51 protein-coding genes, 1 other RNA gene and 1 riboswitch are annotated in these 49,869 nt (G+C 60.5%); of the genes, 30 read left to right on the top strand and 22 right to left on the bottom strand.

The window, feature by feature from the left end; all coding sequences use genetic code 11:
- The first annotated feature begins 78 nt into the window (after positions 1–78).
- The 6 genes from HMPREF2736_RS12805 to HMPREF2736_RS03755 all read left to right on the top strand — a co-directional run bounded on the left by HMPREF2736_RS12805 (position 79) and on the right by HMPREF2736_RS03755 (position 5,540).
- A complete protein-coding gene (locus HMPREF2736_RS12805) occupies positions 79–759 on the top strand; it encodes a metal-dependent transcriptional regulator (RefSeq protein WP_022862719.1) in 681 nt (226 codons plus the stop codon).
- A gap of 116 nt (positions 760–875) precedes the next feature.
- The gene (gene nrdI / locus HMPREF2736_RS03770; RefSeq protein WP_052093126.1) at positions 876–1,325 is read left to right on the top strand and encodes a class Ib ribonucleoside-diphosphate reductase assembly flavoprotein NrdI; all 450 of its coding nucleotides are present in this window, start codon (positions 876–878) and stop codon (positions 1,323–1,325) included.
- Positions 1,326–1,392: 67 nt separating this feature from the next.
- Entirely contained in the window at positions 1,393–3,588 is a 2,196-nt protein-coding gene (gene nrdE, locus HMPREF2736_RS03765) for a class 1b ribonucleoside-diphosphate reductase subunit alpha (protein WP_052205721.1), read from the top strand.
- A 51-nt stretch (positions 3,589–3,639) separates the two neighbouring features.
- Positions 3,640–4,665: a class 1b ribonucleoside-diphosphate reductase subunit beta gene (nrdF, locus tag HMPREF2736_RS03760; protein WP_034666259.1), complete on the top strand. Its 1,026-nt coding sequence runs from the start codon at positions 3,640–3,642 to the stop codon at positions 4,663–4,665.
- Positions 4,649–4,918, top strand: a complete 270-nt coding sequence (locus HMPREF2736_RS12185) for a hypothetical protein (RefSeq protein WP_034666257.1) — start codon at positions 4,649–4,651, stop codon at positions 4,916–4,918. Before nrdF ends, HMPREF2736_RS12185 begins: the two co-directional genes overlap by 17 nt.
- Positions 4,919–4,958: 40 nt before the next feature.
- Positions 4,959–5,540 (top strand): NADPH-dependent FMN reductase, encoded by a 582-nt coding sequence (locus tag HMPREF2736_RS03755; RefSeq protein ID WP_022862715.1) that lies wholly within the window; start codon positions 4,959–4,961, stop codon positions 5,538–5,540.
- 378 nt (positions 5,541–5,918) lie between these two features.
- Here the strand turns inward: HMPREF2736_RS03755 and HMPREF2736_RS03750 are convergent, their stop codons facing one another.
- On the bottom strand, positions 5,919–6,533 hold the full coding sequence (locus HMPREF2736_RS03750; RefSeq protein ID WP_246822048.1) for an ATP-binding protein: 615 nt from the start codon (positions 6,531–6,533) through the stop codon (positions 5,919–5,921).
- A 157-nt stretch (positions 6,534–6,690) separates the two neighbouring features.
- On the bottom strand, positions 6,691–8,331 hold the full coding sequence (gene istA / locus HMPREF2736_RS03745; protein WP_083322974.1) for an IS21 family transposase: 1,641 nt from the start codon (positions 8,329–8,331) through the stop codon (positions 6,691–6,693).
- A gap of 134 nt (positions 8,332–8,465) precedes the next feature.
- Here istA and HMPREF2736_RS03740 point away from each other — a divergent pair, with 134 nt between their 5' ends.
- Positions 8,466–10,073: a type I restriction endonuclease subunit R, EcoR124 family gene (locus HMPREF2736_RS03740; RefSeq protein WP_070828929.1), complete on the top strand. Its 1,608-nt coding sequence runs from the start codon at positions 8,466–8,468 to the stop codon at positions 10,071–10,073.
- A gap of 270 nt (positions 10,074–10,343) precedes the next feature.
- On the opposite strand, the gene HMPREF2736_RS03735 is transcribed toward HMPREF2736_RS03740, so the two are convergent.
- Entirely contained in the window at positions 10,344–11,321 is a 978-nt protein-coding gene (locus HMPREF2736_RS03735) for an AsnC family transcriptional regulator (RefSeq protein WP_070828928.1), read from the bottom strand.
- A gap of 125 nt (positions 11,322–11,446) precedes the next feature.
- Between HMPREF2736_RS03735 and HMPREF2736_RS03730 the strand changes: the two genes are divergently transcribed.
- Positions 11,447–12,784 (top strand): MFS transporter, encoded by a 1,338-nt coding sequence (locus HMPREF2736_RS03730; protein WP_070828927.1) that lies wholly within the window; start codon positions 11,447–11,449, stop codon positions 12,782–12,784.
- Positions 12,781–14,367, top strand: coding sequence for an N-acyl-D-amino-acid deacylase family protein (locus HMPREF2736_RS03725; RefSeq protein WP_070828926.1), 1,587 nt, complete (start codon positions 12,781–12,783; stop codon positions 14,365–14,367). Before HMPREF2736_RS03730 ends, HMPREF2736_RS03725 begins: the two co-directional genes overlap by 4 nt.
- On the opposite strand, the gene HMPREF2736_RS03720 is transcribed toward HMPREF2736_RS03725, so the two are convergent.
- The 3 genes from HMPREF2736_RS03720 to HMPREF2736_RS03710 all read right to left on the bottom strand — a co-directional run bounded on the left by HMPREF2736_RS03720 (position 14,364) and on the right by HMPREF2736_RS03710 (position 17,225).
- Positions 14,364–14,834: a type 1 glutamine amidotransferase domain-containing protein gene (locus HMPREF2736_RS03720; protein WP_083322973.1), complete on the bottom strand. Its 471-nt coding sequence runs from the start codon at positions 14,832–14,834 to the stop codon at positions 14,364–14,366. The genes HMPREF2736_RS03725 and HMPREF2736_RS03720 overlap by 4 nt on opposite strands.
- Positions 14,835–15,105: 271 nt before the next feature.
- Entirely contained in the window at positions 15,106–16,578 is a 1,473-nt protein-coding gene (locus HMPREF2736_RS03715) for a multicopper oxidase family protein (protein WP_070828924.1), read from the bottom strand.
- Positions 16,579–16,649: 71 nt separating this feature from the next.
- Positions 16,650–17,225 (bottom strand): CueP family metal-binding protein, encoded by a 576-nt coding sequence (locus tag HMPREF2736_RS03710; RefSeq protein WP_070828923.1) that lies wholly within the window; start codon positions 17,223–17,225, stop codon positions 16,650–16,652.
- A gap of 402 nt (positions 17,226–17,627) precedes the next feature.
- Here HMPREF2736_RS03710 and HMPREF2736_RS03705 point away from each other — a divergent pair, with 402 nt between their 5' ends.
- The 3 genes from HMPREF2736_RS03705 to HMPREF2736_RS11920 all read left to right on the top strand — a co-directional run bounded on the left by HMPREF2736_RS03705 (position 17,628) and on the right by HMPREF2736_RS11920 (position 19,912).
- Positions 17,628–18,350: a response regulator transcription factor gene (locus tag HMPREF2736_RS03705; protein WP_070828922.1), complete on the top strand. Its 723-nt coding sequence runs from the start codon at positions 17,628–17,630 to the stop codon at positions 18,348–18,350.
- On the top strand, positions 18,347–19,474 hold the full coding sequence (locus HMPREF2736_RS03700) for a sensor histidine kinase (RefSeq protein WP_070828921.1): 1,128 nt from the start codon (positions 18,347–18,349) through the stop codon (positions 19,472–19,474). The genes HMPREF2736_RS03705 and HMPREF2736_RS03700 overlap by 4 nt, the downstream gene beginning before the upstream one ends.
- Positions 19,475–19,585: 111 nt before the next feature.
- Positions 19,586–19,912 carry a heavy-metal-associated domain-containing protein gene (locus tag HMPREF2736_RS11920; protein WP_083322971.1) on the top strand — a complete coding sequence of 109 codons (327 nt, stop codon included), beginning with the start codon at positions 19,586–19,588 and terminating at the stop codon, positions 19,910–19,912.
- A gap of 395 nt (positions 19,913–20,307) precedes the next feature.
- On the opposite strand, the gene HMPREF2736_RS12620 is transcribed toward HMPREF2736_RS11920, so the two are convergent.
- The 9 genes from HMPREF2736_RS12620 to HMPREF2736_RS03655 all read right to left on the bottom strand — a co-directional run bounded on the left by HMPREF2736_RS12620 (position 20,308) and on the right by HMPREF2736_RS03655 (position 26,445).
- On the bottom strand, positions 20,308–20,580 hold the full coding sequence (locus HMPREF2736_RS12620; RefSeq protein WP_070828920.1) for a type 1 glutamine amidotransferase family protein: 273 nt from the start codon (positions 20,578–20,580) through the stop codon (positions 20,308–20,310).
- Between the two features lie 41 nt (positions 20,581–20,621).
- Complete coding sequence (locus HMPREF2736_RS03690) at positions 20,622–21,092, bottom strand: hypothetical protein (RefSeq protein WP_070828919.1); 471 nt, start codon at positions 21,090–21,092, stop codon at positions 20,622–20,624.
- Between the two features lie 97 nt (positions 21,093–21,189).
- Positions 21,190–21,639, bottom strand: a complete 450-nt coding sequence (locus HMPREF2736_RS03685) for a hypothetical protein (protein WP_070828918.1) — start codon at positions 21,637–21,639, stop codon at positions 21,190–21,192.
- 17 nt (positions 21,640–21,656) lie between these two features.
- Positions 21,657–22,757 carry a ThiF family adenylyltransferase gene (locus HMPREF2736_RS03680; RefSeq protein WP_246822047.1) on the bottom strand — a complete coding sequence of 367 codons (1,101 nt, stop codon included), beginning with the start codon at positions 22,755–22,757 and terminating at the stop codon, positions 21,657–21,659.
- On the bottom strand, positions 22,758–23,549 hold the full coding sequence (locus tag HMPREF2736_RS03675) for a thiazole synthase (RefSeq protein ID WP_070828917.1): 792 nt from the start codon (positions 23,547–23,549) through the stop codon (positions 22,758–22,760). It abuts the gene before it with no gap.
- A 2-nt stretch (positions 23,550–23,551) separates the two neighbouring features.
- A complete protein-coding gene (gene thiS / locus HMPREF2736_RS03670; RefSeq protein WP_070828916.1) occupies positions 23,552–23,746 on the bottom strand; it encodes a sulfur carrier protein ThiS in 195 nt (64 codons plus the stop codon).
- Positions 23,737–24,804: a glycine oxidase ThiO gene (thiO, locus tag HMPREF2736_RS03665; RefSeq protein WP_070828915.1), complete on the bottom strand. Its 1,068-nt coding sequence runs from the start codon at positions 24,802–24,804 to the stop codon at positions 23,737–23,739. The genes thiS and thiO overlap by 10 nt, the downstream gene beginning before the upstream one ends.
- Positions 24,804–25,475, bottom strand: a complete 672-nt coding sequence (locus HMPREF2736_RS03660) for a thiamine phosphate synthase (protein WP_070828914.1) — start codon at positions 25,473–25,475, stop codon at positions 24,804–24,806. Before HMPREF2736_RS03660 ends, thiO begins: the two co-directional genes overlap by 1 nt.
- 34 nt (positions 25,476–25,509) lie before the next feature.
- Positions 25,510–26,445: a cation diffusion facilitator family transporter gene (locus HMPREF2736_RS03655; protein ID WP_070568998.1), complete on the bottom strand. Its 936-nt coding sequence runs from the start codon at positions 26,443–26,445 to the stop codon at positions 25,510–25,512.
- A gap of 72 nt (positions 26,446–26,517) precedes the next feature.
- Here HMPREF2736_RS03655 and HMPREF2736_RS03650 point away from each other — a divergent pair, with 72 nt between their 5' ends.
- Entirely contained in the window at positions 26,518–26,685 is a 168-nt protein-coding gene (locus HMPREF2736_RS03650) for a glycerol dehydrogenase (protein ID WP_070422543.1), read from the top strand.
- Positions 26,686–26,727: 42 nt separating this feature from the next.
- On the top strand, positions 26,728–28,464 hold the full coding sequence (locus tag HMPREF2736_RS03645) for a BCCT family transporter (RefSeq protein WP_083322970.1): 1,737 nt from the start codon (positions 26,728–26,730) through the stop codon (positions 28,462–28,464).
- A 20-nt stretch (positions 28,465–28,484) separates the two neighbouring features.
- Here the strand turns inward: HMPREF2736_RS03645 and HMPREF2736_RS03640 are convergent, their stop codons facing one another.
- From HMPREF2736_RS03640 to HMPREF2736_RS03630, 3 genes are all read right to left on the bottom strand, one after another.
- On the bottom strand, positions 28,485–28,919 hold the full coding sequence (locus HMPREF2736_RS03640; RefSeq protein ID WP_070452088.1) for a GNAT family N-acetyltransferase: 435 nt from the start codon (positions 28,917–28,919) through the stop codon (positions 28,485–28,487).
- A complete protein-coding gene (locus HMPREF2736_RS03635) occupies positions 28,894–30,087 on the bottom strand; it encodes a DUF418 domain-containing protein (RefSeq protein WP_246822046.1) in 1,194 nt (397 codons plus the stop codon). The genes HMPREF2736_RS03640 and HMPREF2736_RS03635 overlap by 26 nt, the downstream gene beginning before the upstream one ends.
- Positions 30,088–30,260: 173 nt before the next feature.
- Positions 30,261–31,475: an amidohydrolase gene (locus tag HMPREF2736_RS03630; protein WP_070828913.1), complete on the bottom strand. Its 1,215-nt coding sequence runs from the start codon at positions 31,473–31,475 to the stop codon at positions 30,261–30,263.
- Between the two features lie 132 nt (positions 31,476–31,607).
- On the opposite strand from HMPREF2736_RS03630, the gene HMPREF2736_RS03625 reads away from it, so the two are divergent.
- Positions 31,608–32,483, top strand: coding sequence for a chymotrypsin family serine protease (locus HMPREF2736_RS03625; protein WP_246818876.1), 876 nt, complete (start codon positions 31,608–31,610; stop codon positions 32,481–32,483).
- A 35-nt stretch (positions 32,484–32,518) separates the two neighbouring features.
- On the opposite strand, the gene HMPREF2736_RS03620 is transcribed toward HMPREF2736_RS03625, so the two are convergent.
- Complete coding sequence (locus HMPREF2736_RS03620) at positions 32,519–34,144, bottom strand: cytochrome c biogenesis protein CcdA (RefSeq protein WP_070828912.1); 1,626 nt, start codon at positions 34,142–34,144, stop codon at positions 32,519–32,521.
- 159 nt (positions 34,145–34,303) lie between these two features.
- Between HMPREF2736_RS03620 and HMPREF2736_RS12365 the strand changes: the two genes are divergently transcribed.
- The 3 genes from HMPREF2736_RS12365 to HMPREF2736_RS03610 are packed head-to-tail and all read left to right on the top strand — an operon-like array spanning position 34,304 to position 35,649.
- The gene (locus tag HMPREF2736_RS12365; RefSeq protein ID WP_167594500.1) at positions 34,304–34,471 is read left to right on the top strand and encodes a hypothetical protein; all 168 of its coding nucleotides are present in this window, start codon (positions 34,304–34,306) and stop codon (positions 34,469–34,471) included.
- A 30-nt stretch (positions 34,472–34,501) separates the two neighbouring features.
- The gene (locus HMPREF2736_RS03615; RefSeq protein ID WP_070828933.1) at positions 34,502–35,050 is read left to right on the top strand and encodes a sigma-70 family RNA polymerase sigma factor; all 549 of its coding nucleotides are present in this window, start codon (positions 34,502–34,504) and stop codon (positions 35,048–35,050) included.
- Entirely contained in the window at positions 35,050–35,649 is a 600-nt protein-coding gene (locus HMPREF2736_RS03610) for an anti-sigma factor (RefSeq protein WP_070828911.1), read from the top strand. The genes HMPREF2736_RS03615 and HMPREF2736_RS03610 overlap by 1 nt, the downstream gene beginning before the upstream one ends.
- 148 nt (positions 35,650–35,797) lie before the next feature.
- Here the strand turns inward: HMPREF2736_RS03610 and HMPREF2736_RS03605 are convergent, their stop codons facing one another.
- Together HMPREF2736_RS03605 and thiC are read right to left on the bottom strand one after the other, a co-directional pair.
- Positions 35,798–36,592, bottom strand: coding sequence for an inositol monophosphatase family protein (locus HMPREF2736_RS03605; protein ID WP_224212971.1), 795 nt, complete (start codon positions 36,590–36,592; stop codon positions 35,798–35,800).
- 7 nt (positions 36,593–36,599) lie between these two features.
- Positions 36,600–38,432, bottom strand: a complete 1,833-nt coding sequence (thiC, locus tag HMPREF2736_RS03600; RefSeq protein ID WP_070828931.1) for a phosphomethylpyrimidine synthase ThiC — start codon at positions 38,430–38,432, stop codon at positions 36,600–36,602.
- Positions 38,430–38,541, bottom strand: a riboswitch (TPP riboswitch). (Overlaps the previous gene by 3 nt.)
- 57 nt (positions 38,542–38,598) lie before the next feature.
- Here thiC and prfB point away from each other — a divergent pair.
- The 6 genes from prfB to ssrA all read left to right on the top strand — a co-directional run bounded on the left by prfB (position 38,599) and on the right by ssrA (position 43,135).
- Positions 38,599–39,708, top strand: a complete 1,110-nt coding sequence (gene prfB, locus HMPREF2736_RS03595) for a peptide chain release factor 2 (protein WP_070483074.1) — start codon at positions 38,599–38,601, stop codon at positions 39,706–39,708.
- A 17-nt stretch (positions 39,709–39,725) separates the two neighbouring features.
- On the top strand, positions 39,726–40,418 hold the full coding sequence (gene ftsE / locus HMPREF2736_RS03590; RefSeq protein ID WP_070422548.1) for a cell division ATP-binding protein FtsE: 693 nt from the start codon (positions 39,726–39,728) through the stop codon (positions 40,416–40,418).
- A 2-nt stretch (positions 40,419–40,420) separates the two neighbouring features.
- Entirely contained in the window at positions 40,421–41,323 is a 903-nt protein-coding gene (gene ftsX / locus HMPREF2736_RS03585) for a permease-like cell division protein FtsX (protein ID WP_070614450.1), read from the top strand.
- 15 nt (positions 41,324–41,338) lie between these two features.
- Complete coding sequence (gene smpB, locus HMPREF2736_RS03580; protein WP_070452075.1) at positions 41,339–41,836, top strand: SsrA-binding protein SmpB; 498 nt, start codon at positions 41,339–41,341, stop codon at positions 41,834–41,836.
- 23 nt (positions 41,837–41,859) lie between these two features.
- On the top strand, positions 41,860–42,510 hold the full coding sequence (locus HMPREF2736_RS03575) for an SDR family oxidoreductase (protein WP_070828910.1): 651 nt from the start codon (positions 41,860–41,862) through the stop codon (positions 42,508–42,510).
- Between the two features lie 235 nt (positions 42,511–42,745).
- Positions 42,746–43,135: a transfer-messenger RNA gene (gene ssrA, locus HMPREF2736_RS03570) on the top strand.
- Between the two features lie 229 nt (positions 43,136–43,364).
- Here ssrA and HMPREF2736_RS03565 read toward each other — a convergent pair.
- Complete coding sequence (locus HMPREF2736_RS03565; protein WP_070828909.1) at positions 43,365–44,432, bottom strand: LLM class flavin-dependent oxidoreductase; 1,068 nt, start codon at positions 44,430–44,432, stop codon at positions 43,365–43,367.
- Positions 44,433–44,587: 155 nt separating this feature from the next.
- Between HMPREF2736_RS03565 and HMPREF2736_RS03560 the strand changes: the two genes are divergently transcribed.
- From HMPREF2736_RS03560 to HMPREF2736_RS03535, 6 genes are all read left to right on the top strand, one after another.
- Positions 44,588–45,142: an META domain-containing protein gene (locus HMPREF2736_RS03560; protein ID WP_168167617.1), complete on the top strand. Its 555-nt coding sequence runs from the start codon at positions 44,588–44,590 to the stop codon at positions 45,140–45,142.
- Positions 45,143–45,194: 52 nt separating this feature from the next.
- Positions 45,195–45,752 (top strand): META domain-containing protein, encoded by a 558-nt coding sequence (locus HMPREF2736_RS03555; RefSeq protein ID WP_168167616.1) that lies wholly within the window; start codon positions 45,195–45,197, stop codon positions 45,750–45,752.
- Between the two features lie 186 nt (positions 45,753–45,938).
- On the top strand, positions 45,939–46,967 hold the full coding sequence (locus HMPREF2736_RS03550) for a siderophore ABC transporter substrate-binding protein (RefSeq protein WP_070828906.1): 1,029 nt from the start codon (positions 45,939–45,941) through the stop codon (positions 46,965–46,967).
- Positions 46,968–46,975: 8 nt separating this feature from the next.
- Complete coding sequence (locus HMPREF2736_RS03545) at positions 46,976–47,953, top strand: ABC transporter permease (RefSeq protein WP_070828905.1); 978 nt, start codon at positions 46,976–46,978, stop codon at positions 47,951–47,953.
- Positions 47,946–48,947, top strand: a complete 1,002-nt coding sequence (locus HMPREF2736_RS03540) for an iron chelate uptake ABC transporter family permease subunit (RefSeq protein WP_070828904.1) — start codon at positions 47,946–47,948, stop codon at positions 48,945–48,947. Before HMPREF2736_RS03545 ends, HMPREF2736_RS03540 begins: the two co-directional genes overlap by 8 nt.
- Positions 48,944–49,699, top strand: a complete 756-nt coding sequence (locus HMPREF2736_RS03535) for an iron ABC transporter ATP-binding protein (protein WP_070483094.1) — start codon at positions 48,944–48,946, stop codon at positions 49,697–49,699. The genes HMPREF2736_RS03540 and HMPREF2736_RS03535 overlap by 4 nt, the downstream gene beginning before the upstream one ends.
- The last annotated feature ends 170 nt before the right edge of the window (positions 49,700–49,869 follow it).

Below are 49,869 nucleotides of genomic sequence, written 5' to 3'. Positions count from 1 at the left end.
CACGACACTGCTACCAAATAACCGGTCGCAACAGCACAGCGCCTAAGGCGCATACGGAAGCTGGGTTAACATTTACTCATGTCTGTTTCTGAGCTGTCCACCAGTACCCAGAACTATTTGAAAGCTATCTGGGGGCTAAAGGAATGGTCATCCGAGCCCGTTACCGCCACACTTATAGCGAAACAGCTGGGACTCAAGCTCTCCTCGGTCTCCGATGCAGTGCGCAAAATGTCGAAGCAAGGGCTCGTGTCACACACGCCCTATGGCTCTGTGGAGTTAACCGAACTTGGCAGGCAGTACGCATTGGTCATGGTGCGCCGCCACCGATTGCTTGAGTCTTTTTTGGTTCAAGCATTGGATTATACGTGGGACGAGGTCCATGATGAAGCCGAAAATCTTGAACACGCGGTGTCTGACATGCTCATAGAGCGCGTGGATAAGTTCCTCAATTACCCCACTAGGGATCCACACGGCGACCCTATCCCTACGGTTGATGGACAGGTCACTATCCCCAGTGCGCACCGTCTCACCGACAGCGGCGCACAACCGCAGGTGACCGTGGAACGCATTTCTGATTCCGACCCACAACTGCTGGCCTTCCTCAAAGAGCAAGGCATCGTCATTGGGGCTGTTCTTACCACGCGCGAAGGAACGCCCTTTTCAGAATCGCTCGAAGTACAGGTAGCCGACAGTACTCAGTGGGTAGTACTTGGGCGCCCAGCTACGGACGCAGTGTTTGTAGCACACCACAGCCTGTAGTCTTTCCCTTTCTCATTAATCCTGTCCCTACCTGCCCTTTTAAAAACTACGGTGCGGCGTAGTTTGCAACTACGGTAGTACGTAGTTAATCTTTTCGATCATCACCTATCCCACTTATGGCTAAGGCCAGGATGAGCAGGATTGTCATGTCAGACTCACCAGATTTGGTGTACTTTTCTAGCGTTTCTGAAAACACAAAAAGATTCGTCGAACGCTTAGATAGACCCGCAGTGCGCATTCCACTGCGGCCCAAGAAAACCGGAATGATCCAGGTTTCACACCCGTACGTACTCATCGTTCCAACCTACGGCGGTGGCTCGCTCAAACGCGCAGTCCCCAAACAGGTCATCGACTTCCTCAATGACCCAATCAACCGTTCCTTTATCCGGGGCGTGATTACCTCAGGCAATACCAACTTCGGAAGCGCTTACTGCGTCGCCGGCCGCATCATTTCCGCTAAGTGCCACGTTCCAGAGCTGTATCACTTCGAGCTACTCGGCACGCAGAAGGACGTTGCCGCTGTAAAGCAGGGCCTTCACAAGTTTTGGGAGCAGCAAAGCAACTAACAATTATACCCCATTGATTTCCCACAAAATGAAGACCACATCCGCAACACACAGATTGGAAACCACAATGCCGCCACTTAAGGCCACCCCCACACAGCCCATTGGCCCTACGCCCCGCACCGCTTCAGCAGACGATGCCGGCGGTGTCGGTAAGCGCAAGAGCTACCATGCACTCAACGCGCAGCTGAACCTATTCGACGATTCGGGAAGAATCCAGTTCGACAAGGACATTGAGGCAACACAAGACTTTTTAGCGCACCATGTCACTCCCCGCATGCATCAGTTTGAATCCACCAAGCAGCGCTTGGAGTGGTTGGTTGATAACGAATACTACGAGCGGGAATTCCTTGAGCTTTATGATGACGATTTTCTGTGCACTATGTACGACAGAGCCCACCGAGCCAAGCATCAGTTCCGCACTTTCCTCGGCGCATTTAAGTTCTTTACTTCATACGCACTGAAAACCTTTGATGGCTCGCGATTTCTGGAAGGCTACGAAGAACGCGTCGCCACCACAGCTTTGTACCTTGCACAGGGCGATGAAGAGCTTGCGGAGAAGCTGGTGGATGACATCATGACCGGACGCTTCCAGCCCGCCACCCCTACTTTTCTCAACGCAGGAAAAGCCCAGCGTGGCGAAATGGTCTCCTGCTTCCTCCTTCGCATCGAAGACAATTTGGAAAGCATTGGCCGCAGCGTGAACTCTGCACTGCAGCTTTCAAAACGCGGCGGTGGTGTGGCCTTGTTACTGAGCAATCTGCGCGAATCCGGAGCCCCAATCAAAAAGATTGAGAACCAAGCTTCCGGCGTAGTCCCAGTCATGAAAATTCTGGAAGATAGCTTCAGCTATGCCAACCAATTGGGCGCTCGACAGGGCGCTGGAGCCGTCTACCTACATGCGCACCATCCAGATATTCTTCGTTTCCTGGATACCAAGCGGGAAAATGCCGATGAGAAAGTCCGCATTAAGACTCTTTCGCTGGGAGTTGTTATTCCAGATATAACCTTCCAGCTGGCCAAAGAGAACAAGGATATGCATCTTTTTAGCCCGTATGACATCGCTCGCGAGTACGGCGTAGCCATGTCTGACATGTCTATCACCGAGTATTACGACGAGCTGGTTTCCAATCCGCGAATTTCTCATACGACTATCAAGGCCCGCGAGTTTTTCACCACGCTGGCTGAGCTTCAGTTTGAATCTGGATACCCCTACATACTCTTTGAGGATACGGTCAACCGCGCTAATCCCCTCAAAGGACATATCAATATGTCCAATCTGTGTAGTGAGATCCTCCAGGTCAACACGCCATCCACCTACGGCGCCTCAGGTAACTACACCACCGTTGGCCAGGACATTTCCTGCAATCTAGGGTCGCTCAACATCGCTAAAGCTTTTGAATCACCGGACTTTGGGGAAACTGTTGAAACCGCGGTGCGCGCTCTCACGAAGGTCTCAGACCTAACAAATATCGAAGCTGTTCCTTCCATCGCTCACGGTAATGCATCCATGCATGCCATCGGGTTGGGCCAAATGAATCTCCACGGTTTCCTGGCTTCCAAGCGTATTCCTTATGGCTGCGCCGAAGCACTGGACTTTACAAATATCTATTTCCTGACCGTGACCTATCATGCGCTCCGTGCATCCCATGCGCTAGCGGTTGAGAAAGGTCAACGATTCACTGGCTTTGAAGAATCCACCTATGCCACTGGCGTCTACTTCGACAAGTACATCGACCAAGACTGGGCGCCGGCCACTGACCACGTAAAACAGCTATTCCATGAGGCTGGCGTGCAGATTCCTCAACGCGAGGATTGGCTACGGCTCAAGAACCAAGTGATGCAAGACGGCATCTACAACGCCTACTTGCAGGCAGTTCCACCCACTGGATCAATTTCCTACATCAATGACTCCACCGCGTCCATACACCCGATTGCCTCCAAGATTGAAATACGCAAGGAAGGCCGCTTGGGGCGCGTGTACTACCCCGCACCGGAAATGACCAACGACAACTTGGAGTATTTCGATGACTCCTACACCGTGGGGTACAAAAAAATCATCGACACCTACGCTATGGCCACCCAACACGTGGACCAAGGGCTTTCCCTGACTTTGTTCTTCACCGCTGACACCACTACGCGGGACATCAACAAGGCACAAATCTATGCCTGGAAAGCCGGAATCAAGACCTTGTACTACATCCGTTTACGCCAACCTGCACTCCAGGGAACCGAGGTCGAAGGCTGCGTTTCCTGTGCTCTGTAGGAACACGGTCCTTCCTTCATTCACAACCATCCATCAAGAAAGAAAGAAGCTATGTCTTCAACATCAAACACTGCTGAGCTAACCAGCATCTCAGTTACGCCGCCAAGTTACCGGCATGACCCTTCAGCCCGCATCCGCGCCATCAATTGGAATCGGGTGAGCGATGAGAAGGATCTTGAAGTGTGGAACCGCCTCACCGCCAACTTTTGGTTGCCAGAAAAGGTTCCACTTTCAAACGATCTCCCGGCGTGGCAGAGGATGACACCGGAGGAACGCAACCTCACCATGCGGGTGTTCACGGGACTCACCACCCTGGACACCGTCCAGGCCACTGTGGGCGAAATCTGTCAGATCCAAGATGCCCGCACCGAGCACGAGGAGGCCGTGTATACCAACATCGCCTTCATGCAATCAGTCCATGCCCGTTCTTACTCTTCAGTGTTTTCTACTTTGAGCAGTACGAAAGAAATTGATGAGGCATACCGCTGGGCGGTGAATAATGACCTTCTCCAGGCACGCGCCAAAAAAGTGCTCACTCATTATTTTGGACCCGATCCACTCAAGCGCAAAGTGTCATCGACGCTGCTTTCCTCGCTGCTTCTCTACGCGGGTTTCTATCTTCCCCTGCATTTTTCCGTCCACGCCACCCTGACAAATACAGCAGACATGATTCGCCTCATTCTGCGTGACAAGGCAGTGCACGGTTACTACTCAGGCTACAAGTACCAGCGCGGACTGGAAACGTCTGCTCCACAACGGCAACAGGAGATGCATGATTTCACTATTTCCTTGCTCGAAGAGCTTTATGCCCTAGAGCTGGATTATTCCGGCGAGCTATATGAGCCGTTGGGGCTCATGGATGATGTAGCTGTATTCGTTCGCTATAACGCCAATAAGGCGCTCATGAATTTGGGCTACCCGGACTACTTCCCACCTGAAGAAACGGAAGTGAACCCGGAAATCCTCGCTGCCCTAGCACCTGGAGCAGATGAAAACCATGACTTCTTCTCCGGCTCCGGTTCCTCCTATGTCATTGGCACCGCTGAAGAAACGAGTGATGATGACTGGGATTTCTAAACCGTTTCCACGACCAGACCAAGGAAGCTGGCTTGAGACCATCGCGCTGTTTGAAGCCATCCGCGAAGGAAACCAACCAGCAGCCATGCGGCTTTTGGATACGTCCGCCGCACGGGAGGCCGTCCTCGGGGGACTGTTAGGACTCATCGAACTGTACTTCCGCCATGAAGAAGACAAAGTGGATAACTTTCTTACTGCCGCCCACGCCGCCGGGCCACCGCCTGCCTTTGGCTGCAAGCCTTTTCTCCCTTGATCGCACGTACCTACGCCCAACTAAGAAGAAAGGACTTCCTATGACCACCCCACGCATTAGTGTTATCGTCGGCAGCCTGCGCCGCGGCTCATTTGCGCGCAAGATTGCACACGAAGTGCTCACAATGATCCCTGAAAACTACCAGGCAGACATCGTTGAAATCCGTGACTTGCCGCTCTATGACTTCGACTACGATGACCCCTCGGTCACGGACAAGCCCATTCCAGCTGAGTACACCACTTTCCGCGACACCATCAAGAACTCGAGCGGCGTCCTCTTTGTTACCCCGGAAAATAACCGTACTATCCCTGCCTGTCTCAAGAATGCAGTGGACATCGGTTCCAAGCCCAACTCGGATGTGGCTTGGAAGAACCTTCCCGCAGGTATCATCAGTCACTCTGTAGGCCGCATGGGCGGCTACAGTTCACAGAAGAACCTCCGGCTCGCCCTGTCCTACTTCGATATGCCGCTTCCTGGTCAGCCCGAGGTATTCCTTGGCCAATCCCCCACCCTCTTCGAAGACTCCGGCCATCTCAATGAAGGCACCGCAGGCTTTGTCAAAGACTACGTTATACGCTTCCTGCAGTTGGTCGACATGACATTAACAGCCAAGCACAGCTAGCGACGGCGACTAACCCTAGCCACCGCCCTCTACGAAGTACTTGAAGGCTTCTAAAGGGCCTTCTCAAAGACACAAACCCCGGATTCACACTCATCCTTGAGTTACCTGAATCTGAACCCAGGACGCTTCAAAAAACACCGCTCTAATTCTTCGATTTTCGCTGAATTAGAGCGGTTTTAGCGCTGTCGCTGGACACTGACCCTGGCGACATCCTGTTAGGCCGCTACAGGGCCATACAGGGCAGGGGAGACCCCCATCTACGGCTTGCCGCCGTCGGGGGGGTGTTTAGACCACGTGTTTAGTAACGGTGTGGTGAGTATCGAGTAACGCCCGGGTGAGTATCCAGTAACACCCGGGCGTTTGGGTTGGTAGCGGGGGTTATTGGGTCAGTCGCATATTGGTGCCTTCGAGTGTGATGATTTCGGCGCCGGCGACGAGTCGGTTGAGTATTGATTCGGCGATAACGGCGTCGGGGATGGATTTGTACCACTCGTCGGGTGTGAACTGGGATGTCACGATGGTCGATCCGCGGGGTTCGCGTTCTGCAAGGATGTTGAGCAGTTGGTGTGCGGTGGCGGCATCGATTGGGGTGGTGAGGAAATCATCGAGGACTAACACGTCTGTGTTGTGTAGGTCTTCGAGGAATGTGATGCGGGCTGGATCATCGTGTTTGAGCACGGCGAGGTGGTTGGCGAGTGTGTCGGTACGGAAGAAGCGTGCGGAGTAGTCGTTTCGGCACGCCGCGGTGAGCAGTGCTTGGGCGAGGTAGGTTTTGCCGACGGAGGATTTGCCCAGGATGACAATGTTTTGTGCGCTTTGGCACCATTGGCAGTGAGCGAGTCGGGTGATTTGCTCTTTGTTGATGGTGCGGTCGGGCGTGTAGGTGATGTCTTCGATACAAGCATCGGGATTTGGCGATCGGGATGCTTTGAGTAGTTTGTTGACTCGTCTCTCACGCTTGGCCGCTACCTCTTTGTCGAGTGCGTAGAGCACTTTGTCTTAAGAAACTCCAGTCGTCGAATGCAGGATCGGCGGCGATGTCGATGACGCTTTGTCCGAAGGCGGTCATGCGCAGGTCGGTAAAGATCGGCAGGACTGATTCGTCGAGGAAGCGGGCGGATGCTGATGCTGGCTGTGGGTGGGGCATGGGTTATGCAGATCCTTTCTTGGTGAGGTTTTCGAGGCTGAACTGGGCAGCACCACCGAGGTAGGCGCCGCGTGTGTCACGGGTTGCGGGGGCAGGCACACCGTCAATGGGTCTGCCGGTTGATTGGTCGGTTGGTACATCGGTGCCTGTGGGGCGTGTGGAGGTGTCTTTGCGTACGGCGGCCATCATGTTTTTCACCGCGGTATACGACACAGAACGCCTGGCGCCGTCAGTGGACACCAAACGCCGGCAGGCTTCTTCGAGGATTGGCTTGTTGGCGTGTTTGCCCATGTTGAGTACGTTGCGGCACGCTTGGTACGCCTGGGCAGGGATCGCCTTGGCTTCGATGAGCTCGGAGATCACTTGGCGGGTGGCTGGCCCGATTTTGGCAGCTTCGCGCAGGAAGTACTCGCTTGTCCACAACCCACGGGTGTCACTTATGTTCGCCGGGATGTGGTCAGTGTCGGTGACGTACACTCCACGGGCACGTGCGAGTTGGTGAGTGGCCACACGCTGCCCAGCGTCGAAGACGGCAAGGCTATCACCGGTGATACGCACGTCCACGGTGCGGCCCACCAGTAGGTGGGGTACCGAGTAATGCGCGTTGTGCACTCTGATGTGGAAATTCGGTGCGACTTTGGCGCGTTTCCATTCGGTACGCTGCCACGGTGTTTCAGGCAGCGCGGTGAGCACGTCGCGTTCGAACTGATCAAACAATGCGCGCCTGCTCGTCGCATTGCCGCGAAACGGTTCGGCAGCGTTGATCCCATTAACCAGGGCAGTGATTTTTGTGTTGAGCTCGTCTATCCCGACGCACTGGTGGCCATCGAGTGCGTGGATGACGTTCTGGGTGATGATCTTGACTGCAGCTTCGACGCTGGCCTTGTCTTTGGGGCGTTTTGCACGGGCCGGCAACGCGGCGGTGTTGTAATACTCCAAAAACTCCTCGTAGGTGGAGTTGACCCGGCGATTCCTGTCCGCAGCACTGATCGCGTTCGAGGCTGTCGAGGCGTTATCTGGCACGATGACCTCGGCGACCCCGCCGAAGTACTCGAACGCGCGGATATGGGCTGCAAGCCACGCGTCTTGGCGCTCATTAGCGCACGCGCAGGCGAATACCATGCCCGAGTACGGCAGCGAGGCGACGAAGATACTGACCTTCGAGCCTTGCCCGCCGGTGGGGTCAAACAGTCGCATCTTCGTGCCTGCCCAGTCCACCTGCATCGTATGGCCTGGGGCATGGGTGATCCTGGCGGTTATCCCAGCTACATCAACGTGTTGGGCTACAAGCTGGCGAAACCGCTCGTAGCTGTAATACCGCTGGCCCAGCCCCGCAGGCTGCGCGGTGTAGCGGCTCCACAGCACCTGCAAAGTCACCTTGTTGCGCCCGATACGCGCCTTGGCGACAGCGTCGAAATCGATCGGAACGAAATCGCCCTGAGCATGGCTGCGCCCGTCGACGAACCAGTCCGCTAGCTCATGATCTGCAACCCCACGAAGTTGCTCACGCGTTGTGATGTTGTGTTCCACAAGCGCATCGCGTGCTTTTTGCACCGTGGTGTGCGAGCACCGCAGACTCGAACAGATTTGGCGGAAAGACCAGCCTTTGAGCACTTGATCCATTACCGCCCGGTAGTCAGTCACAATCAGACTCCTCTGGTAACGCCGCGTGCCCTGAAGTCACGCGGTCACCAGAATCCTCCCCCGGACTGTTACTGGATGCTCACCAATGCGTTACTCGATACTCACCACGGTGTTACTAGATACGACCGCGCAACATGAACACTCTGTACCTTGACAAGGTCATCGCTTACGAAAACATTATTCAAGCGTTCTCACGAACTAACCGCGTCTTTGGACCGGAAAAGCCCTTCGGTTCTATTCGCTACTACCGCAAGCCTCACACGATGACGCGCAACATTGGCGCCGCCGTGAAGCTGTATTCGGGGGATAAGCCTTTCGGACTGTTTGTCGATCACCTTGATGAGCATTTAAATCAAATCAACCAGTGTTTTGGCGTTATCAAGCGACTTTTTGCTGGTATCGATGATTTCTCTCGGCTGCCCGATGAAGAAGCAGATCGCCTTGAATTCGCGAGAGTATTACCTGAACTCTATGAACATCTCCAGGCGGCTCAGGTCCAGGGCTTTACCTGGGAGAAGGACACGTACCAGTTTGCCGACACCGCGATAGCAGTGGAACTCACCGAGCCGGTGTATATCGCGCTGCTGTCACGCTACAAGGAACTTGACCGTCCAGACGGCGAACCTGAGCCGGAACCAGGTGGGGGAGGAGATGATGAGCGTCCGCCGTACGACATCAACGTCCACATCACGCATATCGACACTGCGCGAATCGACGCTGATTACCTCAACGCGAAGTACACAAAGTACCTACGCGCCATTGAAGCCGGGCTACCGCAGGCTGAACTTGATGGGTTGCTCTCAGACTTGCATGCTGGTTTTGCACGGTTAAGTGCGGAAGATCAAGTCTTTGCGAACCGTTGGCTCCATGACATCCAATCTGGCGATGCAGTCTTAAGCCCTGGCAAGACCGTGCAGGATTACGTCAATGACTACAAACTCACGCAACAAGATCGTGAACTCAAGCAACTCGTTCGCGCGGTCGGCGTTGATCCCGACCTATTGAGGACAATCCTCGCTGCACACGTCGATGAGGCCAATATCAACGAGTATGGTCGCTTCGATGACGTTATTAACTCTGTAGACATGGACACTGCAGCTGAGTACTTCAGTCGACAGGCCGGGAAGAAGCTTTCACGCCTTAAGATCCGCATGGCCATCGACAGGTTGCTGCGCCAGTACGTCCTGCACCAAAACCTGCCTGCCGACCTAAGAGAGACGGCGTCTGAGCTCGAAGAGAACCAATTCGGCGGGGCTGCATCGGTACCGGATGCGCAGGTTGAGAAGGAAATCGATTACATAATCATGTTGATTGATGACTACCGCACAAAGCAGGGGCAAGGCGACAACGTCGGAGCGAAGGAGTCTCGGGAGATGATCGAACGCAGTGTTGAAACCTCCCCAACCTTGCGCAGCAAGCGTGACCTGATAGAAGAGTTTCTGTGCTCTGAAGAGGGTGCAGGAGTACCAGGCGATACAGATCAGCGCTGGGAGATGTTCATTGCGAACCGACGGGATCGAGAGCTAATAGAGCTTATCGAAGCGGAGCAGCTTAACACCGATCAGGCGTATTCGCTTGTAGAGGAAGCGCTCCGCACCGGTGTCTTGCAAACGTCTGGTACCGCTATGACGAAACTACTGCCGACTGCACCCAGACCTGGGAACCAAACGGACCGCGATGAGGCCCGGTCACGTGTGAGAGAGAAGCTGTCTGCGTTCGTGGATCGTTTCTCGGCATTGTAGCGGGGTGCTATCAGGGTGATGGCGTTCGCTGTTTGAATTGTTTAGACCACGTGTTTAGTAACGGTGCTGTGGGTTTTGGTTTACGTACAGGGGGTATCGAGTAAAACCCATGCCCGTCCACCTTGAACGTGTGACATAGGTCTTCTCGGCTGTCTGTTCAGCCGGGGTAACGTGCTGAACTAGGAGCTAGCGCGCTCGCTCCTAGCGTGAGTTCCCTTGATCTGTGCGATGCGGGTAGGACCTCTCGGTCGTAACTGTTGTGTAGGAGATTCACCACGGTTGTGGTGTCACATGTCCGATTTGATGTCCTCGCCGATCAAGCACCCATCCGTAAACTTTCTCCATCCCGGAACAGATTTCGTAGTCCATGATTCTCGCTGTGGGATGTGTCTTTTCGATCCGTGAGAGCAGGTCACCGATAAGGTGAGCGTCACGTACGCCGAAAACTGCTACCACATTGTTTGCGCTGATCACCTCCGCACAGAAGCGGGATTCCGACCATTCGCTAAGTTCTCTAACCAATGCTCTGGCTGAGTCTTGGCTCGCACGCATGCTCACCACGATGGAGAATTTGTAGTCGAACTTTCGACGAGCCACATCGCACCGAAAAACCATTACCCGATCATCCAGTAGCCGGTCTCGCGAGCGCTGAACCGAACTCGACGAGGTCCCCACTACTGCTGCGATTTCTCGGATCGATGCTCTCGCATCCTTCGATAACGCAGAAAATACCTTTTTGTCGAGGGGGCTAAACGATCTGTGAGGCGGTGGAGTGCCTTCGAGCGGTAGAGGAAGGGGAGTGTTGGGGCCCGGGTGATCGATGATTTCCTGCTTCCATGTGACGCCTCCCCCGATCGCAACGAAAGGGTAAACAGTGAGGTCCTCCGCATCACGCAGCTCGGGGTAATTGTCTTGCAGTCCTAAGAGCGCTTTTTCTAGATCATCACGGATGATGAGGCCGAAGTAACGGTTGACACCAGGAAGACGTCCGACCGTGACGAGGTCATTCTTGTAAAGCAAGCTCGCAAGGTGACTTTCTTGGACCGAAAACTTGATAAAGAGGCCGGCAGATGCACTGGGGTGTAGAGCCGCTCCTGTCCAGGCGAGTCCTTCCCCTGTGAGTCGCCGCCATCTTCGCTGAACAGTCGATTCAGACAGCCCGATTTCTTTCGAAATTTCTTTAAGACTAATCGTGGGGTCTCTTTGGATGTAGTCGACAATCTCAAGGTCCGTGATGTCAACGTGCATATAAGTCACCCTATTGGTTAAAAAACGCGGAAACGGATTGTATTTAATGAAAATAATGCAATCTGCAGCCTAGAGCACAATCGACTCTAATCTGTGGCAAATCCACGCATAGGAAAGGAAATGTGATGTCGATCGCACAGAAACAGCGTGAGGATGCTCTGTTTAAGAAGATAAACAAGCGAATTTTGCCGCTTCTCCTGCTCTGCTATGTGTTTGCGTACTTGGATCGAGTCAACCTCGGTTTTGCAAAGTTGTATATCCAAGATGACTACCCCTACCTGACAGATGCAGTATTCGGTCTTGCAGCCGGCATCTTCTTCCTCGCATATGCAAGTCTTGAGATTCCTAGCAACCTTTGGATGAACCGGGTAGGGGCGCGTCGAACAATCACCCGGATCATGGTCCTGTGGGGATTAGCGTCCTCGGCCACAATGTTTGTTTCCGAGGCGTGGCACCTCTATCTGCTACGAGTGCTCTTGGGGATTTTCGAGGCGGGTTTTGCGCCGGGAATCATTTTGTACCTGACCTACTGGTACCCAGCGAAACGAATGGCGACCGCGATGGGCGTCTATATGCTAGCTGGGCCGATTGGGTCGATTCTTGGTTCCGCCGGTTCAGCCTTGGTTATCGAAGGGATGGATGGCGTTCTGGGGCTATCTGGATGGCAATGGATGTTCCCGATTCAGGGCCTACCGGCCGCAGTGCTCGGAATCATCTTCTGGTTTACGATGGCGGATTCCCCCGAGGAAGCTACTTGGTTGAGTGAGGAAGAAAAGCGCACGCTCGGTGAAACTCTGGAAGAAACAGCGGAGGGGCACGCCTCGACTAAGTTCTCCGACGCTCTCAAGCTGCCGCAGGTCCACGTTATGGCTGCTGCTTACTTTGGCATCATGTGTGGCATTTACGCCACGAGTTTCTGGCTTCCATCGATTCTGGGGGACTATGGCATCGAAGATCGTTTTCAGAACGGCATACTGACTTCGCTGCCCTATTTCTTCACCATCGTTGTGATGATCATGATTACGCGGAGCTCAGACAAACAACGAGAGCGGTTCTGGCACACATTTATCCCATCCTGCGTCGCAATCGTCGGACTCGTTGGTGCCGCCTTTGTGAAAACAGAGGCATTCTTGCTTCCCTACCTTATGTTGTTGGTTGCTGTTTGCATGGTTTGGGCGGCTTACACCGTGTTTTGGGCTGTCCCCGGTGAAATTTTCGGGGGCACCGCCGCAGCTGGCGGAATTGCGTATATCAACACATTTGGAATTCTGGGCGGATTCGTTGCACCGACCATTATGGGATATGTGCGGGATGCGACCGGATCATCCGCCGGTGGCCTCATGGCGATGGTGGTGCTTCTTGTGGTTTCGTGTATCGCGCTCATAATTCTGAAACGGATTGAGCTCGATCCAGCCCGCGAGCGCCAAACCATCGCGGAAGTAGAGAATGGGGGAGTGAAGTGACGCATACTCTGCTGACCGGCGCTCTTGTTCTTGACGGAGACGGATCCGAGCCGAAGGCTCTCGACTTGTTAATAGAGGGGGCCTCTATTAAGCAAGTGTTTGACCGTGCCGAGGAACCCTCAGTAAGGACAGGCAACGTAGTTGATTTAAGCGGCTACTTCCTCGCTCCAGGTTTCATAGAAACGCATGCGCACTCGGACAACTCGCCTCTCCTAGGGTTCGAAGACTTATCGAAGGTGTTGCAGGGGGTTACAACAGAAATAGTTGGAAATTGCGGTTTTAGCTTGGCGCCGATCAACCCAGCCACAACCGAAGGTTTTTATCGGTTAGTGCGGCGCATTTTTCCAAGCCAAGAGTTCGAGTGGAACTCGTATCGCGAATATGTGACGGCGATTGAGCAGGCAGGTCCAATAACCAACTATGCGATGCTAGTTGGGCATAACTCTCTTCGTATTGCAGTGAAAGGGGAGGACTCGTCAGAACTATCAAGAATGGAGAAACTAGAGCTGTCGAGGCTGCTGGATGATGCCTTGGGGGAAGGTGCTGTTGGATTATCGTCCGGACTGATTTATCCCCCTGGCGTCTTCACTCCGCCAGACGAGCTTGGCTATCTAGTGAGTAGGCTTCCTTCAACTGCGGTTTATACCAGCCATATGCGAAATGAAAGTCTCGGGCTGCTTGATAGTATTTCTGAAATTCTCGGGCATGCAGTGAATTCGCAGGCAAAGGTACATATCTCGCACTTGAAGTTTGCAAACAAGCGGGAGAACTCGCTCGTACCGGATGCACTGGAGGTTCTTCAGCGGAGCCGTGATCGGGGAATGCGTATTACGCAGGACCTTTATCCGTACCCGGCAGCAGCTACGATGCTCACGGCAGTTCTTCCGCCGTGGATGCACGCTGGTGGTAGCGGCCGTCTGCTCCAATATCTGAAGAGCGAAAAAGATCTAGATACCGCACTTGATCAGATCGAGAACTCTTACGACTTTGAGAATTTTGCTCGCGCTGCAGGCTGGGACGGAGTAGTGATCGGCAGCAGCAAGACGGGCCGATTCGATGGCAAATCGATCCTGGAGCTCTCACATGTCTTCGATCTCGAACCGGGTTACGCGTTAGCGCGTGTGCTTATTGAAGAAGACCTTCAGGCTTCGATGGTGGTGCATGCGATGCGGGAAGAAGACGTTATTGAAATCTTGAAAGACCCATTCACGACAATTGGGTCAGATGGCCTGCCAATGGGCACCGGGGGACGACCGCATCCACGAACGTATGGGACGTTCGCTCGAATCCTTGACCGATACGTTGGCCAGGAGAAAGTGATCTCACTTCCTGAAGCGATTCGACGGATGACGAGCCTGCCCGCCGATATCTTCGGTTTTACAACCAGGGGCAGGATCAAACCCGGTATGACCGCAGATTTGGTCGCTTTCAAGCAAAGTGGTGTTACCGATAACGCCACTTTTGCAGACCCTGTCCGGCACCCTGATGGCATTGACCATGTCTTTGTAAATGGGGCTCATGTGGTTCGAGATGGGGAATGGACCGGGATTCGCTCCGGTGAGGTAGTGAGAGCAAGCCACTAGCTCAGCGCGTCCAGCACCGCTTCGCCGACGCCGGCGGCGCTCATGGGGTTCTGGCCGGTGATGAGGTTGCCGTCGACAACCACATGCTTGGTCATCGGGATCTTGGCGGTGGTGTACTCGCCGGCCTGCTCGCGCAGTTTGTCCTCCAGGCTGAACGGGACCTCGTCGGTGCGGTTGGCTAGCTTTTCTTCGGTCCAGGAGTAGCCGGTGACGGTGCGGTCGTCGAGAAGCTTGCTGCCGTTGGCCAGCGTGACGTCGAGGAGACCGCACGGGCCGTGGCAGACTGCGGAGACGATCTTGTCGTTGTCAGCGAAGTAAGCGACGGCCTTTTTCACCTCGTCGTTGGAAAAGTCGAACATGGTGCCGTGGCCGCCGATGAGATAGATGCCGGCGTAGTCGTCGAGGGTGACCTCGTGGCCGACGTCGGTAAGCACGTCGTAAAAGTGGGTGAATTCGCCGAGCCACATGCCGGTGTGGATGCCGGAGCTCTCGTAACGGTGGCCGCCCCACTATTTCGCAGAGCCCACCATCAGCAAGCGTTACACCACACTAAGGGACGCAGCCGCTCTGCGGGGGTGTGCTCGGCATGGATTAGATCTTCATATTCCGCGGCGGTGGGGAAGAAGACGGTGTTCTGGTTGTCCCGGAAGACCACAACACCGAGGAAGGTCATCGTGCTGCCTGGTGGGTGGTCTGCAGCGACTCTGCCCACCTCGGCACTCAACCCTGCTGTGGGCGTTACCCGTAGCGAAGCGAGCTGAACATCCCGGTTTCCATGTGATAGGCGTTATGGCAGTGAAATGCCCACTCACCGGGGTTGTCAGCGATCAGGTCGGCGACCATGGTTTCACCGTGGCGGAGAAGGACGGTGTCCTTGCGCAGCCCGCCACTGCCGGGCAGCGCCCACGTGTGTCCGTGGATGTGCATGGGATGGGGCATCATGGTCCTGTTGCGCATGACCATCCGCAGGCGCTGGCCCTCCTGCACGGTCGCGGAGGACGATTGGCCGTCGGTGAGAATGCTCCATTCATACGGCATCATCTGCCCGCCCAGGTCGATGCCAACTTCTCGGTCTGGTGTGCCCTCGGGCAGGAGTGCACGGTCTGCAGGCTTCAGAGAGGACAGGAGCAGTCCGGTCGACGACAACTCGGGGAAGTCGACATCGGGGCGGGGGGCCTGGCCGCCGGCGGTGCGGATGACGGCGAAGGCGCGGTCGTCCTTACCCACCGCCAAAGCCGTGAGAGGGAAGACGCCGTCGTCGAGGATGACCTCGACGTCGACACGCTCGCCCATCGACAGGTAGATCGATTCGGTCTCCTTGGGCTGGACAGGGAAACCGTCGGTGTGGGTGACGGTCATGCGGTGACCACCGAGGGCCACCTTGAAGATGGTGTCACCGCCGGCGTTGATAAACCGCAGGCGGGCCTTGTCGCCCGGGCGAGCCTCGAAGGTCCGGTGAGCACGGGGGATACGTCCGTTGATGAGGTAGTGCGGATACATCACATCGCCGGCATCCCCGCCCAGTACCCGGTCCGGGGTGCCGTGCATCATATGGCCGTGACCTCCCTTTCCGTTATGATCGCCCGAACCCATTCCGGTGAGCTTGTCGAGCTCATCGTCGGGAGTGCCCTGAATACCATCGACCCAGTCGTCGAGCACGATGGTCCACTCGACGTCCTGGTCCTCAGCGTCTTGCGGGTCACGGATGATCAGTGGGGCGTGGAGGCCGCGATCAAGCTGCAGGCCGGTGTGGGAATGGTAGAAGTAGGTGCCACCGTGGGGGACTTCAAAAACATAGGAGAAAGACTTGCCAGGTTCAATGGGGTCCTGGGTCATGCCGGGCACACCGTCAGCAGCGTTGTGGAGTGCGATGCCATGCCAGTGGATGGAGGTGCTCTCAGGCAGTTCATTGGTGATATCGACCTGGAGGACGTCGCCGGCGGTGGCCTCAATGGCCGCATCCCCGGTGTCAGAGACGTATCCCCACGTCTTGGCTTCGATGCCGCCGATATCCAGGGAGAGGGGCCGGGCGGTTAGTGTCCGGCGCACCGTCGGCTCACCGAGCGCAGTGGGGGTGGGAGTGGGGCGAAGGGAGGAACCTGGTGCCGACGCGGCGGGTCCAGGGTCGCTGGTGCAGGCGGCCACGGCCCCGGTGCCGGCGAGGACGAGCCCGCTGAGCAGAAACCGTCGTCGAGAAAACGCGTTCGTCATGATTTAAACTTCCTTGGTGCAAGATTTCAGTGGCACGGGAGACAGGCGCAGGTGAGGATCCTGCTGAGCCATCACGTCAGGCGCAGGTCTGTGACACAGGTGGCACCGTCGTCGGTGGTGGAAAACTCCGTGGTGCCGGTACGCCCCTGGTAGCTGACCTCAATCAGGCCGGTGACATCATCGGGAAGCCAGAAGCCAATAAACCCGTTGTCAAAGGTGGTTGTCGCCTCGTCCACCAGCACCTCACCGGTTGCCTCATCGGTGATCGTGACCTGGATTTCCTCATTGTCGAGTTCCCCCACGCAGGTCGTGAGGCTGTGGTAGAAGCAGTCGTGGGTGGAGGTGAGATAGGGGGCGATCGAGACATACATCTGATCGTCGGGAAGATCGAGCGCGACTTCCTGGTCATCGCTCGAGAGCAGCAGTTCATCGGGACGCACTGAGGCGATCAGATCCGTGGGACGCTCAGTGACCTTCTGCCGGTCGAGGTGATCAATGATCTCCACCGCGTCCATGTCGGCCAGGCCGTGGGTAGTCAGGAATGTGTCCTGGGACACCGTCCCGTCGGCGGTGGGTTCCGGGTCGGCGGCCGAACACCCCGTGAGGGCGAGGGCAAGGGCTGCGGCTGCGATCGCTGCTCGTTTCACGTCAATCTCCTTGGACCGCGGTAACACTGTGAGAAGACACCGCCTCAAGGTCGGTGCCATACCTTTATCTAGCACGGGTGCCCGACGGACTAGAAACCAAAAACCCTGCTCACGGTCGTATAACAGGGCGAAAAGAGGGTGAACTTGGTGGGCTGGATCACCACCGGGACACCACCCCACAGCAGTGGGCGATGTCCTTCTACCCGCCCCGGGTATGCGGTCAGGCAATGAAATCCCTGGTGGCGCCTGCTGAACCGACCAGGGGAGGCGATGCCGCCGGCCCGGGGTGGGGCACAGGGGTGTCGGCGATCGAAGGGTGATGTTTGAAGATTTGATGAAGATTTCCCGCCGGGCACTGAGCGAGGGTGGTCTTCCTCCCTGGCCGGAGCGATACTGGGGTCTATGGCTGACCACACACCGACCACCGCCACGCCCCCGGGGCGGGTGCTGGTCGTCGATGATGAACAACCCCTGGCTCAGATGGTGGCCTCCTACCTCATCCGGGCAGGCTTCGATACCCGCCAGGCGCACACCGGCACCCAGGCCGTGGACGAGGCCCGACGCTTTTCCCCCGATGTTGTGGTGCTGGATCTGGGGCTGCCCGAACTCGACGGCCTGGAGGTGTGCCGACGGATCCGCACCTTCTCGGACTGCTACATCCTCATGCTCACCGCGCGTGGCAGCGAGGACGACAAGATCAGCGGTTTGACCCTGGGGGCGGATGACTACATCACCAAACCTTTTAGCATCCGGGAACTGGTGACCCGGGTGCATGCAGTGCTGCGCCGCCCGCGCACCAGCACCACCCCACCGCAGGTGACCACCCCCTTGATCGTTGGTGACCTCATCCTTGACCCCGTCGCCCATCAGGTGCGGGTGGGGGAGACGACCGTGGAGCTCACCCGCACGGAGTTCGAGCTGCTGGTTGCCCTGGCCCTGCGCCCCGGCCAGACGCTGACCCGCCACGACCTGGTCACCGAGGTCTGGGACACCACCTGGGTCGGTGATGAACGCATCGTCGATGTCCACATCGGCAACTTGCGTCGCAAGCTCGGTACCGACACCCGAGGCCGGGGGTTTATCGACACCGTGCGTGGCGTGGGCTACCGGGTGGGGCAGCCATGAATCACGGACCCGGCCTGACCTTCCGCTTCCTGGCCGCCCAGGTGTTGGTCGTGGTGATTAGCCTGCTGGTGGCCGCGGCCGTGGCCACGACGGTGGGCCCGACCCTGTTCCATGATCATATGTTGATGGCTGGCCGAGAGGACCCCTCGCTGGAGCTGTTCCATGCCGAGCAGGCCTACCGGGACGCCAACCTGATCACCCTGGCCGTCGCCCTGCCCACTGCCTTGATCAGCGCCCTACTGGCCAGCCTGTGGTTATCGCGTCGTCTGCGCACCCCCCTGCAGGATCTCACCCGCGCCGCTACCAGCCTGGCGGCCGGTAACTCGCGTATCCGCGTGCCCGCCGGAGAAGTAGGCCCCGAGGTCGCCACCCTGGCGCATGCCTTCAACACGATGGCCGACCGGCTGGAACGCACCGAACAGGTCCGCCGCCAGATGCTCTCTGATCTGGCCCACGAAATGGGCACCCCCTTATCGGTGCTCACGGCCTACCTCGATGGTCTGCAGGACGGGGTCGTGGACTGGAATAATGCCAACCACACGATCATGGCTGACCAACTCACCCGCCTGACCCGGTTGATGGAAGACATTGACGATGTCTCCCGGGCCCAGGAACACCGGATCGATTTGGACCTGGCGGAGGAAGGGCTCGGGGATCTGCTCCATACCGCCGCTGCTGCCGCGGCGGAAGCTTATGCTGACAAAGGCGTCGATTTACAGGTCGAGACCATTACGGACACCGCCCGGGTGCGCGTGGACCGGCAACGCTTCGGCCAGGTGATGAGCAATCTCCTGTCGAACGCGCTACGGCACACCCCTGCCGGCGGGCAGGTCCGGATCAGCGTCCACCGACAGGGGGCGTCCACCGCGCTCATCCACGTCGCCGATGACGGCGAGGGCATCCCACCTAGCCAGCTCGGACACATCTTCGAACGCTTCTACCGGGGGGATGCCGCCCGCAGCCGGGACAACGGCGGGTCCGGTATTGGTCTGACCATCTCCAAGGCATTGATCGAGGCCCACGGCGGCACTCTCACCGCCACCTCCCCCGGACCCGGTCGCGGAGCGGTGTTTGCCCTCCGCCTCCCGTTGTCCCCACCCGACAGTGAGGAAGCTGCTCGATGACCACACCCTGCCCCGCGTGAGGGCCGTGCCCTCCACCTCTTGAAAATATACCCCAGGGGGGTATATGCTAGCGAGCGTTACCGCATCCCACCGACCCGAAGGAGCTTTTCCATGAACACCTCCAAGCCCAGTCTCTTGCCGATGGCCTCCCACGGCTGCAGCTGTTGCGGACCTGCCTCTCGCGCCGACACCGCCTCCATCCCTGCCACCAGCGACTCGTCAGCAGGAGGGGCCTCCGCTAGCTACCAGGTCACCGGCCTGACCTGTGGGCACTGCGTGAAAAGCGTGACCCAGGCCCTTCAGGCCCTCCCCCAGGTCGACGACGTCCAGATTGATCTCGCTTCTGGTGGTGTTTCCACCGTCACGGTCACCGGTGACGTACCTCCGGAGATGGTTCGCCGAGCCATCGAGGAGGCCGGCTACACCGTCTTATCCTGATCAGTTTCACCCCCCACCATTCTGGTGATCACCATGGTGATCACCCCGTTCCGGAAACAGACCACCCCCACCACCCGGATCATGCCAGCCACGAACGCCACGCAGATGCCGACACCCACGGCTAGGTGATGCCCCACGATCACCCGCACTCCGCCATGGAGGCGAGAGGTTTTATATTTGCGTTGAACCGGAGTGGTTTACCCAACCACCTTCAGCACCGCTTCGCCGACTCCGGCGGCGGAGGTGGGGTTTTGGCCGGTGATGAGGTTGCCGTCGACAACCACGTGCTTGGTCATCAGGATCTTGGTGGTGGTGTACTCGCCGGCCTGCTCGCCCAGTTTGTCTTCCAGGCTGAACGGGACCTCGTCGGTGCGGTTGGCTAGTTTTTCTTCGGTCTAGGAGTAGCCGGTGACGGTGCGGTCGTCGAGGAGCGACATGAACTCGGGGTCCTCGTAACGCTTGTTCGTGCCGCCCATCTGGATGACCGGAGTTTTCAGGCTCGCCGGGTCGATGGGCACGGCGCCACCGTCGACGCTGGCGAGGGTGACCTCGTGGCCGGCGGCGGTGAGCACGTCGTAAAAGTGGGTGAATTCGCCGAGCCACATGCCGGTGTGGATGCCGGAGGTCTCGTAACGGTGGACGCTGGCGGACAGTGCAAGAATTTTCATGCGTCCCACTATGGGAGCTTCGGCGTATTCGTGTCGGCTGCTTAACGCGCCGGGTTGCTGACCAGGATGCGGTCCACCTGCTCAGCCAGGTCCTCGGGGGTGGTGTCGAAGTCGCCGGGCAGTTCCCGATCCGCCTGCTCGAGCGCTTCCTGGTCGTGCTCGCCGGTGGCAAGGTGCGCCTCCGCCTCGTCGAGAAGCCGCTTCAACCGTGTCAGGTTGAGTTGGTAAGCACCGTCGTTTTCGGGGCCGGGGACCTCCTGGAGCCAACCCGTGCCGGTGAAGGTGGGCAGTGTCGCATCGATGATGTCGCGCTTCAGCCAGTTGGTCATGCGGGGCCCACCGAAGTTTTCCACCCGGCCCGCTGTTGCTTGGCGGACGGTGCCGGTGGGGGTGAGGGTGGGGCCAGTGGTGTCGTCTGCAAGCAACGCCACCTGCATCAAAATTTTCAGTTCTCGGGGAAATAGGGACGGGGCTTCAATGCACCCCACTGCGGCTTTGAGCAGTTCGCCCAACAACGCCTCCTTATTCGGTTGTGTTCGGACAAGGAGACATTATAAATCCGCCTCCGACACCGGGAGGCGGATTCTCGAACGGATGTGTGGTTTGTGGTTAGCGCTGCAACTTCCAGATCACGGAGTTCGTGGAACCTGCGCGCACGAGCGCGATGTTGGCGGTGTCGAAGACGTAGAGCTCACCGGTAAAGCCCGGGACAATGAACGCGGAGCCGAAGCGCTGCACCTGCAGCGGGTTGAGCTTCTTCGGCTGGCCCACAAAGCCTTGGTTCCAGCAGTGGGTGCCGGTAAAGCCTCGGCTGATGGACACTGCGGGGATGAGCTGCTCTGGCGGGTTGCACTCCGGCTGGGTTGTGCGGGCGGTGTCGGAGACACAAATGGTTTTGGTTTCGCCGCCGACTTGGTAGGACTCGCAACGCACGTTGCCGTTCTGGTTGGAGTAGGTACCAACGTTGCTTTGGGCGGCGGCGGAGGGGGTGAGGGCTGCGGTGGCGGTAAGGATCGCGACGGCAGCGACGGTTACTGGGGCTGTACGTGTGATCTGCATAACAAAATTATGGCAGGTTAACCCCAACGCTGCACGCCTCCAGGCAAGGATTTCAGCACAATTCCGAGTTGTTTCGCCTGTTCCGCATAGGTTTTCACAAATTTTTCAGAACGCACTCCACCGGCGCAATAGACCACCACGTCGTCGCCTTCGGCGTACTGCGACAGCGCGCGAGAAACCGCCTCGGGGTCACGTTCGATCTGGGTCAGTGGCAGGTGGGTAGAGTTAACCGGCAGGTCCGCGATCGCCCGCTCGTGGGGTTCGCGGATGTCCAGGGCGTGAGCTTTGCGGGTAGTGATGTCGTCGTAAAGCAACTGCCCCTCAGTGCTCACGGCGCAGGCATCGGTGTAGGTGCTCAAGCGCGTGGTCAGTGGGCGCGCCGGGTCGCGGGGGACGGTGAAACGGCGGATGGTGGTGGTCAGCGCGTCGTACATGTGCAGCCGGCCGATCTCCGCCTCGCCGATGCCCGCGAGGAACTTCACGGCCTCGGTGGACATCAGGCCACCCACCACGGAGGTGGTCACGCCGAGCACACCCGCGGTGGCGCAATCCGGCACGGAATCCGCATCCGGCTGGGTGGGGTAGAGGTCCCGCATACCCACGCCGTTTTCGGGCGCGCCGGGGCCGGAGTGCCACAGGGCGATGTCGCCGCGGTAGCGCAGCACCGAGCCCCACAGAAGCGGTGTGCCGGTGATTTCGGCGGCGTCGGCGGCGAGGAATTTGGTGGCAAAGGTATCGGAGCCGTCGATAAGTAAATCGATGCCGTCAAGCGCCTCGAGGAAGTTGTCGGTGGTCAGGCGATCCTTGACCGGCGTGACAGTGATGCCGGGCTGGAGGGCGCGCAGGCGCTCGGCGGCCACCTCCACCTTGCTGCGGCCCACATCGTCTGCGCCGAAGAGGATCTGGCGGTGGATGTTGGTGATGTCCACGTGGTCGTCATCCCACACCGTAATGCTGCCCACGCCCGTAGCGGCCAGCGTCTGCATGACCGGGCAGCCCAGGCCGCCCGCGCCGATGACCAGCACGCGCGAGTTGTGCAGGCGTTCCTGCTGCTCCGGACCGAATCCGGGCAGGTTCATCTGGCGCGCGGTGCGCTTGAGCTCGTGGTGGGGGAGCACTTAGAGCACCGCGTCTTCCCAGTCGGCCCAGCTGGCCAAACCGTCGAAGGTGGACGACGCCACGGCGTGCTCGCGCTTCGGGATGCGCCCAGCAGCGCGGGCCAGGCGGCCGGCCTCCACCGCGTGGCGCATCGCGTGCGCCATGGCCACCGGGTCCTGGCAACGGTTCACCGCGCTGGCGAGCAGCACGCCAGAACACCCGAGTTCCATGGCAAGGGAGGCGTCGGATGCGGTGCCCAGGCCGGCGTCGATAAGCACCGGCACCTGCGCGCGCGAGCAGATCAACTCAATGTTGTGCGGGTTGAGGATTCCAAGCCCCGTGCCAATCGGGGAGCCCAACGGCATCACCGCCGCAGCACCGAGATCCTCCAGGCGCTTGGCGGCCACCGGGTCGTCTGAGGTGTACGCCAGCACCGTAAAGCCCTCGTCTACGAGCATCTCGCAGGCGTCGACCGTTTCCACCACGTCGGGCAGCAAGGTGCGGTCGTCCGCGATGACCTCTAGTTTCACCCAATCCGTGCCCAGCGCCTCACGCGCGAGTTTCGCCGTGATCACCGCGTCGCGCGCCGTGCGGCAGCCCGCGGTGTTCGGCAGCGGACGGATATTCAGGCGCCCCAGCAGGTCAAACACGCTCTCGCCCGCACCGGTTGTCGCCGAGTGGCGGCGCATGGCCACCGTGGTCATCTCCGTTCCAGATGCCATCAGGGCGCGCTCCAGCATGTCAAAGGAACTCGCCCCACCCGTGCCCATAATCAGGTGGGAATCAAACCGCTGGCCAGCAATTTCAAGCACGTCTAGCCTCCCTGGACGGCGGTGAGGATGTCCACCTCTGCGTCGTCGATAAGCGCCTGCCCCCACTGCGAGCGCGGCACAACCTCACCGTTGACCGCTACGGCAGTGCCGGCCTCAGGCGCGCCGACCTCCGCCACCAACTCCTGCACAGTCGTGGCTTCGGTGGTGGTCCTTTCACCGTTGAGCGTTAGTTGCATTCGTGCCTCCTCGGGTCGCATGCGGATAAGTTTATGAATGGTGCTTGCTTTTCGACGACCCCAGCACCACACCGAGCCCCCAACGCCGCCAGCAAAATCCCGTGCCGGAAGTAACCGGTGGACACCACGGTGCGCTCGTCGATACGACCGATGTACGGCAAATCATCCGGCGTGCCCGGGCGCGCACCGGCGCCGGCCTCGAGGAAATCGCACTCCTCAACCGCCGGCACCACCTCAATCGCATCCCGCAGCAGCTGGTGAACGCCCTGCACCTGCGGCTGGTCGCGGCCGTCCTCGCGCGTAGTCGCGCCGATAGTCAGCGTGTGGTCCTCGCGCGGAATCAGGTAGATCGGGCGGTCCTCCACAAACCCGCGCACCACATGGGTAAGCAGCGGGTATTGGTGGTCCGGCACGCGCACGTGCAGCACGTCGCCGTACACCGGGCGCAGATCCAGAAACGGCACAAGGTCACGAGCACCCAGACCATTAGCGACGACCACCTGATCCCCGTCCAGCTCGTCCGTACTATCCACGCGCTTGTGTATGAACGTCACCCCGGCATTCGCGCAGGCATCCATGAGCGCCTTGGTAAACAAGCGCGGCTGCACCTGGTGATCCCCCGCAATCCGCACCGCACCGTTAATAGCAGGGGAGAGCGCCGGCTCAAGGCTGCGCGCCTGACGGGTAGTCACCTTCTCCACCGCCATACCGTGCTTTTCCTGGTACTCGCTCAGTTCCGCCAGGTGCGTCTTGTCCGCCACATCACGCGCGACCACCAACGTGCCCTCCGTGCGATACCCCGTGGGCAGATCCGAGTACTTCGCGGTGAGCTTGATCAGGTCCGGGTAGAGCTCCGCAGACGCCGCCATCAGCGGAAAGAGCGGGTCTTGCTTATAGACGACCTCCGCCGTCGGCGCCAACATCCCACCCGCATAATGCGACGCCCCCGACGCCGGCGCCGGGTCGTACACCGTGACCGTATGGCCCCGATCCGCCAACGTAAGCGCAGTAGACAGACCGACGATGCCCGCACCGACAACCGAGATATTCACAGCGATCAGGGTAGCGCTTTTGCCCGGTCCGTTTGGCCCCTTTCAAACTCCGCGACCACACGCTCGCAATAGTCCTGGGAATTATCGGCGTGCATGATGCCGCGCACAATGGCCAACCCGTCCACGCCAGCAAGTGCCAGGTGGTACGCGTCATCCACCGTCACGTCCCCGATGGCCACCAGCGGCACCTGGGCGGCCTCCACCAGGGGCGGGTAGCCGCCGAAGCCCAAGGGAGGGCGGCCCGAGTCCTTCGTCGGAGTGTCGCGGAAGGGCCCGCAGCCGATGTAATCGATCACGTCGGCGTATGCGTTGGCGGCCTGAACCAGTTCCATCGTGCCGGTGGTCAGACCGATGATCGCGTCCGGGCCTAGCAGGTCGCGTGCGACCCGCACGTCCAGGTCGTCCTGGCCCACGTGCACGCCAGCGATGCCGTGGTCGCGGAGTGCGAGGGCGACGTCGACGCGGTCGTCGATAAGCACCTGCGTCTTCGGGTTCACCTCGTGGACGGCCTCGGCCACATCGCGCGAGAGGTCGTACAGGTCGCGCGCACTAATCGGCTTCGAGCGCACCTGCACCACCCCGGCACCGCCAGCCGCGGCGGCGCGGGCGCGCTCCACAATGTCGTCACCCTGGCCGGTGACAAAATAACAGCGTAAATCGAGTTCGGGTTTGCCCATAAGCTGCGAATCCATGCACATCACCCTATGCGGATTAGATCTGCAGCGGGCCGGTACGCGTCGGATGGCCCAGCGGCTCGATGTGCACGATCGTCTCCGCGCCACCAAGCGCTGCGGCGATACCTTCCTCCACCGCATCCGCGTGATCGTGGGAGTGATCCACCGTCCAGGAGCCTGGCACCTGCATAACCAGGTTGACCAAGCGGTCGCGGCCAGCCTCCGCCGTACGCACCGACGTGAACGTCACGCCGTTGTCCTTGGCATAGGCATCCAGAAAGTTATGGACAACCTTCTGCTCATCCTCGGGCAGCGTGTGCGACAGCAGCCCCAGGATCGCACCCTTGAGCAACGTGTAGCCGGTGAACAAGATGTTCAGGCCAACCAGCAGCGCCACAATCGGGTCGAGCGGCTGCCAGCCAGTCAGCCACACCAACGCCATGCCGACGATGACGCCCACGGTGGTCCACACGTCCGTGATCAAGTGGTGCCCGTCCGCATTCAGGGTGGTGGAGCGGTACTTCTTACCCGCGCGGATGAGCGCGACACCCACGCCGAGGTTCAACAGCGTGGCCACGATAGAGAACGCCAGGCCGATGCCGAGCTGCTGCACCGGTACCGGGTTGATCAGGCGATCCACCGCCGTATAAATGATCACTATAGAGGCGATCAGGATGAGTGTGCCCTCCACCTGGGCGGAGAAGTACTCGGCGCGGGAGTGGCCGAAGTTGTGGTTGTCGTCCGCCGGCTTGGCTGAAAGCTTCAGCGCCCACAGGCCCACGGCGGCTGCGACGAGGTTGATCCCGGACTCCAACGCGTCCGATAAGAAACCCACAGAACCCGTCACCCACGCCGCGATTGCCTTCAGCACAATCGTGACAATGGTAGCGCCGATGGAGAGCCACATGAAGCGCTCTAAAAGTTTTTGTTCATCAACAGCTGCCCTGGTAGAGGCGGGTTCTTGGGTATTCATAGCGGGACGAATCGTAGCACTTGCGTACGCTGGTTGTCCACGTCAATGCTGTCTCATTGAAAGGAACACACCATGGGCCGTTGGGTCGTCGCAATCGCAGGTGCCGTCGTGGGCGCGCTGTTCTTTGGCTGGCTGCTGCAAATGCTCGGCGTCACCGGCATCCTTTACACCGTCGGAGTACTTATCGGGTCCGCTGTGACCTCCTCTGCCGCCGGTGCACTGATCAAGCCCGGGCGGTAACCCGGGCGCGTTGTTGTTTCCCACCAGTTAGGAACACCCCTTATGGCGCGCACACGCCGTCTCCACTCAGACCCCTTGATTTTCTTCTCCGCCTTGGGGTTCATTCTCATCTTCGTTGCGGGCACCATCGCGTTCGGCGACACCGCCCGCGAGTCTTACGCTGCCGTCTCCGGCTGGCTGATGGACCACTTCACGTGGCTCTACGTCGGCGGCATCTCTGCCACGCTGGTCTTTTTGATCTGTGTGTTCGTCTCCCGCTACGGCAACCTGCGGCTTGGCGACGACGACGATGAACCCGAATACTCATACCCCGTCTGGTTCGGCATGCTCTTTGCCGCCGGCATGGGCGCAACGCTGCTGTTCTGGGGTGCTGCCGAGCCGCTGAACCACGCCTTCAACCCGCCACGTGGCGGCTACGAATCCATGAGCCGCGACGCGATCATCCAGGCGTTCGAGTTCACCTACTACCACTTCGGCATCCACATGTGGGTGATTTTCACCTTGCCTGGTCTGGCGGTGGGGTACTTCGTCTATAAGCGCAAAATGCCCGCGCGAATGTCCTCCATGTTCGCGCCACTGCTCGGTCGCCGCGTGTACGAAGCGCCCGGCAAACTTCTCGACGCCCTGGGCATCATCGGCACCGTCTTCGGACTCGCCGTCTCCGTCGGCCTGGGCGTACTGCAGATTTCCGCCGGCATGAACATCCTCTGGGACGTGCCCCTGGTCACCCCGGTGCAGATCGCGATCATCTGCGGCATCACCATCGCCGCCTCCATCTCCGTGGCAACCGGCCTGGACAAGGGCGTGAAGATCCTGTCCAACCTGAATATCGCCGGCACCATCGCCCTGATGCTCTTCGTGCTGCTCACCGGCCCCACCCTGAAACTGCTCGGCCAGATCACCGAATCCTTCGGCATCTACGCCCAATCCCTGCCCGAGCTGATGTTCTGGGTCGACTCCTACAACGACAACCCCGGCTGGCACGCCACCTGGACCGCCTTCTACTGGGCATGGACCATCTGCTGGTCGCCATTCGTGGGCATGTTCTTCGCCCGCATCTCCCGCGGCCGCACCGTCCGCGAATTCATCGGCGGCACCCTGCTGCTGCCCACCGCGTTCGACCTGATCTGGTTCTCTATCTTCGGCCGCGCCGCCATCGACATGGAAGAACACAACCCCGGCGTGCTCACCAAACCCGTGGTGGAAGACGGCGACACCCCACAGGCACTGTTTAGCCTGCTTGCGGACTACCCGCTGTACACCATCACCGGCACCGTCGCCCTGATCGTGATCGTGTTCTACTTCGTCACATCCATGGACTCCGCCGCCCTGGTGATGGACATGTTCGCCTCCGGTGAGGAAAACAAGTCCCCCACCTACTACCGCGTCGGCTGGGTGGTCGCCGTCGGCCTGGTCACCGGCGCGCTGCTGTTTATCAACGACTCCGGCATCAACGCCCTCCAACAAGTCGTGATCATCATCGCCCTGCCGTTCTTCTTCATGTACTTCGTCATGATGTACTCCCTGATCAAGGCCATGAGCGACGACTCCGCCGCCGCCCGTAAGACCCGCTCCCGCACCTGGGAGAAGACCGACACCGCCGAGAAACTCGAAGAAGGCGAAAACAAACCCGCGCCGGGCTACGACGCGCAAGGCAACGAGGTGGAGCGTCCCGAACTCGAATACGACGCCGAGGACGACTCCTGGAAGTTCCCCGAAGGCTTCAAACTCGAGCGCGGCGAGCGCGACACCATTGTCGACGAACGCCGCCAGGACTAGCGCTTGAACTAGCGCCAGGCCTAGCGCTTGATTCGCATCTTGCGGTGGGGAACTCCGGTATCCAGGAATTCCTCACCCTCGGCCACGAGCCCGAACTGCTCGTAGTAGCCGACAAGGCCGGCCTGCGCCTCGATGACCAAATCCCCGGGGAAGCGCTCCGTGTACTCGATACCCGCGCGCACGATCTCCGGGCCGAGGCCAGAGCCGCGGTGGTCGGGATGGACCACGAAACGCCCAAAGCGCGATCCCGTCTCGGTGGGGAAGACGCGGGCGCAGCCGGCGAGGGTGTCGTCGTCAAGCAAAGCAAGAATGTGCTTCGTCTCGGGGTTAGCGTCCTGATCATCGATCTCCGCGTACGGGCACTGCTGCTCCGCCACGAACGTATCCACCCGCAACTTGTACAACTGATGGACCTGACGCGGCGTCATCTCATCCAGCGATAGAAACCTGATCATGCTTCGGCTCAATCCTTCCTGTCTTGCCATACGAGAGGTGGCGGTGAGCCCACTCAAACGGACCCTGCTTGTCCGCGCGCTCCAGCAGCACCGCGAGCGCAATCGTGATCGCCCACACTAGCAAGCCAATGCCCAGCTTGCCGGTCACCGTGGTGTCCAGGCCGATGCCCAGAAACGCCGGGGTGCACAGCAGCACGAACAGCACCGACTGTGCCAGATACCCCGACATGGAACGCTTACCCAACGCCACGAACGCCCGCGCCCATCCCGGCACGTTGTTGTTCAGCCTGTGCGTGGCCAGCGCGAGTGCCGCCAGGATGCCCGGGCCCGTGAGGTAGCCCAGCGCCTGGTTCAGGATGAACAGCGGCAGCTCCCACTGCGCCGGCAGCACACCCGCGGCCGCCAAGCCCCACGGCAAGCCGATGCCGACGATGATCACCGCGGCGATAACGGTCCAGGTGATAAGGGTTTTGCGGTGCGTGGTGACGTCGATAAGCACCCGCTCCCGCGCCCACACAAACCCGATAATCGCCAACGCCCACAACTGCAACGCCGCAACAGGCTGCATGGCCAACATGCCCAACGCCATCTGCAGGTTTGAGGAGAAATATGCCGCTGGCGTATCAAACGTGATCGTCGGATCCGGCTGTATGATCGCCTCCGAAGAATTGAAGAAAAACGCCGAGACGCCACCTAACACCCCGAACGTGGTGAACAAGCCCAGGATCGAATACGCCACAATGCGCAACGTCTTCGTCGACCACGACAACCCCCACGCCAACAAGATGCCCACCAGGCCATACGTGAGCATGATGTCGCCATAAAACAGGCCAAGCATGTGTGCCAAACCAAACAACGCGAGCATTGCGTATCGACGAACCAACACCCGTCGGGCATCCCTCAACGGATAGTGCTTGCGGTACAAACTCGCCGCCACCAGCCCGAAGCCGAACCCCAACAGGGTGGAGAACATCGGCAGCCCACGCACGTGGATAAACATCGCCGCAAACACGGCACTGACCTGGTCGATGATGCTGTCCGGGCGCACGCCACCCACCGACCAGCCCGCACGCGACTGATCCTCCGACCAATCATTCGTGATCCACGTCTGCGCGACATTCGCCATCGCAATGCCAAGCAGCGCGGTGCCGCGAGCCAAGTCAGGCACGATCAGGCGCTGCTTTTGGGTTTGCGCCGGTTGCTGAGGCTGCGCGGGTTGCTGAGGCTGCGCGGGTTGCTGAGGTTGCGCGGGTTGCTGAGGTTGCGCGGGTTGCTGGTTCGGGTGCGGTGCCGCATGCGAATTCATGCGGCTCAACCTACACGGCTACCGCGACATGTTCGCTACGGCATCAGCCACGGCGACACCGCCGCCAAGATCGTGCGGGTCGAATGATCCAGCACCGGGTCCAGATCCGGAGCGAACAGCGGCGAGTGGTTCGCCGGAGCGCCCTCCATTTCCTTCTTACTGCCCACCGCCCAGTAGAAGTAGGGCACGCCCCAGGCTTCCGCGATGGTGGGGAAGTCCTCCGAACCCGAAAGCCGGCCGAAGTTGCCCGCGCGCTTACCGAACTGCTCGCGGAACACCGCCATGACCTTCTCCGTCGGCTCCTCGTGGTTGCTAAACACCGGCGCGCCGCCGATGACCTCGAAGGTGGGCTCCCGGTCACAACCCGCAATGGCGCATTCTCCTTGGACGATGCGCTTGATGTCGCCGTTAAGCTTGTCCGAAATCTCCTGCGTAAACGCGCGCGTGGACACCTTGAGCTCCACCGAATCCGGGATCGTGTTCGGCGAATCGCCGCCGTGGACCGCGCCGACCGTGACCACGCCCATCTCCTGCGGATCGATGTTTCGCGAGATGATCGTCTGCAGGCTCATGATCACCTTCGCCGCAAGCACCACCGGGTCGATGCCATGCTGCGGCATCGAGCCGTGCGAGCCGCGGCCGAAAATCGTGATCTTGGTCTGCACGCACGTGGAAAACACCGGGCCGGACAGCGCGCCGACGCCGTAATCGTCGATCCACGGGCCGACATGCTGGCCCAACACCACATCCGGCTTCACGATCTTCTCCGCCAAACCCGCCTGCGCCATATCCACCGCGCCCGCGCCGGTTTCCTCACCCGGCTGGAACAGTGCGATAAACGTGCCCGACCACAGGTCCTTGTGCTGCGCCAACGCCTCCGCCGCACCCAGCAGGGCAGTCGTGTGCATGTCGTGGCCGCACGCATGCATCCGGTTCAGCGCCGGGTCCGCCGAGTATTCCAGGCCGGTCGCCTCGCTGATCGGCAGGGCATCGAAATCCGCGCGGAAGCAAACCACCGGACCCTCGCCGTTTTCCAGCACGCCGACCTTGCCCGTCTTGCCCACCGCGGTGACGGTGTAACCGATCGCGGTGAGTACCTCCTCAATGCGTTGCGAGGTAGCAAACTCCTGCATCGACAACTCCGGGTTCCGGTGGAACCACTTGTAAAGGTCTTCGCGCTTGTCGCGTGTCTTGTCGATCGTGTCCTCGAAACCAGCGAGGCGTCCAGTGAGTTTCGGTAAGTCAGCCATGGGCCTACCTTACGTGCCCGAAAGCACCCCCGGGTGGGTCTTCGTATGGTTGAATGGTGCCAATGTTGCCCAAGTGATTACTGTGGCAAAAGTTGTCTTCACGCGCCTTCGAAACACTGATAGGGGATAAGTATGCGCCGCCTCCCATCGGCCCGCACCATTGTCGCTGCCGCCGTCTCCGCCCTCGCGCTCGTCGTCACGCCTGCTCTTAGCGCAGACGCCGCGCCCGCGATGGCACAAAACGCAGCGCCCGTCGACACCGCCGACCCCAACTACATCTGGCGCACCGACATCATCTCCAAAGCCCTCGCCGGCAAACCCGGCGCCGACCGCGTCCTCCACCGCGTCCCCGGATCCTTCCACGACGCCCCCCGCGTCCCCGCCGAAGCCGACCAAGCCCGCGCACGCGGCAACGCCCTCTACGGACCCGGCACCCCGCTCTACGTCGGCAACACCCCCGGCTCCGAATTCATGTGCACCACCACCGTCGCCGGCTACAACGACCGCGGCCAAAAAGTCGCCCTCACCGCCGGCCACTGCGGCAACGTTGGCGACAAGGTCAAATCCGCCGACGCACCCCAACTCGGCACCACGGGCACAATCACGCAGGTAGACAAACAAAAAGACTTCGCCGTGATCACCCTGGACAAAAACACCGAAGTCACCCGCACCTACGACGGCATCACCGCCAACCACGTCGGCGGCGCCCCCGTCCGCCCCGGCGGCACCGTGTGCAAGAAAGGCGTCGCCTCCGGCTACACCTGCGCACCCACCTTCACCGACTGGGACACCCACAACGTCAACCACGTCTGCGCCATGCAAGGCGACTCCGGCGCCCCACTCATGGTCGGCGACCGCGTCATCGCCATGGTCAACGGCGGCACCTGGCGCGCACCTTTCGACATCGCGTGCCACAGCCCGCTGCAAGGCCCGATCCACGCGCCGACCGCCTCCGCGCGCCTGGACTCGGTCCTGCCGTCCGTGAATGGTGGGTTCCGCCTCCCGTAGGGGGCGGGGTCGCGCAGGGGAGGCGCGGGCGACGGCTACCCAAAGGTCAGCGAATACAGCTTCACGCCCGCCGAAGGCCGGATGCGCAACACCCCGTCCAGAGGTGTGGCACCTTTCACGAGGTCCAAGGTGCCATCGGCGACGTCAAAGGTCCGGGCGGAGCCGTCCGGGTACTCCACATCGACTTTGCCCTTGCCCGACACCACCAGCTGCACCCACGCGGCATAGACGTTGATGTCCATGTGTCCACCGTCCGTTTCGACGGATTCCGGCCCCAGCGTCCACTTCCCGGACAGCGCGTACATGTAGCGCTCCGGCGCGGGCTGCTCGCTGAAGTCGTGCGGGCCGTCGGAGTAGCCCGGCTGCGACGTGTACTTCGCGCGAGCCGTACCCAGGTAGGTTTCTGGGTTACGGTCCTTGGTGCCAGACTCATTACTCTGCTTTTCGATGACCTCCGGCAGCACCACTCCTGGATTCTTTTCTCGCAGCAATTCCCGAATGAGCTGCTCGGTCTCAGCGTATGAGCCTTCGCCTTCCACGATCTGGCGGACGTTGCCGTTTTGATCAATGAGGTATCGCGCCGGCCAATAGCGGTTGTTGAAGTTCTTCCAGGTGGCAAACGAATTGTCCTGAGCCACGGGGTAGTGGATGCCTTCCTTTTCTACGGCGGCCCTCACGTTGCCTAGGTCATGTTCGAAGCCGTACTCGGGGGAGTGGATCCCGACGACGGTGAGGCCGGCATCGCGGTAGGCGTCGTAAAGCTTGGTGATGTGCTCGCCCGCCCGCTGACAGTTAATGCAGGCGTAGGCCCAAAAGTCGACGAGCATTACTCCGCCGTCCTGCGGGCTCGGCGGCCGGTCAGTGTTGATCCAGTTCTCCAGCCCTGCAAATTCGGGGGCCGGACCGCAGTCGTGGAGGGCGGTGGGGTCGGATCGTCGACAAGCATTGAGCTCGCCTGTGCCCAGCGCATTCGTAGCAAAGTCGGAGTTCTCAAAACGCTGCGACAAACCCGACGTCCAATTCGGCAACGCTCGCTGAATCGCCGCCGGCGCATCGAGCGCAAGCGCGAGCGTGAACACGAGCACGACCACACCAATCGCGCGCCGATGACGCTGGACCACATCAACCTTCTCACCGACTTTGTTGCCCGCGAGTGCGAAGACAAACAACGGCAGCGCGGACCCCAACGCGAAAGCCACAGTGAGCAGCACCGTATTCCACCCAATCTCACCCGTACTCCCCGCAACCGTCACCGCAGCAAGCACCGGACCAGCACACGGAACGTACACCGCGCCGAGCGCCAACCCGATAACAAAACCACCCTTCTCCCGCGCATTCTGTTGAAGTTGGTAGGGGCGCGGGATCGCGTCGAAAGGCTTCTGCACAACGTCTCCCACCTTCGGGAAAATCATGCCCAAACCAACGAGACACAACAGAACAATCCCCGTCCACCGCAACACCGACGGCGGCAAATGCAGCGCGTTCAGCAACAGCGAACCCAACAGCGCAATCACCGCAAAACTAATGGTCAAACCAGCAACTACATGCGACGGCTTACGGCCAACACTGACACCGAGCACCACCGGCAGCACCGGCAAAATACACGGCGACAGCGCCGTGATCACCCCTCCAATGAACCCCACAAGAACAACACTGAGCATCGATCTCTCCTTACGTTGTCACCTCATTCCTGACACCCAGAACTACGGAGCGACCTACTTTTTCGGATTGCTCCAATCCGCTGCCATAGGGCGCTCCGTAGTAGTTCATGACGGGCCAGAAACCTGCGCCCGCGACACCGACACAACGAAGGAGACACCATGTCTATCAACCGCACCATCGCCGCCGTCAGTGCTATTGCGATCACCGCAGTTGGGCTTGTCGCCTGCAACGACTCTGAAGACAAGATGGATAACAAGATGGACGGCTCCATGACGCCGTCGTCCGCGATGATGAGCGAAGAGAAGATGACGGAAGAGTCTAAGTAACTCGTGCCGCAGGTGTTAGATTTGGAACCTGTGGATCTGGACAGTCTGTTAGACGGCGTGCGAGCGGGTGACAAGGCCGCTTTCGCCGATCTTTACGATGCCCTAGCGTCCCAGGTTCTTGGTCTCGCCACACACATTTTGCGCGACCGAGCCCAGGCGGAAGAGATCACCCAAGAGGTGTTCGTGGAGGTATGGCAGAAAGCCCACACATTCGACCCAGCCCGGGGAAGTGTGAAGTCGTGGGTGCTTCGTCTTACCAAATCGCGTTCTATCGACCGGCTGCGGAGTTGGCGTAGTGCGCAGGCTCGTGACATAGAGGACTTCCATAAGCAGCTCACCACCTGGGTTGTTCCCGCGGAGGACGAAGCGCAACACAGACTAGAATCGCAGGAACTTCAGGAACTCATTGATTCGATCGGGGAACCCCACCGCAGTGCGCTCATGTTGGCATACTTCGGGGAGTACACCCACCAGGAAATCGCCGATGCGACAGGTGTTGCGCTCGGCACTGCTAAGACGCGTGTGCGCGATGGCCTGCAGAAGTTGCGCAAGGCCGTGACATTGAAAGGAGGCCTGTGATGGATAAGGATTTCGAGGACCTTTTCAATTCTGCGGCCTCGCCAGTCACGCCGCCGCCGGATCTCAAGAGCGCGATCATGGCGCGTATCGACGACACCGAGCAGGTCACCGACCTTTCTTCCGCCAGGAGAAATCGTTCGGGCCGACGTTTCGCCGCAGTAGCAGCAGCGGTGCTCCTTGTCGCCGGTTCTGGTGTCGTGATCACCCAGTACAACGGAAGCGCCCCGTCAGAAGCTCCCACTGAATCTGCGACGGCTCAGGGCATCAGTGAGATGCACGCCGTCATGGATGCCGACGATGCTCGCCAGGGGCAGGCAGATGCAATGGGTGCAACCCTAGATATCGTGCTCAGTTCTGACATGGGTAAGGGCGGCGCCATGGTCAACGGTCAACCCGCGCTTGCCGACGGCATGGGTGCCCAAGTCTGGGCCGTCATGGACGACGGGGCGATGGAATCCGCCGGCGTCATCGGTCAAGAACCCCACGACGACGTGTGGATGCCGTTGCCAGGCGGTACCGCCTCCATCCTCGTTACCGAGGAAGTTGCCGCCGGTGCAGAACAGCCCTCGGGCGCAGTGTTGGCGAACGTGAAGCTCTAACGGCGTCCCTCGCCCTGTTCCGGCCTCTTTCCGGCCTAGTCCAGACGGCTCTCCAGCGGAAGTCGTTAGTACGGGGTTGGGAGCGTACTAACGACTTCCCGGTAATGACTTTTAGGGAAGGGGCGGGGTGGGGACACAGCGAAGACCGCTAGCCGCGGAGACGGGCGGCGACCTCGTCGACCACCTGGGGGTTGCCCGCCACGCACCAGGTCACGCCGCCGGCGTCGACCTTGACGCAGCGACCACCGACGGCCTCGACGAGCGCCTTGCCGGGCAGCCAGTCCCAGTCGGGGACGGAGTGCTGCATCCACGCACCCATCTGACCTGCGGCGATATTGGCAAGGTCGACGGAGCCGGCGCCGAGCATACGGATCGTGGCGGCGCCTGAAACCACGCGCAGCCAGGGCTCGCGAACGGCATCATCCGACATAAAGGTGGGGTGGAGGTAGGTCACCAGGGCGCTTTCGGCGAGCGGGGCGTCCTCGAGGTCGGGCAGGGCAACGCCGTTGCGGGTGGCCTCGCCGTCGGCGGCGACCCAGGTGGTGTCCAGTGCAGGGCGGTGGATGGCGGAGATGGTTGGGGTGGGGGACGGGGAGTCGTCGATAAGAGCGAGCGCCGAACAGAAGTAGTCGGAGCCTTGCGAGAAGTTGTAGGTGCCGTCGACGGGGTCGATCACCCAAGTGCGGCCGGTGCGGGAGGGGCGGTTGGCGCCCTCCTCGCCGATGACGCCGTCGTTGGGGCGAAGCGCCTCGAGCGCGCTGGCGACGAAACGCTCCGCGGCACGATCCGCCTCCGTGACCACGTCAGACACGGAGGTTTTGAACTCCGTGCCCAGGCCCTCGGCGCGCATGCGAAGGGCAAGGCCGCCGGCGTGTTGGACAAGCGCGGCGGCCAGTTCGGCGTCGGAGGAGGAACGGTGTGCGTTGATAAATGCTTCAGTCACGCCGCCATTATGGCGCAGTCGGCGCACCCTCGCGGGTCTCGGGGAGGTAGACGTTGGAGCCTAAGGCGCGGAACTCTTCGGCCATTTCGCGCTCGCCGGCCCTGGCGTCGGAACCTGCGACGGAACCAGCACCGCCAGCACCGCCAGCACCGCCCGAGAAGTCGAATGACGGCATGCCGAGGTCGGCGATTTGGTCGGCGAACTCGTCGCGAATGTCCTGGCTGATGCGCATCGAGCAGAACTTCGGGCCGCACATGGAGCAGAAGTGGGCGGTCTTCGCGGGCTCGGCGGGCAGGGTTTCGTCGTGGTATGCCTGCGCAGTGTCGGGGTCGAGGGAGAGGGCGAACTGGTCGTGCCAGCGGAACTCGAAGCGTGCCTTGCTCATGGCGTCGTCCCAGTCGCGCGCGCCCGGGTGACCCTTGGCTACGTCGGCGGCGTGGGCGGCGAGTTTGTAGGTGATCACGCCGGTCTTCACGTCGTCACGGTTGGGAAGTCCCAGGTGTTCCTTCGGGGTGACGTAGCAGAGCATGGCGGTGCCGCCGGCGGCGATGTTGGCGGCGCCGATGGCAGAGGTGATGTGGTCGTAGCCAGGGGCGATGTCGGTAACCAGGGGGCCGAGGGTGTAGAACGGCGCGCCGCCACACCACTGTTGTTCCTTCTCGTTGTTTACCTGGATCATGTTCAGGGGAACGTGGCCGGGGCCCTCGATCATGACCTGGACATCAAAGTCCCAGGCGCGGCGGCAGAGTTCGCCGATGGTTTTGAGTTCGGCGAATTGGGCGGCGTCGTTGGCGTCGGCGACGGATCCGGGGCGCAGGCCGTCGCCAAGCGAGAATGCGACGTCGTACTGGGAGAAGATCTCGCAGAGCTCGTCGAAGTTTTCGTACAGGAAGGATTCCTTGTGGTGGGCGAGGCACCAGCCGGCCATGATCGATCCGCCGCGGGAGACGATGCCGGTCACACGCTTGGAGGTCAGCGGCACGTAAGGCAGGCGCACGCCGGCGTGGACGGTCATGTAGTCCACGCCCTGCTCGCACTGTTCGATGACGGTGTCGCGGAAGATCTCCCAGGTCAGGTCCTCGGCGATGCCGTCAACTTTCTCTAGCGCCTGGTAGATGGGCACGGTGCCGATGGGCACGGGGGAGTTGCGCAGGATCCACTCGCGGGTGGCGTGGATGTCGTTGCCGGTGGATAAGTCCATGACGGTGTCGGCACCCCAGCGGGTGGCCCAGCGCAGTTTCTCTACCTCTTCGCGGATAGAGGAGGTTACGGCGGAGTTGCCAATGTTGGCGTTGATCTTGGTCAGGAACGCGTTGCCGATGATCATCGGCTCGCTTTCCGGGTGGTTGACGTTGTTCGGGATGATCGCGCGGCCGGCGGCAACCTCCGCGCGGACCTTCTCTACGTCGCAGTGTTCACGCAGCGCCACGAATTCCATCTCGCGGGTGATTTCGCCGCGCCGGGCGTAGGCCATCTGGGTGACACGCTTGTCCGGCTTGGCGCGCAACGGTTTGCGGGAGGCGCCACGCCACTCTTCGCTGGCGGAGCCGCGGCGGACGGCAGCGCGGCCGTCGTCAAGCAAATTGCGCTCGCGGCCGACGTATTCCTCCACGTCGCCGCGGGCGGTGATCCACTCGCCGCGCAGGTTGGGCAGGCCAACTTCCGGCTCGGCCCACGGTCCGCGAGTGCGGTAGATCTTGAACGGCTCGTTGGGGCCGGTGGGGGAATCGTCCAGGTGGATCGCGGTTTCCGGAACCTCCAGCCCGTCCTTCAGAATCGGCGCGTATGCGTGCTTGGGGTGGATTTCCTGGGCATAAATATCGGCATGCGTTTGTGGCACGACCTTCTCCTTACTTCCTTCGCTGGTGCTAACCAGACAGGTTCGAACGGTGCTCGCGCAGGCGTAGCGCGATCTCAGCCCGATGCCTCGGGCGCCCGTGTGGGGTCGCAGCACACTCTATCCCGTCGTGGAGGTTGTGTCAGGCAGTTCGCTAGACTTCCCGGTTATGCAGCCCGAGACTCAAGCGCGGATTAAGGATCTTTCGTCCACACTTTCCACCATCGAGAAGGTGATGGACCTCGACGTGCTCCGCGAGCGCGCCCGCGAACTCGAGGCCCAAGCCGGCGACCCGTCTCTGTGGGACGATCCGGCGCACGCACAGCAGGTGACCACCGAGTTGTCCAATGTGCAGGCGCGGTTGAAGAAGGTCACGTCGTTGCGCTCGCGTATCGACGACCTGCCGGTCATGTACGAACTCGCCGAAGAAGAAGGCGACCCCTCGATGGCCGACGACGAGTTGGCGGACGTGGCAGCGCAAATCGATTCGCTTGAGGTGCAGACCATGCTCTCCGGCGAATACGACGAGCGCGAGGCCGTGGTCAACATCCGCTCTGGCGCCGGTGGCGTGGACGCGGCGGACTGGGCGGAGATGCTCATGCGTATGTACGTGCGTTGGGCGGAAAAGGCTGGCCACAAGGTGGATGTGTACGACATCTCCTACGCCGAGGAGGCTGGCATTAAATCCGCCACCTTTGTTGTGCACGGCGATTACCTCTACGGCCAGTTGTCGGTGGAGCAGGGCGCGCACCGCCTGGTGCGTATCTCTCCGTTTGATAACCAGGGTCGTCGCCAGACTTCGTTCGCAGAGGTGGAGGTGCTGCCCGTCGTGGAGCACACCGACCACATCGACATCCCGGATTCCGACATCCGCGTGGACGTCTACCGTTCCTCTGGCCCGGGCGGGCAGAGCGTGAACACCACCGACTCCGCGGTGCGCATCACCCACATTCCGACTGGCATCGTGGTGACCTGTCAGAACGAGAAGTCCCAGATTCAGAACAAGGCCTCGGCGCTCAACGTGCTGCAGTCCAAGTTGCTGGAGAAGAAGCGCCAGGAAGAAAAGGCGGAGATGGACGCCCTCGGCGCGGGCGGCAACGCCAGCTGGGGCAACCAGATGCGCTCCTATGTCCTGCACCCGTACCAGATGGTCAAGGACCTGCGCACCGACTATGAGGTGGGGGATCCGCAGAAGGTGCTCGATGGAGACATCGACGGCTTCCTGGAGGCTGGCATCCGCTGGCGCATGGCACAGCAGCAACAAGAGTCACACCAGTAACGGGTAAGGTGTGTCGCGTGATCCGATTCGACCATGTGACCAAGACGTATCCGACGTCCACGCGCCCCGCGCTCAACGACGTCACCCTGGAGATCCCAGACGGCGAGTTTGTCTTCCTGATCGGCGCGTCCGGTTCCGGCAAATCGTCGTTTTTGCAGTTGATGATCCGCGAGGAAAACGTCACCTCCGGCGACATCTACTTCGGCGACTTCCACGTCAACGCACTGTCCGGCAAGCAGATCAACACACTGCGCCAATCCATCGGCTACGTGTTCCAGGACTTTCGCCTGCTGCCTAACCTCAACGTGTATGACAACGTGGCGTTCGCGCTCGAGGTGATCGGCAAGCCGAAGGACCGCATTGCCAAACTCGTGCCGGAGGCGCTCGAACTTGTCGGCCTTGGCGCGAAGGCGAATCGTATGCCGCGCGAGTTGTCAGGTGGTGAGCAGCAGCGTGTTGCGATTGCGCGTGCGTTCGTCGATAAGCCAAAGCTCATGCTTTGCGACGAGCCCACGGGCAACCTCGACCCAGGCACCGCCGACGAAATCATGGCCTTGCTTGCGCGCATCAACCGCATGGGCACCACCGTGATCATGTCCACACACAACGCGCGTGCGGTGGATGACATGCGCAAACGTGTCATCGAACTGCAGTTAGGCAAGGTCGTACGCGACGAACAAAACGGCGTCTACGGGGATGTGAGGAAGTAACCATGAATTGGAATTTCATCTTCCGCGAAGGCTTCAAAGGGCTCGGCCGCAACCTGACCATGACCATCGCACTGGTGATCACCACGGCGCTCTCGCTCGCGCTCGTCGGCACTGGCATTTTGATCTCGCAGGCCACGGCCGATACGAAGAAGCTCTACCTCGACCGCGTCGAAGTGATGGTGGAGTTGGACGAGGACATCTCCGCGGGCGACAAGGACTGCTCCACCGACGCCTGCAAACAGGTACGCGACACCCTGCAGGGCGACGACCGCGTCGAGCAAGTCACCTTCCGCTCCCGCGAGCAGTCCTACGAACGGTTCGTGGAACTGTTCCAGGACGCCGAGCCGGAACTCGTGCGCGAAACCACCCCGGATGCGTTGCCGGCCGCGCTGCACGTGCGCCTGGAGGACCCGACCGACACCGCGCCGCTTGACGCGATCCGTGAGCTGCCGCAGGTCACCGTCATTTCAGACCAAGCCGACACCGTGCGCTCCGCCGCCGGCACGCTGAACACGTTCCGCAACGCCGCCTTCGTCATCGCCGCCGCACAGGCGCTGGCCGCTGTGTTCCTGATCGCGAACATGGTGCAGTTGGCTGCGTTCAACCGCCGCGAACAGATCGGCATCATGCGCATGGTCGGCGCCTCGCGCTGGTACACCCAGGCCCCGTTCGTGCTCGAGGCCGTGATCTCCGTACTGCTCGGCGCGGTGCTGGCCACCTTCGGCGTGTGGGCCGGCAAGCAGTTCCTAGTGGACCCGCTGCTCGGCGACCTCTACGCATCCCAACTCATCGCCCGCGTCCCCGACTCTGCCGTGTGGGCCGTCATGCCACTGACCGGGCTCGTCGCCATGGTGCTCGGCGGCCTCGCAGCCCAGGTGGCACTTCGCTCCTACGTGCGGAAGTAGTACACTCGAGCGCCTATGTCCAAGAAGAACAAAAAGCAGAAGCTTTCCAACACCGGCGTCCTAGCGACCAACCGGAAAGCTCGCCATGACTACACCATCTTGGACACATGGGAATGCGGCATCGTCCTGCAAGGCACCGAGATCAAGGCGCTGCGCGAAGGCAAAGTGTCGCTGGTGGAGGCGTTTGCCACCATCGACAACGGTGAAGTCTGGCTGCGCAACATGCACATCCCCGAATACTCCAAGGGGCACTGGACCAACCACCCGCCGCGCCGCACCCGCAAACTGCTGCTGCACCGCCGCGAGATCGACTCGCTGGAAGGCAAAGTCCGCGACGGCAACCGCACCCTGATCCCGCTGTCGCTCTACCTCAAGGACGGCCGCGCCAAGGTCGAGTTGGGCCTCGGCCAAGGTAAGCAGGACTACGACAAGCGCCGTGCCATCAAGCGACGCACCGAAGACCGCGAAATCACCCGTGAACTGGGCCGCAAGCTGAAGGGCATCAAGGCGTAGCGTTTTCAGTACGGTGGGGGCCTATGAAAAAGGCACTGATTACTGGAGCGTCCCGCGGCATCGGTCGCGCGATCGCTGAAGAACTTGGCAAGGATCACCACATTTACGCGGGCGCGTCCCGGGACGCGTCGGGGGTTGTTTCGGCGCTGCCGAGTGCGGAGCCGTTTGAGGTGGACCTGACGGACACCGAAGCCATCTTGGAGGCGGCCTCCAAGATCGAGGACCTCGACGTCCTCGTGCTGGCCGCCGGCGTGATGGAAAACGGCTCTCTTTCGGAGCTCACGGACGCATCCTGGCGCAACATGATGGAAGTCAACCTGCACGCGCCCGTGACGCTTACCCGCGCGCTGCTTCCTGCTTTACGACGATCCAACGGCCTGATCATCACCATCAACTCCGGCGCCGGCTACCACGGCATCGCTAACAACTCCGCCTACTGCGCCTCCAAGTTCGCGCTGCGCGGCTTTACTGATTCGCTCGCCCAGGAGGAAGCCGGCAAGGTCCGTGTGACCTCGCTGCACCCGGGCCGCACCGACACCGACATGCTCTCCGGCGACGACGGCCTGCCCAAGATGGCCGCCACCGAAGTAGCCAAGGCAGCCCGCCTTGCTGTCGACGCCGGCCCCGACGCCGTCATCGAATTCCTCCGCGTCCGCCCAGCGTTCACGGAGTAGGTTGCCGGCTGGGGCAGGGCTTGCCGGCTGAGGCGGGTCTTGCCGGCTGAGGCGGGCTTGCGGGCTGAGGCGGGCTTGCGGGCTGAGGCGGTCTTGCGAGCGTTGCTCGGGCTCTGGCGTGCCCAGCCCCTTGTGCTCCGGCGCGCTCGGCCCTTGTGCTCCGGCGCGCTCGGCCCCTTGTGCTCCGGCGCCGCGTGGGGTAACGTTTCTTCTCCTACGTTTCTTCGTAGTTGAAGGGGTCGATTTGGTTTCGACTTCATCACTTAGCCAGGGGAAGCGTGCCGGTGCAGGCAGGAGACCACCGAAAGCGTCGCTGTAACTAATAAACGCAGAGAAGAACTCTCAGCGTGACTACGCCCTCGCTGCCTAATTAGAAAGGTTCAGCGACCTGCGTGTCCGTCAGGCCGGGGATGTCCCCGACCCGGTACCTGGCGTCGACTTAGGGGACTTGCCTTCCGGCCCTGTCAGTGGGGCCTCGGGAGGGACATTTTTCACTGACTGGGCCCGTCATTCGGACATGTTCGCCTGATCCGGAGGGCCGAGCAGAGATTCTGTGCGAACTGCGCACGGAGAAGCCCTGGTGCGGTGGTGAAGGACCCGGGTTCAATTCCCGGCGGCTCCACTGGAAAGAGACCCCCAGACCCTTACGGGCCTGGGGGTTTCTTTTTATTTGTCGGGGAACTTGCGCCCAGAGCGGCCTTCACTCTGCGGTGCTCATCGTCTAGTTCCTCGACATCGTCTAGCTCCCCGCGCGGGCAACCAGACGATCAGCTCCATACTGAAAACGGTCCCCAATATGACCTGGGGAAACGTCGAGACCCCTGCGAGACCGTCTAGCGGCACCCGAAGGGGAGCTAGACGATCTCGTAGCCGGTGACCGGGCCCTCCGTGTTCGGCTGCCAACCGAGTGCTGGGGCGACGTGGGTGGCAAAGTTCTCCAGGATCTTTACGTTTACGTCCACGCCCATGCCGGTCGGGATGGTGAGCAGAAGGGTGTCGGCGGCCATGACGGCAGGGTCGGCCTTGAGCTGCTCGATGAGCTTGTCCGGCTCGGCGGCGTAGGTGCGGCCGAAGGTGGAGGCGCCGACCTCGGGGAGCATGCCTACCTGGTCGGAGCCGGAGGCTTGCATGCTGAAGCGTGCCATGTCGGCGCCGTCGACGATGGGGAAGATGGAGCGGGACACGGACACGCGCGGGGTCCAGTCGTGGCCGGCTTCCTTCCAAGCTGCGCGGTAGCGGTTGATTTGGTCGACTTGGATCTCGCCAAGTGTCTGCGCGGTGGTCTCGGAGACCAGGGTGGAGGACATGAGGTTCAGGCCGTCTCGCGCGGTCTGCTCGGCAGACGCGTGGGTACCGGAGCCGTAGAAGATGTGCTTGCGCAGTTCAGGTGCCATGGGGAAGACCGGCAGGGCGGAGCCGGGCTGGAACATGTTGGGGTACTGGCGCTCGAGGGGCGCGGCGGTGGCGAAGCCGTGGCCGTCGACGGCGGCCATGAAGGTTTCGAGGTGGTTGCGGGCGACGTCGGCACCGTTCGGCGCTTCGCCCTTGTAGCCGAATGCTTCCCAGCCGCGCTCGGCGACCTCGGGGGCGCCGCGGGATACGCCAAGGGCGACGCGGCCGCCGGAGAGTTGATAGAGGGAGGCGGCTTCTTCGGCGAGGTAGAGCGGGTTTTCGTAGCGCATGTCGATCACGCCGGTGCCAACTTCGATGCGCTCGGTGGAGGCTGCAACTGCACCGAGCAGCGGCATCGGGGCGGAGGCTTGCGGGACGAAGTGGTGGACGCGGAAGGATGCGTTGTTGACGCCGATCTCGTCGGCAGCTTTGGCGATCTCGAGGTGGATTCTCGCTACCTTTTCTGCCGAGGGGCCGCGTTGGCCACCGATGGCGTAGTGCCCGAAGCTCAAGAAACCGAATGCTTTCATGGGGTCCTCCAGATCGTTTATGTGACATATCAACAAATATCATAGCCTGTGCCGAGCAGCGCAACCGAAAAACGGCCTCAACGTTGTATTGGAGGAGCTTAAAAGGTTTATTAAATCCCTTGGCGCGACCACAGCCCGGCGCTACGGTCGTGCGCATGATTTCAAAGACTGCGAAGACGTTGTCCGCTGCAACCGCCCTAGCCGCCCTCGCCGGCGGCTTCATTGGTGCTGGCACCGCGCACGCACAGGTAGCGCAGCTCTCGTCGGCCAACCCGAACCTGGACCAGTTGGTGCAGAAGGGTTGGGACACCTACACCGGCGCCGTGCTGGGCAATAAGGGAGGCATGTTGCTGAAGGATCTGCCGAAGGACGCCAAGCCACTGGCAGCAAAGGATGTAAAGGAAGCTCTCGCACAGCCGCTGCAGGCGAAGGAAGATGCCGCGATCACCCTGACGTTCACGCCGCAGGGCCGGCTCAATTACGACGACGGCTGCAACGTCGGCAACGTGACCTACAAGGTCAACGCTCGCGGTGGGGTGAAGGTGGGCGCGTTCGCTGAGACCCAGCGTCTTTGCGACCCAACCCGCATGAACAAGTCCGATGAACTGAAGTCGATCCTGCGAGCGGGTCCCGCTGTGTACAAACTTAACGACGACACCATCGCCCTTGGCGCCCAAGGCAAGATGATTGAGTTTCTTGGAGTTGCATAGGCATCCCATGAAACCCCTTGAACCCGCGAATCCGGCCGCTACCGTGTGGGGCATGGGTATCAAGACTCAGAAAACATTGTCCATTGCAACCGCGCTCGCGGCCCTGGCCGGCGGCACCCTTGGTGTCGGCACGGCTGGCGCGCAGGAGCGCTCGAGCAGCATTGACCAGTTTGTCCAGATGAGTTCCTCCCTGTTTTCTAACCCGGCGGGGCAGCAGCCCGCTGGCACTGGGCTGATGGTTCCGCTTGCGGAAGGCGCGACGCAGTTGCCTAACGACCAAGTCCAGCCCGCACTGGACACCACCTTGCGTGCCAAGAACAATGACAAGGTCACCGTTGATTTCCGCCCGGACGGCACGCTGACCTACAACGATGGCTGCAACGCGGGTAACTCCACCTACCAGGTGGATACGACCGGCGGGTTGCGCGTCGGTGACCTCAACGAGACTCGCATGGCGTGCCCTCCGGGTGCGGAGGTTGCCGCGAACGATCTAAAGACGATCCTGCGCGCCGGCCCGGCGGTGTTCCAGGTCGATCCGTCCACGCTTGCGCTGGCGGCGCAGGGGCAATCGATTGAGTTTGTGAAGTTGCCGGTGCGTGTCGTCGATTAGCAATCGCGACAGACTGCAAAGCTCCAGGTCATCCTGGGGCTTTTTGCTTTGCGACGACCCCACCTCGGCCATTTACAACACAGTTTTGTAGTCTAAATGGGCGGAAACCGGGGGTGCCGGTTGACTTTAAGTATGGCTGTCCTAATATGTCCCAGGTAACCCTTACCTAAGTCTGGAAGGACGACAATGATCCGTTTCCCGCGCACCGCGCTGATCGCCCTCGCAGCCGCAGGCTCGCTGACCCTCGGCGCTTGCTCCAACGCAGAGCAGGCCGCTGAGACCACCACCTCTGCAGCAGCCACCTCCGAGGCTGCCTCCTCCTCCGCCACCACCGATGGCAGCACCGTCAAGGTGACCGACAACTACGGCGAGAAGGAAGTGCCGGCAAACCCGCAGCGCGTCGTCGCTCTGGACAACCGCACCTTCGAGCTCCTGGACTCCTGGGGCGTTAAGCCGGTCGCAGCAGCGCGCGACCTCGTCCCGAACACCATTCCGGGTATCGCGGACGATGAGAGCATTGTCAACATCGGCAACCACAAGGAGCCGAACCTCGAGGCCATCGTGGCCGCTGACCCGGATGTGATCGTCTCTGGCCAGCGCTTCCGCAAGTACGACGAGGAAATTGAGAAGCTGGTTCCGAACGCTACGCTCGTCGAGTTCGAGCCGCGCGACGGCGAGCCGTTTGACCGCGAGCTCATCCGCCAGACCCTGGCACTTGGCGACATCTTTGGCAAGCAGACCGAGGCTGAGCAGACCGTCAAGGAGTTCACCGAGGCTGTCGAGCGCGCCCGCACCGCCTACAACCCGGACCAGACCGTCATGGCCGTGAACGTTTCCGGTGGCGAGATCGGCTACGTCGCACCGGGCGTCGGCCGCATGTGGGGCCCGCTGTTCGACCTGATCGGCTTCACTCCGGCGCTTCAGGTGGAGAACGCCTCTAACGACCACAAGGGTGATGACATCTCCGTCGAGGCAATCGCAGACGCGAACCCGTTCTGGATCTTCGCTCTCGACCGCGATGCAGCGATCAAGTCCGCCAAGGATTCCCCGGAGGCGCTGTCTGTGATCAACGACTCCGCTGCGCTGCAGAACGTCACCGCGGTGAAGGAAAACCACGTCTACGTGGCGCCGAAGGACACCTACACCAACGAGTCCATCCTCACCTACACCGAGATCCTGAATGATCTGGCAGACAAGTTCGAGGCTGCGAAGTAATTCCCTGAATGACACATCCAACTGCGACCACCACCCGCCCCAAGCTTCTCGATTGGAAGCTTGGGGTGGGTGTTGTCATTGTCGTTTTACTGCTGCTGACCTCGCTTGCGGTGGGGCAGTACGACATTTTGAATAGCGATGACGGCTGGGCCATGTTCCGTACGACCCGCGTCCCGCGCACCATCGCGTTGGTGTTGGCCGGCGCGGCGATGGCGATGAGTGGGTTGATCATGCAGATGCTCACCCAGAACCGCTTCGTCGAGCCGACCACCACCGGCACCACAGAATGGGCCGGTCTGGGCCTGCTCGCGTCGTTCGTGTTCTTTCCCAACGGCACGATCATGACGCGCATGCTGCTCGCCGTCGGTTTCGCTTTTGTGGGCACGATGGTGTTCTTTGCCTTTTTGCGCAAGGTCACGCTGCGCTCCAGCCTGATCGTGCCGATCGTCGGCATCATGCTCGGCGCCGTGGTCAGCGCAGTCTCTACTTATTGGGCGCTGCAGGCCGATCTGTTGCAATCGCTCGGCGTGTGGTTTGCCGGCTCGTTCACCAGTGTGATCGCCGGCCAGTACGAGGTGCTGTGGATCGTGCTGTTCGTGGTCATCGCCGTGTTCTTCTACGCCGACCGGCTCACCGTGGCCGGCCTCGGCGAAGACGTGGCCACCAACGTTGGTCTGAATTACAACCGGATCGTGCTCGTCGGCACCAGCCTGGTCGCAGTGGCCGCCGGTGTGGTCACGGTTGTCGTCGGCAATCTGCCATTTCTGGGGCTGATTGTGCCGAACATTGTGAGCATGATGCGTGGCGACGACCTCCGCTCCAACCTGCCATGGGTCTGCCTTACCGGCATTGGAGTGGTGACCATTTGCGATCTTCTGGGCCGCACCATCATCGCGCCGTTTGAAATGCCCGTGTCCGTCATCCTCGGCGTCATCGGCGCTGCGGTGTTTATCACCATGATTGTGAGGCGGAGCCGGAATGCGTGAGATCGGGGCGTTCCAGTCGTCGAAAAGCAAAAAGCGCTACTGGATGATTATTGCCGCGCTTGCGGTGGCCGCACTGCTATTTACCGCGGGGCTGCTCGCGTACGGCAACCCGATGGAGTTCGGGTCCACCGGCTACTGGCTGATCGCGCAACGTCGTATGAACGCGGTGATCGCGATGGCCATCGTGGCTGTATGCCAAGCGACAGCGACCGTGGCGTTTCAAACGGTGACAAACAACAGGATTCTCACCCCGTCCATCATGGGGTTCGAATCGCTCTACGTCGCCATCCACACCTCAACCGTGTATTTCCTCGGCGCAGCCGGGCTGATCAACGCACACACCCTGGAGATGTTTGTCTTCCAGCTCGTGCTCATGATCGGGCTCAGCCTGGTGCTCTACACATGGCTGCTCGCCGGCAACAATCCCGACATGCACGCCATGCTGCTGGTCGGCATTGTGCTCGGCGGGGGACTGGGCGCAGTATCCACGTTCATGCAACGCATGCTCACACCCAGCGAGTTCGACGTGCTCACCGCGCGTCTGTTTGGCTCCGTGAATAACGCCGACCCGGAGTACTACCCGTTGGCAATCCCGCTGGTCATCGTGGCGGCGGGACTACTGATCTTCAACTCGCGCGCGCTCAACGTCCTGTCTCTGGGCCGCGACGTGTCGATGAACCTTGGCGTAGACCATAAAAAGCACGCGATTTACACCCTCGTGCTGGTGGCCATCCTCATTGCGGTATCGACCGCGCTGGTCGGCCCGATGACCTTCCTCGGCTTCCTCGTGGCCACACTCGCGTACCAAGCCGCGGATACCTACGACCACCGCTACGTCTTCCCGATGGCGATGCTGCTCGGATACTGCATCCTGTCGGGTGCGTACTTTGTGATGAACCACATCTTCTACGCACAAGGCGTGGTCTCCATCATCATCGAACTGGTCGGTGGCCTGACCTTCCTAATCGTGATTTTGAGAAAGGGACGCCTGTGATTCAACTCAAAGAAGTCCGCAAGGCCTACAGCAGCAGTGTTGACATCGGACCGGTCACCCTGGACATCCCCGAAGGCGGCATCACCGCCCTCGTCGGCCCGAACGGTGCAGGTAAGTCGACCCTACTGACGATGATCGGCAGGCTCCTCGACCTCGATTCCGGTCACATCGAAGTTGCAGGCATGGACGTCACCTCGGCGCGCTCGAAGGACCTGGCCAAAGTCGTGTCCATCCTGCGTCAGGAAAACCACTTTGTGACCCGCCTGACCGTGCGCCAACTCGTCGGCTTCGGCCGCTTCCCGTACTCGGGTGGGCGCCTGACCCCCGAAGATGAAGAGATCGTCTCGCGCTACATCGACTTCCTCGGCCTGCGCGAGCTGGAGAATCGCTTCCTCGACCAGCTCTCCGGTGGTCAGCGTCAGCGCGCCTACGTTGCGATGGTGCTTAGCCAGGAAACGAACTATGTGCTTCTCGACGAGCCCCTGAACAACCTCGACATCTCCCACTCCGTAGAGATGATGAAGCACCTGCACTCCGCATCCCGCGAGTTTGGCCGAACCATCGTGATCGTTCTGCACGACATCAACTTCGCCGCACGCTACGCGGACTACATCTGCGCAGTAAAGGACGGGGAAGTTGCCGCCTTTGGTGCGGTTGACGAGATCATGCGCGACAGTCTGCTGAGCTCCATCTTCAATACTCCGGTGGAGGTTATTGAAGGTCCGCATGGACCTATTGCGTGTTATCACTAAAACCTACGCTGTACTGCGGATTTGTGTTGTTTGTGAGTTCGTGGTTATATCTTCATCCGTTGCTTCGAGCGGCCTTGAGGGGCTGGCGAGAGGGAACGAGTTAATTTCATGAGGTTGCTGTGCAAGGTAAACGGTTGTTGAACTTGGGTTTGACTTTGGTTTACGTTGTG

The organism is Corynebacterium sp. HMSC036E10 (assembly GCF_001836265.1).
In the GTDB taxonomy this organism is placed as follows: Bacteria; Actinomycetota; Actinomycetes; order Mycobacteriales; family Mycobacteriaceae; genus Corynebacterium; species Corynebacterium coyleae.
The sequence above is the reverse complement of the archived record's forward strand: the minus strand, read 5'-3'. Positions and strand labels throughout refer to the sequence as shown.

Bases quoted from the DNA above. Each gene is read 5' to 3' on its own strand.
- HMPREF2736_RS12805 (WP_022862719.1), top strand. From the start codon at position 79: ATGTCTGTTTCTGAGCTGTCCACCAGTACCCAGAACTATTTGAAAGCT.
- nrdI (WP_052093126.1), top strand. From the start codon at position 876: ATGGCTAAGGCCAGGATGAGCAGGATTGTCATGTCAGACTCACCAGAT.
- nrdE (WP_052205721.1), top strand. From the start codon at position 1,393: ATGCCGCCACTTAAGGCCACCCCCACACAGCCCATTGGCCCTACGCCC.
- nrdF (WP_034666259.1), top strand. From the start codon at position 3,640: ATGTCTTCAACATCAAACACTGCTGAGCTAACCAGCATCTCAGTTACG.
- HMPREF2736_RS12185 (WP_034666257.1), top strand. From the start codon at position 4,649: ATGACTGGGATTTCTAAACCGTTTCCACGACCAGACCAAGGAAGCTGG.
- HMPREF2736_RS03755 (WP_022862715.1), top strand. From the start codon at position 4,959: ATGACCACCCCACGCATTAGTGTTATCGTCGGCAGCCTGCGCCGCGGC.
- HMPREF2736_RS03740 (WP_070828929.1), top strand. From the start codon at position 8,466: ATGAACACTCTGTACCTTGACAAGGTCATCGCTTACGAAAACATTATT.
- HMPREF2736_RS03735 (WP_070828928.1), bottom strand. From the start codon at position 11,321: ATGCACGTTGACATCACGGACCTTGAGATTGTCGACTACATCCAAAGA.
- HMPREF2736_RS03730 (WP_070828927.1), top strand. From the start codon at position 11,447: ATGTCGATCGCACAGAAACAGCGTGAGGATGCTCTGTTTAAGAAGATA.
- HMPREF2736_RS03720 (WP_083322973.1), bottom strand. From the start codon at position 14,834: ATGTGGCTCGGCGAATTCACCCACTTTTACGACGTGCTTACCGACGTC.
- HMPREF2736_RS03715 (WP_070828924.1), bottom strand. From the start codon at position 16,578: ATGACGAACGCGTTTTCTCGACGACGGTTTCTGCTCAGCGGGCTCGTC.
- HMPREF2736_RS03705 (WP_070828922.1), top strand. From the start codon at position 17,628: ATGGCTGACCACACACCGACCACCGCCACGCCCCCGGGGCGGGTGCTG.
- HMPREF2736_RS03700 (WP_070828921.1), top strand. From the start codon at position 18,347: ATGAATCACGGACCCGGCCTGACCTTCCGCTTCCTGGCCGCCCAGGTG.
- HMPREF2736_RS11920 (WP_083322971.1), top strand. From the start codon at position 19,586: ATGAACACCTCCAAGCCCAGTCTCTTGCCGATGGCCTCCCACGGCTGC.
- HMPREF2736_RS12620 (WP_070828920.1), bottom strand. From the start codon at position 20,580: ATGAAAATTCTTGCACTGTCCGCCAGCGTCCACCGTTACGAGACCTCC.
- HMPREF2736_RS03685 (WP_070828918.1), bottom strand. From the start codon at position 21,639: ATGCAGATCACACGTACAGCCCCAGTAACCGTCGCTGCCGTCGCGATC.
- thiS (WP_070828916.1), bottom strand. From the start codon at position 23,746: ATGCAACTAACGCTCAACGGTGAAAGGACCACCACCGAAGCCACGACT.
- HMPREF2736_RS03660 (WP_070828914.1), bottom strand. From the start codon at position 25,475: ATGGGCAAACCCGAACTCGATTTACGCTGTTATTTTGTCACCGGCCAG.
- HMPREF2736_RS03655 (WP_070568998.1), bottom strand. From the start codon at position 26,445: ATGAATACCCAAGAACCCGCCTCTACCAGGGCAGCTGTTGATGAACAA.
- HMPREF2736_RS03650 (WP_070422543.1), top strand. From the start codon at position 26,518: ATGGGCCGTTGGGTCGTCGCAATCGCAGGTGCCGTCGTGGGCGCGCTG.
- HMPREF2736_RS03645 (WP_083322970.1), top strand. From the start codon at position 26,728: ATGGCGCGCACACGCCGTCTCCACTCAGACCCCTTGATTTTCTTCTCC.
- HMPREF2736_RS03640 (WP_070452088.1), bottom strand. From the start codon at position 28,919: ATGATCAGGTTTCTATCGCTGGATGAGATGACGCCGCGTCAGGTCCAT.
- HMPREF2736_RS03630 (WP_070828913.1), bottom strand. From the start codon at position 31,475: ATGGCTGACTTACCGAAACTCACTGGACGCCTCGCTGGTTTCGAGGAC.
- HMPREF2736_RS03625 (WP_246818876.1), top strand. From the start codon at position 31,608: ATGCGCCGCCTCCCATCGGCCCGCACCATTGTCGCTGCCGCCGTCTCC.
- HMPREF2736_RS03620 (WP_070828912.1), bottom strand. From the start codon at position 34,144: ATGCTCAGTGTTGTTCTTGTGGGGTTCATTGGAGGGGTGATCACGGCG.
- HMPREF2736_RS12365 (WP_167594500.1), top strand. From the start codon at position 34,304: ATGTCTATCAACCGCACCATCGCCGCCGTCAGTGCTATTGCGATCACC.
- HMPREF2736_RS03610 (WP_070828911.1), top strand. From the start codon at position 35,050: ATGGATAAGGATTTCGAGGACCTTTTCAATTCTGCGGCCTCGCCAGTC.
- prfB (WP_070483074.1), top strand. From the start codon at position 38,599: ATGCAGCCCGAGACTCAAGCGCGGATTAAGGATCTTTCGTCCACACTT.
- ftsX (WP_070614450.1), top strand. From the start codon at position 40,421: ATGAATTGGAATTTCATCTTCCGCGAAGGCTTCAAAGGGCTCGGCCGC.
- smpB (WP_070452075.1), top strand. From the start codon at position 41,339: ATGTCCAAGAAGAACAAAAAGCAGAAGCTTTCCAACACCGGCGTCCTA.
- HMPREF2736_RS03575 (WP_070828910.1), top strand. From the start codon at position 41,860: ATGAAAAAGGCACTGATTACTGGAGCGTCCCGCGGCATCGGTCGCGCG.
- HMPREF2736_RS03565 (WP_070828909.1), bottom strand. From the start codon at position 44,432: ATGAAAGCATTCGGTTTCTTGAGCTTCGGGCACTACGCCATCGGTGGC.
- HMPREF2736_RS03560 (WP_168167617.1), top strand. From the start codon at position 44,588: ATGATTTCAAAGACTGCGAAGACGTTGTCCGCTGCAACCGCCCTAGCC.
- HMPREF2736_RS03555 (WP_168167616.1), top strand. From the start codon at position 45,195: ATGGGTATCAAGACTCAGAAAACATTGTCCATTGCAACCGCGCTCGCG.
- HMPREF2736_RS03550 (WP_070828906.1), top strand. From the start codon at position 45,939: ATGATCCGTTTCCCGCGCACCGCGCTGATCGCCCTCGCAGCCGCAGGC.
- HMPREF2736_RS03545 (WP_070828905.1), top strand. From the start codon at position 46,976: ATGACACATCCAACTGCGACCACCACCCGCCCCAAGCTTCTCGATTGG.
- HMPREF2736_RS03540 (WP_070828904.1), top strand. From the start codon at position 47,946: ATGCGTGAGATCGGGGCGTTCCAGTCGTCGAAAAGCAAAAAGCGCTAC.